General features: G+C 51.8%; 49 protein-coding genes (1 of these 49 running past the window's edge). 30 read left to right on the top strand and 19 right to left on the bottom strand.

Translation table 11 applies throughout. From position 1 onward, the window contains the following. Positions 1-3,610, bottom strand: partial view of a phosphoribosylformylglycinamidine synthase gene (gene purL / locus AC5M9B_RS05630; RefSeq protein WP_487648359.1) — the 5' portion only. The gene continues 350 nt to the left of window position 1, outside the view; the window shows 3,610 of its 3,960 coding nt (coding positions 1-3,610); the start codon lies at positions 3,608-3,610; its stop codon lies off the left edge, out of view. A 349-nt stretch (positions 3,611-3,959) separates the two neighbouring features. Between purL and AC5M9B_RS05625 the strand changes: the two genes are divergently transcribed. The 8 genes from AC5M9B_RS05625 (at position 3,960) to AC5M9B_RS05590 (ending at position 10,989) form a co-directional block, all read left to right on the top strand. Further along, complete coding sequence (locus AC5M9B_RS05625; RefSeq protein WP_016687995.1) at positions 3,960-4,298, top strand: P-II family nitrogen regulator; 339 nt, start codon at positions 3,960-3,962, stop codon at positions 4,296-4,298. A gap of 171 nt (positions 4,299-4,469) precedes the next feature. After that, on the top strand, positions 4,470-5,849 hold the full coding sequence (norM, locus tag AC5M9B_RS05620; RefSeq protein WP_487648358.1) for a multidrug efflux MATE transporter NorM: 1,380 nt from the start codon (positions 4,470-4,472) through the stop codon (positions 5,847-5,849). A 76-nt stretch (positions 5,850-5,925) separates the two neighbouring features. Continuing rightward, positions 5,926-6,966: a UDP-N-acetylmuramate dehydrogenase gene (gene murB / locus AC5M9B_RS05615; RefSeq protein WP_487648357.1), complete on the top strand. Its 1,041-nt coding sequence runs from the start codon at positions 5,926-5,928 to the stop codon at positions 6,964-6,966. A gap of 11 nt (positions 6,967-6,977) precedes the next feature. Next, entirely contained in the window at positions 6,978-7,640 is a 663-nt protein-coding gene (locus AC5M9B_RS05610; protein WP_487648356.1) for a TetR/AcrR family transcriptional regulator, read from the top strand. Positions 7,641-7,762: 122 nt separating this feature from the next. Then, positions 7,763-8,614 (top strand): diaminopimelate epimerase, encoded by an 852-nt coding sequence (gene dapF, locus AC5M9B_RS05605; protein ID WP_049229889.1) that lies wholly within the window; start codon positions 7,763-7,765, stop codon positions 8,612-8,614. Beyond that, on the top strand, positions 8,611-9,219 hold the full coding sequence (locus AC5M9B_RS05600; protein ID WP_487648355.1) for a hypothetical protein: 609 nt from the start codon (positions 8,611-8,613) through the stop codon (positions 9,217-9,219). Before dapF ends, AC5M9B_RS05600 begins: the two co-directional genes overlap by 4 nt. Before the next feature lie 114 nt (positions 9,220-9,333). After that, the gene (gene cysK / locus AC5M9B_RS05595) at positions 9,334-10,266 is read left to right on the top strand and encodes a cysteine synthase A (protein ID WP_019270305.1); all 933 of its coding nucleotides are present in this window, start codon (positions 9,334-9,336) and stop codon (positions 10,264-10,266) included. A gap of 210 nt (positions 10,267-10,476) precedes the next feature. Further along, positions 10,477-10,989, top strand: a complete 513-nt coding sequence (locus AC5M9B_RS05590) for a lipoprotein (RefSeq protein ID WP_019270306.1) — start codon at positions 10,477-10,479, stop codon at positions 10,987-10,989. Between the two features lie 67 nt (positions 10,990-11,056). Here the strand turns inward: AC5M9B_RS05590 and AC5M9B_RS05585 are convergent, their stop codons facing one another. Further along, positions 11,057-11,455, bottom strand: a complete 399-nt coding sequence (locus AC5M9B_RS05585) for a YkvA family protein (protein ID WP_070655958.1) — start codon at positions 11,453-11,455, stop codon at positions 11,057-11,059. A 295-nt stretch (positions 11,456-11,750) separates the two neighbouring features. Here AC5M9B_RS05585 and sodC point away from each other — a divergent pair, with 295 nt between their 5' ends. From sodC to sucD, 14 genes are all read left to right on the top strand, one after another. Next, positions 11,751-12,320, top strand: coding sequence for a superoxide dismutase family protein (sodC, locus tag AC5M9B_RS05580; protein WP_019270308.1), 570 nt, complete (start codon positions 11,751-11,753; stop codon positions 12,318-12,320). 645 nt (positions 12,321-12,965) lie between these two features. After that, complete coding sequence (gene sdhC, locus AC5M9B_RS05575) at positions 12,966-13,343, top strand: succinate dehydrogenase, cytochrome b556 subunit (protein WP_070865186.1); 378 nt, start codon at positions 12,966-12,968, stop codon at positions 13,341-13,343. Then, positions 13,337-13,678, top strand: coding sequence for a succinate dehydrogenase, hydrophobic membrane anchor protein (gene sdhD, locus AC5M9B_RS05570; RefSeq protein ID WP_003755562.1), 342 nt, complete (start codon positions 13,337-13,339; stop codon positions 13,676-13,678). Before sdhC ends, sdhD begins: the two co-directional genes overlap by 7 nt. A 2-nt stretch (positions 13,679-13,680) precedes the next feature. Then, on the top strand, positions 13,681-15,444 hold the full coding sequence (sdhA, locus tag AC5M9B_RS05565) for a succinate dehydrogenase flavoprotein subunit (protein WP_049228213.1): 1,764 nt from the start codon (positions 13,681-13,683) through the stop codon (positions 15,442-15,444). A 124-nt stretch (positions 15,445-15,568) separates the two neighbouring features. After that, a complete protein-coding gene (locus AC5M9B_RS05560; RefSeq protein ID WP_016687981.1) occupies positions 15,569-16,276 on the top strand; it encodes a succinate dehydrogenase iron-sulfur subunit in 708 nt (235 codons plus the stop codon). 3 nt (positions 16,277-16,279) lie between these two features. After that, positions 16,280-16,528: an FAD assembly factor SdhE gene (locus AC5M9B_RS05555; RefSeq protein WP_003755557.1), complete on the top strand. Its 249-nt coding sequence runs from the start codon at positions 16,280-16,282 to the stop codon at positions 16,526-16,528. 117 nt (positions 16,529-16,645) lie between these two features. Continuing rightward, a complete protein-coding gene (gltA, locus tag AC5M9B_RS05550) occupies positions 16,646-17,929 on the top strand; it encodes a citrate synthase (RefSeq protein ID WP_487648354.1) in 1,284 nt (427 codons plus the stop codon). Between the two features lie 207 nt (positions 17,930-18,136). Continuing rightward, positions 18,137-20,965, top strand: coding sequence for a 2-oxoglutarate dehydrogenase E1 component (locus AC5M9B_RS05545; RefSeq protein ID WP_487648353.1), 2,829 nt, complete (start codon positions 18,137-18,139; stop codon positions 20,963-20,965). Positions 20,966-21,077: 112 nt separating this feature from the next. Beyond that, a complete protein-coding gene (gene odhB / locus AC5M9B_RS05540) occupies positions 21,078-22,259 on the top strand; it encodes a 2-oxoglutarate dehydrogenase complex dihydrolipoyllysine-residue succinyltransferase (RefSeq protein ID WP_487648352.1) in 1,182 nt (393 codons plus the stop codon). Between the two features lie 196 nt (positions 22,260-22,455). After that, positions 22,456-22,725: a hypothetical protein gene (locus tag AC5M9B_RS05535; RefSeq protein ID WP_009312043.1), complete on the top strand. Its 270-nt coding sequence runs from the start codon at positions 22,456-22,458 to the stop codon at positions 22,723-22,725. Between the two features lie 192 nt (positions 22,726-22,917). After that, positions 22,918-24,351, top strand: coding sequence for a dihydrolipoyl dehydrogenase (gene lpdA, locus AC5M9B_RS05530; RefSeq protein WP_003741784.1), 1,434 nt, complete (start codon positions 22,918-22,920; stop codon positions 24,349-24,351). Positions 24,352-24,668: 317 nt separating this feature from the next. Further along, positions 24,669-24,956, top strand: a complete 288-nt coding sequence (locus AC5M9B_RS05525) for a hypothetical protein (protein WP_003755543.1) — start codon at positions 24,669-24,671, stop codon at positions 24,954-24,956. Between the two features lie 98 nt (positions 24,957-25,054). Then, the gene (gene sucC, locus AC5M9B_RS05520) at positions 25,055-26,221 is read left to right on the top strand and encodes an ADP-forming succinate--CoA ligase subunit beta (RefSeq protein ID WP_070496245.1); all 1,167 of its coding nucleotides are present in this window, start codon (positions 25,055-25,057) and stop codon (positions 26,219-26,221) included. A gap of 10 nt (positions 26,222-26,231) precedes the next feature. Next, a complete protein-coding gene (sucD, locus tag AC5M9B_RS05515) occupies positions 26,232-27,122 on the top strand; it encodes a succinate--CoA ligase subunit alpha (protein ID WP_003745608.1) in 891 nt (296 codons plus the stop codon). Positions 27,123-27,308: 186 nt separating this feature from the next. Here sucD and AC5M9B_RS05510 read toward each other — a convergent pair whose 3' ends face one another. The 3 genes from AC5M9B_RS05510 to AC5M9B_RS05500 are packed head-to-tail and all read right to left on the bottom strand — an operon-like array spanning position 27,309 to position 33,506. Continuing rightward, on the bottom strand, positions 27,309-28,547 hold the full coding sequence (locus AC5M9B_RS05510; RefSeq protein ID WP_487648351.1) for a GIY-YIG nuclease family protein: 1,239 nt from the start codon (positions 28,545-28,547) through the stop codon (positions 27,309-27,311). 2 nt (positions 28,548-28,549) lie between these two features. After that, positions 28,550-30,688, bottom strand: a complete 2,139-nt coding sequence (locus AC5M9B_RS05505) for a DEAD/DEAH box helicase (protein ID WP_487648350.1) — start codon at positions 30,686-30,688, stop codon at positions 28,550-28,552. Between the two features lie 46 nt (positions 30,689-30,734). Further along, the gene (locus AC5M9B_RS05500; protein ID WP_487648349.1) at positions 30,735-33,506 is read right to left on the bottom strand and encodes a DNA methyltransferase; all 2,772 of its coding nucleotides are present in this window, start codon (positions 33,504-33,506) and stop codon (positions 30,735-30,737) included. 393 nt (positions 33,507-33,899) lie between these two features. Between AC5M9B_RS05500 and AC5M9B_RS05495 the strand changes: the two genes are divergently transcribed. The 3 genes from AC5M9B_RS05495 to AC5M9B_RS05485 all read left to right on the top strand — a co-directional run bounded on the left by AC5M9B_RS05495 (position 33,900) and on the right by AC5M9B_RS05485 (position 35,136). Continuing rightward, on the top strand, positions 33,900-34,334 hold the full coding sequence (locus AC5M9B_RS05495) for an ElaB/YgaM/YqjD family protein (protein WP_009312039.1): 435 nt from the start codon (positions 33,900-33,902) through the stop codon (positions 34,332-34,334). Positions 34,335-34,475: 141 nt separating this feature from the next. Next, complete coding sequence (locus AC5M9B_RS05490) at positions 34,476-34,874, top strand: phage holin family protein (protein WP_487648348.1); 399 nt, start codon at positions 34,476-34,478, stop codon at positions 34,872-34,874. Beyond that, on the top strand, positions 34,867-35,136 hold the full coding sequence (locus AC5M9B_RS05485; RefSeq protein ID WP_019270317.1) for a hypothetical protein: 270 nt from the start codon (positions 34,867-34,869) through the stop codon (positions 35,134-35,136). Before AC5M9B_RS05490 ends, AC5M9B_RS05485 begins: the two co-directional genes overlap by 8 nt. 709 nt (positions 35,137-35,845) lie before the next feature. Here AC5M9B_RS05485 and AC5M9B_RS05480 read toward each other — a convergent pair. From AC5M9B_RS05480 to AC5M9B_RS05455, 6 genes are all read right to left on the bottom strand, one after another. After that, entirely contained in the window at positions 35,846-37,450 is a 1,605-nt protein-coding gene (locus AC5M9B_RS05480) for an ABC transporter ATP-binding protein (protein WP_487648347.1), read from the bottom strand. 22 nt (positions 37,451-37,472) lie between these two features. Further along, entirely contained in the window at positions 37,473-38,381 is a 909-nt protein-coding gene (oppC, locus tag AC5M9B_RS05475) for an oligopeptide ABC transporter permease OppC (protein WP_049227068.1), read from the bottom strand. A 72-nt stretch (positions 38,382-38,453) separates the two neighbouring features. Further along, positions 38,454-39,374 carry an oligopeptide ABC transporter permease OppB gene (gene oppB / locus AC5M9B_RS05470; protein ID WP_039405341.1) on the bottom strand — a complete coding sequence of 307 codons (921 nt, stop codon included), beginning with the start codon at positions 39,372-39,374 and terminating at the stop codon, positions 38,454-38,456. Positions 39,375-39,530: 156 nt separating this feature from the next. Next, positions 39,531-39,734 carry a hypothetical protein gene (locus AC5M9B_RS05465; RefSeq protein ID WP_487648346.1) on the bottom strand — a complete coding sequence of 68 codons (204 nt, stop codon included), beginning with the start codon at positions 39,732-39,734 and terminating at the stop codon, positions 39,531-39,533. A gap of 30 nt (positions 39,735-39,764) precedes the next feature. Continuing rightward, positions 39,765-41,561 (bottom strand): aminopeptidase P family protein, encoded by a 1,797-nt coding sequence (locus AC5M9B_RS05460; RefSeq protein ID WP_487648345.1) that lies wholly within the window; start codon positions 41,559-41,561, stop codon positions 39,765-39,767. A gap of 95 nt (positions 41,562-41,656) precedes the next feature. Next, positions 41,657-43,282 (bottom strand): peptide ABC transporter substrate-binding protein, encoded by a 1,626-nt coding sequence (locus AC5M9B_RS05455; protein ID WP_019270322.1) that lies wholly within the window; start codon positions 43,280-43,282, stop codon positions 41,657-41,659. A gap of 321 nt (positions 43,283-43,603) precedes the next feature. Here AC5M9B_RS05455 and AC5M9B_RS05450 point away from each other — a divergent pair, with 321 nt between their 5' ends. The 3 genes from AC5M9B_RS05450 (at position 43,604) to AC5M9B_RS05440 (ending at position 46,819) form a co-directional block, all read left to right on the top strand. Further along, on the top strand, positions 43,604-44,587 hold the full coding sequence (locus AC5M9B_RS05450) for a porin (protein WP_487648344.1): 984 nt from the start codon (positions 43,604-43,606) through the stop codon (positions 44,585-44,587). A 524-nt stretch (positions 44,588-45,111) separates the two neighbouring features. After that, the gene (locus tag AC5M9B_RS05445; protein WP_487648343.1) at positions 45,112-45,837 is read left to right on the top strand and encodes a metal ABC transporter ATP-binding protein; all 726 of its coding nucleotides are present in this window, start codon (positions 45,112-45,114) and stop codon (positions 45,835-45,837) included. Positions 45,838-45,943: 106 nt separating this feature from the next. Next, a complete protein-coding gene (locus tag AC5M9B_RS05440; protein ID WP_487648342.1) occupies positions 45,944-46,819 on the top strand; it encodes a metal ABC transporter permease in 876 nt (291 codons plus the stop codon). Positions 46,820-47,107: 288 nt separating this feature from the next. Here AC5M9B_RS05440 and AC5M9B_RS05435 read toward each other — a convergent pair whose 3' ends face one another. The 3 genes from AC5M9B_RS05435 to clpS all read right to left on the bottom strand — a co-directional run bounded on the left by AC5M9B_RS05435 (position 47,108) and on the right by clpS (position 51,242). Further along, on the bottom strand, positions 47,108-48,529 hold the full coding sequence (locus tag AC5M9B_RS05435) for a surface lipoprotein assembly modifier (protein ID WP_487648341.1): 1,422 nt from the start codon (positions 48,527-48,529) through the stop codon (positions 47,108-47,110). 114 nt (positions 48,530-48,643) lie between these two features. Continuing rightward, a complete protein-coding gene (gene clpA, locus AC5M9B_RS05430; protein WP_487648340.1) occupies positions 48,644-50,929 on the bottom strand; it encodes an ATP-dependent Clp protease ATP-binding subunit ClpA in 2,286 nt (761 codons plus the stop codon). Between the two features lies 1 nt (position 50,930). Continuing rightward, positions 50,931-51,242 (bottom strand): ATP-dependent Clp protease adapter ClpS, encoded by a 312-nt coding sequence (gene clpS / locus AC5M9B_RS05425; protein ID WP_003741750.1) that lies wholly within the window; start codon positions 51,240-51,242, stop codon positions 50,931-50,933. 313 nt (positions 51,243-51,555) lie between these two features. On the opposite strand from clpS, the gene AC5M9B_RS05420 reads away from it, so the two are divergent. Then, positions 51,556-51,759 carry a cold-shock protein gene (locus tag AC5M9B_RS05420; RefSeq protein WP_002217533.1) on the top strand — a complete coding sequence of 68 codons (204 nt, stop codon included), beginning with the start codon at positions 51,556-51,558 and terminating at the stop codon, positions 51,757-51,759. A gap of 82 nt (positions 51,760-51,841) precedes the next feature. Continuing rightward, a complete protein-coding gene (locus AC5M9B_RS05415) occupies positions 51,842-52,066 on the top strand; it encodes a branched-chain amino acid ABC transporter (protein ID WP_146736234.1) in 225 nt (74 codons plus the stop codon). A 69-nt stretch (positions 52,067-52,135) separates the two neighbouring features. Here the strand turns inward: AC5M9B_RS05415 and AC5M9B_RS05410 are convergent, their stop codons facing one another. From AC5M9B_RS05410 to AC5M9B_RS05390, 5 genes are all read right to left on the bottom strand, one after another. After that, a complete protein-coding gene (locus tag AC5M9B_RS05410) occupies positions 52,136-52,495 on the bottom strand; it encodes a SpoIIAA family protein (protein WP_101809621.1) in 360 nt (119 codons plus the stop codon). 23 nt (positions 52,496-52,518) lie between these two features. After that, positions 52,519-53,412: a DMT family transporter gene (locus AC5M9B_RS05405; protein WP_101809622.1), complete on the bottom strand. Its 894-nt coding sequence runs from the start codon at positions 53,410-53,412 to the stop codon at positions 52,519-52,521. Positions 53,413-53,530: 118 nt separating this feature from the next. Beyond that, complete coding sequence (gene trhA, locus AC5M9B_RS05400; RefSeq protein WP_487648373.1) at positions 53,531-54,148, bottom strand: PAQR family membrane homeostasis protein TrhA; 618 nt, start codon at positions 54,146-54,148, stop codon at positions 53,531-53,533. Positions 54,149-54,482: 334 nt separating this feature from the next. Then, the gene (gene glnD, locus AC5M9B_RS05395; protein ID WP_070655989.1) at positions 54,483-57,044 is read right to left on the bottom strand and encodes a [protein-PII] uridylyltransferase; all 2,562 of its coding nucleotides are present in this window, start codon (positions 57,042-57,044) and stop codon (positions 54,483-54,485) included. 51 nt (positions 57,045-57,095) lie between these two features. After that, positions 57,096-57,413, bottom strand: a complete 318-nt coding sequence (locus AC5M9B_RS05390; protein WP_019270896.1) for a helix-turn-helix domain-containing protein — start codon at positions 57,411-57,413, stop codon at positions 57,096-57,098. Positions 57,414-57,671 lie beyond the last annotated feature (258 nt).

Here is a 57,671-nt window from a genome sequence, read left to right as displayed (position 1 = left end):
GCGATTTGGGGACATGAACCATGCTCAGGCGTGCTTCGAACTGTTCGCTCAGGTTGCGTTTGAACTTCGGCCAGCCTGCCGTGCCGGGAATGATTTCGGCGAGGTTGCTGACCATTTGGCAGCCGTTGCACACGCCCAATGTCAGCGTGTCCGGGTCGGCGAAGAAGGCGGCGAACTGGTCGCGCAAGGCGGGGTGGAACAGGATGGATTTCGCCCAGCCTTCGCCTGCGCCGAGTACGTCGCCGTAGCTGAAGCCCCCGCACGCCGCCAGCATTTTGAAGTCGGCAAGGTGGACGCGGCCTGCCATCAGGTCGGACATATGCACGTCGTAGGCATCGAATCCGGCGCGGGTGAAGGCGGCGGCCATTTCGATTTGTCCGTTCACGCCTTGTTCGCGCAGAATGGCGATTTTGGGTTTTGCGCCGCTGTTGACGAAAGGCGCGGCGATGTCTTCGTTTACGTCAAACTTCACGTCGGCAAACAATGCACTGCGTTCGTTGTCGCCAATCAGGGCGAACTCGCTGTCGGCGCAGGCGGGGTTGTCGCGCAGGCGTTGGATGGCGTGGCTGGTTTCTTGCCAGGTTTGTTGCAGTTTGATTAGATTGTCAGAAATAAGGTGCGTTTGCCCGTCGCGGATGATTAACGTGTTCTCGTCAGTTAACGTACCGATTTCAAAGACATTATGATGCAGCTGTTGTTGATAGAATAAATTGATAATATCGGCAACATCTTGTTTTCTAACTTGGATAACAGCACCCAACTCTTCATTAAATAATGTGCGGGCAATGGTTTCTTGCCATTCAGCCAACGCTTTTACCTCTTCAGTCCGCAATGATTGAGACAGAGCGGTATGGTTGGTAATAAATGTTTGTGCAAGCAATAAATTTAAATCTATATCCAAGCCGCAACGTGCCGCAAACGCCATTTCTACCAGCGTCGCAAACAAGCCGCCGTCGCTGCGGTCGTGGTAAGCCAGCAGTTTGTCTTCGGCTACAAGCTGCTGAATCACTTGGTAAAACGCTTTCAGACGGCCTGCTTCGATATCCGGCGCTTCTCCTGCCATATCGTTATACACTTGGCTTAAGGCCGAGCCGCCCATACGCGCTTTGCCGAAGCCCAAATCGATAAACAGCAATACGCTGTCTTCGACGTTTTTCAATTCGGGCGTAACGGTTTTGCGCACGTCTTTTACCGGCGCGAACGCGGAGATAATCAGGCTCAACGGCGAGACGACGGATTTTTTCTCTTCGCCGTCCTGCCACACGGTTTTCATCGACAGGCTGTCTTTGCCCACGGGAATACTTAAATCCAATGCTTGACAGGCTTTGGAAACGGCTTCGACGGTGCGGTAGAGTTTTTCGTCTTCGCCTTCGTTGCCGCACGCCGCCATCCAGTTGGCGGAAAGTTTGATGTTGCCGATGTCGCCGATGTTGACCGCCGCGATGTTGGTGATGGCTTCGCCGACGCACATTCTGCCCGAGGCGGGTGCGTCAAACAGGGCGACGGTCGGTTTTTCGCCCATAGACATCGCTTCGCCGCGATAGGTGTTGAAGCCCATCATGGTAACGGCGCAGTCGGCTACGGGGGTTTGGTATTTGCCGACCATTTGGTCGCGGTGGGTCATGCCGCCGACGCTGCGGTCGCCGATGGTAATCAGGAAGTTTTTGGCGGCTACGGTAGGCAGGCGCAAAACGCGGTAGGCGGCTTCGGTGATGTCGATGTTTTGGGCATTAAATGCCTTTTCAGACGACCTCACGGTTTGGTCGCTGCGCGTGGTTTTGGGCGGTTTGCCGAGCAAGACGTTCAGCGGCAAATCAACAGGATTGTTGGAGAACAAGTCGTCGCGTACTTTCAAATGGCCGTCGTCAGTCGCCGTGCCGACAACGGCAAACGGGCAGCGTTCGCGTTCGCAGATGGCGCGGAAGGTGTCCAAATCTTTTTCCAAAATCGACAACACATAACGCTCTTGCGATTCGTTGCACCAGATTTGCAGCGGATTGAGGCCGTGTTCTTCCAGCGGCACTTCGCGCAGCTTGAATACCGCACCGCGTCCGGCATCGTTGACGAGTTCGGGGAAGGCGTTGGACAGGCCGCCCGCGCCGACGTCGTGGATGGAAATAATCGGGTTTTGGTCGCCAAGCTGCCAGCAGCGGTCGATCACTTCCTGCGCGCGGCGTTCGATTTCGGGGTTGCCGCGTTGTACGGAGTTGAAGTCTAAAGAGGCGTCGTTTGTACCGGTATTCATGGAAGAAGCCGCGCCGCCGCCCAAGCCGATAAGCATACCCGGGCCGCCCAGTTGGATCAGCAACGCGCCTTCGGGAATTTCGTCTTTATGCGTCTGCTGCGCCTGAATGCTGCCCAAGCCACCGGCAATCATAATCGGTTTGTGGTAGCCGCGAACCTGACCGTCGAACTTCTCTTCAAAAGTGCGGAAGTAGCCCAAGAGGTTCGGGCGGCCGAATTCGTTGTTGAACGCTGCGCCGCCGATGGGGCCTTCAATCATGATGTCCAACGGCGAGGAAATGTGTTCCGGCTTGCCGTAGTCTTGTTCCCACGGCTGTTTGAGGTCGGGGATGTTGAGGTTGGATACGGTAAAGCCGGTCAAGCCCGCTTTCGGACGCGAACCTTTGCCCGTTGCGCCTTCGTCGCGGATTTCGCCGCCCGCGCCCGTTGCCGCACCTGCAAATGGCGCAATGGCGGTCGGGTGGTTGTGCGTTTCCACTTTCATGATGATATGCGTGTCTTCCTCGTGAAAACGGTAGCCTTGGTTTTCCGCCGCATTCGGATAGAAACGCTCGATTTTCGCGCCTTCGATCACGGACGAATTGTCTTTATAAGCGACGACCGTGCCTTCGGGATGCGCGTTGTGCGTATCGCGAATCATACCGAAGAGGGATTTCGGCTGTTTTTCGCCGTTGAGGATGAAATCGGCGTTGAAGATTTTGTGGCGGCAGTGTTCGCTGTTTGCCTGCGCGAACATCATCAGCTCCACATCGGACGGATTGCGCTGCAAAGCCTGATAGTTTTCAACCAGATAATCGATTTCGTCGGCGGAGAGCGCCAAACCCATTTCGGTATTGGCTTTGACCAAGGCTTCTTTACCGCCGCTCAAGACATCAACGGTGGAGAAGGTTTCGGATTCGAGATGGTGGAATAATTTGGAGGCCGTCTGAAAATCGGGCAGCACGGATTCGGTCATGCGGTCGTGCAGCAACGCTGCCCATTGCTGTTTCTCATCGTCGTTCAGACGACCTTCCAGCCACACCGCCATGCCGCGTTCGATGCGCTCTATGCCTTCCAAACCGCAGTTTTCCGCGATATTGGTCGCCTTGGAAGCCCACGGCGAAATCGTACCCAAGCGGGGCGTTACCAAAAATAAATGCAAGCCCTCGCGCGCTTCGGGCGTTTGTTCAACGCTTTGCGCCGCCAACAAGGCTTGCAGTTTTTCGACAGTCGCGGCATCCAGTGCTTTCTCGCTGCCGACAAAATACCAAAATTCGCTTTTCAGTTTCACTTCGGGCAGACCGAGTGCGGCCGCTTTTTGCAAGAGTTTTTCAACACGGAAATCGGAAAGGGCGGTAACGCCGCGCAAGGGCAAAACAACAGACATGATTCAGCTCTCAAATGCGGTTGGGAAAGGCTGTATTATACGCCGAATGGGTCTGGGTTGCTTGGTAATTTGGGTGAAAATGTTGACAATTTTTCAGACGACCTGCGGCCGGGGGGAATGTGCGTGTCGTCTGAAAATATTAAGGAATAAGGGCTTTATCTGTTTTTCTGATTTTCGTCGAAAGTCGGGTATGTGGAAAATTGCAGGAAGTAGAAGGAAGCAACTGTTTCCTTATGTCTTTATGTCAAATACCGCCATGCCCGCATCGCTGAGTGAAACGTATCGCTTATCGTTTCACTGCTGCTTCTGTTATATTTGCCGTTTATTCTTATTCCAATCGGAGTGTGCCATGAAAAAAATCGAAGCCATCATTAAACCTTTCAAACTCGACGATGTGCGCGAAGCCCTTACCGAAATCGGCATCACCGGCATGACCGTCAGCGAAGTCAAAGGGTTCGGCCGTCAGAAAGGGCATACAGAAATCTACCGCGGCGCGGAATACGCCGTCGATTTTCTGCCCAAAGTCAAAGTCGAATTGATTATTGCCGATGAAGATGTCGAACGAGTGATTGACGTTATTATCGAAAACGCCCGTTCCGGCAAAATCGGCGACGGCAAAATCTTTGTGCTGCCTGTGGAAGAAGCTATCCGCATCCGTACGGGCGAACGCTCCGAAGCGGCGATTTGACGGTTTTTAGACGACATTGGGGGTGTTTAAGGTCGTCTGAAAGACTTTCTGGCTGTCCATCAATCGTTGTTTCCAATATAATTCCGTTTTCAAATCTCATACGGAACAGGCCGTCTTTTTTCAGACGACCTGTTTCTTTATTTCCGCTTTTTTAAAGTCCTACAAACACTTATGCTACTCGACCTCAACCGCTTTTCCTTTTCCGTCTTCCTGAAAGAAGTCCGCCTGCTGACCGCCCTTGCCCTGCCCATGCTGTTGGCGCAAGTCGCACAGGTGGGTATCGGTTTCGTCGATACCGTGATGGCGGGCGGTGCGGGTAAGGAGGACTTGGCGGCGGTGGCTTTGGGCAGCAGCGCGTTTGCCACGGTTTATATTACCTTTATGGGCATTATGGCGGCGCTGAACCCGATGATTGCCCAACTTTACGGCGCGGGTAAAACCGGTGAAGTGGGCGAAACGGGGCGGCAGGGGATTTGGTTCGGGCTGTTTTTGGGGATTTTCGGCATGGTATTGATGTGGGCGGCGATTACGCCGTTCCGCAACTGGCTGACCTTGAGCGATTATGTGGAAGGCACGATGGCGCAGTATATGTTGTTCACCAGTCTGGCGATGCCGGCGGCAATGGTACACCGCGCGCTGCACGCCTACGCTTCCAGCCTGAACCGCCCGCGCCTGATTATGTTGGTCAGCTTCGCGGCGTTTGTGTTGAACGTACCGCTGAACTATATTTTCGTTTACGGCAAATTCGGTATGCCCGCTTTGGGCGGTGCGGGCTGCGGACTGGCGACGATGGCGGTGTTTTGGTTCAGCGCGCTGGCATTGTGGATTTATATCGCCAAGGAAAAATTCTTCCGCCCGTTCGGACTGACGGCAAAATTCGGCAAGCCGGATTGGGCGGTGTTCAAACAGATTTGGAAAATCGGCGCGCCCATCGGGCTGTCTTATTTTTTGGAAGCCAGCGCATTTTCGTTTATCGTTTTTTTGATTGCGCCTTTCGGCGAGGATTATGTGGCGGCGCAGCAGGTCGGCATCAGTTTGTCGGGGATTCTTTATATGATTCCGCAAAGCGTTGGCTCGGCGGGGACGGTGCGCATCGGCTTTTCGCTGGGGCGGCGCGAATTTTCGCGGGCGCGTTATATTTCGGGTGTGTCGCTGGTGTCGGGCTGGGTGCTCGCCGTGATTACCGTACTTTCCTTGGTATTATTCCGTTCCCCGCTGGCAAGCATGTACAACAATGATCCGGCGGTTTTAAGCATCGCCGCCACCGTCCTGCTGTTCGCCGGTTTGTTCCAACCGGCAGACTTCACCCAATGCATCGCGTCCTACGCTCTGCGCGGCTATAAGATCACCAAAGTACCGATGTTCATCCACGCCGCCGCCTTCTGGGGCTGCGGCCTGCTGCCGGGCTACCTGCTCGCCTACCGTTTCGATATGGGCATTTACGGCTTCTGGACGGCATTGATTGCCTCGCTCACCATCGCCGCCGTCGCCTTGGTGTGGTGCTTGGAATTGTGCAGCAGGGAGATGGTCAGATCTCATAAGGTCGTCTGAAAACTCCGCCGATTAAAATATCGAAACAATGGGCTGAAGCCCGCCACTGACAATACCCATTTTAAAGTTTAAACCCATGCAACCCATCCAATACCAAACCGACCTCACCCCCTACAACACTTTCGGTCTTCGCGCCAAAGCCCAAGCCTTTATCGCGCTCGAACACGCTGACGAATTGCGCGACATCGTCCGACTGCCCGAGTTCGACCGCGATACCGTTTTATGGCTCGGCGGCGGTAGCAATATCCTCTTGATGCAGGATTATGCCGGACTGGTCGTCCATATGGAAAACAAAGGCATACGCGAGATTGCGCGTTCAAACGACCTCGTTTACATCGAAGCGCAGGCGGGCGAAATCTGGCACGATTTTGTCCTGCACACCGTCGCGCTGGGCTTGAACGGCCTGGAAAACCTGAGCCTGATTCCGGGTACAGTCGGCGCGTCGCCCGTGCAGAACATCGGTGCATACGGTGTGGAAGCGAAAGATGTGATTCACAGCGTGCGCTGTTTCGATTTGGATACGGAAACCTTTGTCGAGCTTTCCAATACCGACTGCCGCTTCGCCTACCGTGAAAGCCTGTTCAAGCAGGAAGGCAAAGGGCGTTATGTGATTGTTTCGGTCGTGTTCGCCCTGAAAGAGCGTTTCGAGCCGAATTTGGGTTACGGCGATTTGGCGGCCGCCGTTGCCGAACTGAGCGCGGGCAGAATGCCGACGGCGAAAGACGTTTCTGATGCAGTGTGTGCAATCCGCAACAGTAAACTTCCTAATCCTAACGTACTTGGTAATGTCGGCAGTTTCTTTAAAAACCCCGTCGTCAGCGCGGAAAAAGCCGCCACCCTGTTGCAGCAGCATCCGGATATGCCGCGCTATCCGCAGCCCGACGGTTCGGTCAAACTCGCCGCCGGCTGGCTGATCGACCAATGTCGTCTGAAGGGCTTCCAAATCGGCGGCGCGGCGGTACATGACCGGCAGGCTTTGGTTTTGGTGAATAAAAACAATGCCTCTTCAGATGACGTCTGGAAGCTGGCGCAACACGTCTGCAATACAGTATTTACTCGATTTCAGGTAGAATTACACGCCGAACCTAATTGGCTGCCCGCTTCGTTCAGCCTATAAATCCAAGGAGTATGCCCGTGACCCGCATTGCAAAAACCAATACTTACACCCGCATCATCGACGCCAGCCTTGCGCTCTTCAACGAGGAAGGCGAGCGCAACATCAGTACCAACCATATCGCGGCGCATTTGGGCATCAGTCCGGGTAATCTCTATTACCACTTCCGCAACAAAGACGAAATCATCGTTCAGCTCTTCAAACGTTACAGCGAAGCCCTGCTGGCATATCTGAATGAAGCCGTGTTGCCGTCCAATGTGGAAGACTCCATCAATTATATGGCGGGCATTTACGACGTCATGTGGGAATACCGCTTCCTCTTTAGCGACGTGAACACCCTGCTTGCGCGCAGTGCCGAACTATTGGGCGAACACAATACCTTCACCCAAGCCAAAGTCTCCCCGCTCTTGGTCAACCTGCTCACCCAGCTCAACGGTCTGAACATCATCCAAGCCGACCAAACCGCCATGAACGACCTCGCCGTCAATATGTGGATGGTCACGAAATACTGGTTCGACTTCGACAGCTCACTGCGCGGGCGTACCAAGCTGACCGAAGACTCCAAAGCACGCGGCATCCGCCGTACCTTAAGCCTCCTGCGTCCCTACCTCTTGCCGGAACACCGCGAGGAATACGACCGAAGAATTACAGCGGCAGCCGATATTTTGACATCATAATCATTGGGGCAAGGTTAAAGGTCGTCTGAAAAAAGATGATGCGGCAAATCTCTGCCTGAGTATCCATGCCTAGTTGCCAATATCTAAAAAACATCTCAATTCGATTACAAACAGGAAAACTGATGAAAACCTTGAAATTTACCAAAATGCACGGTTTGGGCAATGATTTTATGGTGGTAAACGGTATCGGGCAGGATTTTGATCCGCTGACTGCGCCGCTTGCCGAATGGTCCGACCGTTTTAGAGGGGTGGGCTTCGATCAGTTGCTGTTGGTGGAAAAGCCTTCTTCCGATGCGGTGGATTTCCGTTATCGTATATTCAATGCGGACGGCAGCGAGGTGGAGCAGTGTGGCAACGGTGCGCGCTGTTTTGCCCGATTTGTGGCCGATAAAGGTTTGACCGATAAAAAGGAAATTTTGGTGGAAACGGCTAAGGGTGTGATTATTCCCAAGCTGTTGGATAATGGTTTGGTGACCGTGAATATGGGCAAACCGCGCTTTACGTCGTCTGAAATTCCGTTTGTACCGGTTCCTGACGAAGCAGATGATGCTTTGACGCATATGGTGATGGTCGGTTTGGAGACGGTGCAGGTCAGTTGTGTGAATATGGGTAATCCTCATGCTGTGATTGTGGTCGAGGATGTTCAGACTGCGCCCGTAGCCCATTGGGGTGAAGCGATTGAGTCACACGAACAGTTTCCGGAACGTGTCAACGTCGGCTTTATGCAGATTGTCGATAGGGAATCTATCCGCCTGCGCGTATTTGAACGCGGCGTGGGTGAAACGCAGGCTTGCGGTACGGGGGCTTGTGCGGCTGTGGTTGCGGGCGTCCGTTTGGGGCTGTTGGCGGAAGGTGTGCCTGTGAAGGTTTCGCTGCCGGGCGGGGATTTGTTTATTACTTGGTCGCATGGTGAGGACGTTTTGATGACCGGGCCTGTTCAAACGGTTTTTGAAGGCGAGTTGCAGTATTCATGATTTGGACGAATTTGGATTTTCTCGCCGTTGTTGCTTATGGACTGGTGTTTTTTGGATTGATTTTCCGCGCTGAAATGTTCCAGTGGTTTTGGGCTTCGGTTGTTTTGTGGCTGGGCGTGTCGATTTTGGGATCGCAGCTTTTGCCGGGAATGTGGGGGATTACCCATGTCGGTCCGTTGTTTGTCCCGCATTTTTATCTGACTTTTGCCAGTGTGTTTTTCTTTGCTTTTCATTGGAAAAAGCAGGCGGATACTGGTTTTTGGCAGGCGGATTTGCGTTATCCGTTTTTGAGCGTGTTTGCCGTCAGCAATGTATTGATGACTTTGGCTTTTGTGTCGATTGCCGCGATATTGTATTTTCTGCTGCCGGGTCGTTCTTTGGCTTTTACGTTTCCGGCTTTGTTGAAACTGTACGCGCTCAAGCCTGTTTATTGGTTTGTTTTGCAGTTTGTCATGATGGCGGTTTTTTATCTGCACCGCAGAAGTATTGCCAAGCAGTCGCCGGCGGTGTTCAGTAAAGCGCAACTCAGACTGGGCTGGCTGATGGCTTTGGTCATGCAGACTTTAGTCACGGGGGCGATAGTCGGAGAAATCGGACTCCATTAGCACGCTTTAAGCCAAACAACCAAAAGTTATAAATAAAGAAACATTCGATATTGGCTTTTCAGACGACCTGTCTTTAATATACAGGTCATATCACATCAAAATCTGGAGTAGAAAATGAAGATTGCAAACAGCATTACCGAGCTGATCGGCAACACCCCGTTGGTCAAATTAAACCGTCTGACTGAAGGTTTGAAAGCCGAAATCGCCGTCAAACTGGAATTTTTCAATCCCGGCAGCAGCGTGAAAGACCGCATCGCCGAAGCGATGGTTGAAGCCGCCGAAAAAGCGGGCAAAATCGGTAAGGATACCGTAATTGTTGAAGCGACCAGCGGTAATACGGGTATCGGTTTGGCAATGGTGTGTGCGGCACGCGGCTATAAGCTGGCGATTACCATGCCTGAAAGCATGAGTAAAGAACGCAAAATGCTGCTGCGTGCATTCGGTGCTGAATTGATTTTGACTCCAGCGTCCGAAGGTATGGCAGGGGCGATTGCAAAAGCCCAAGCCTTGGTGGACGAACATCCGGATACTTATTTCATGCCGCGCCAGTTCGATAACGAGGCAAATCCTGAAGTACACCGCAAAACAACTGCGGAAGAAATTTGGCGCGATACCGACGGTAAAGTCGATATTTTTGTGGCGGGTGTCGGTACGGGCGGTACAGTTACCGGCGTAGGCGAAGTGTTGAAAAAATACAAACCCGAAGTCAAAGTTGTTGCCGTCGAGCCTGAAGCCTCTCCGGTGTTGAGCGGTGGTGAAAAAGGTCCGCACCCGATTCAAGGCATTGGTGCCGGTTTCATTCCTACCGTATTGAATACCAAAGTATATGACAGCATTTCCCAAGTCCCGAACGAAGCGGCATTTGAAACTGCCCGTGCGATGGCAGAAAAAGAAGGTATTTTGGTCGGTATTTCTTCCGGTGCGGCAGTATGGAGTGCATTGCAGCTCGCCAAACAGCCTGAAAACGAAGGCAAACTGATTGTCGTGCTGCTGCCTTCTTATGGTGAACGCTATCTTTCTACGCCTCTGTTTGCCGATTTGGCATAGTAGGGTTGAGAGAAAATAAGTGATAAAAAAGACCGCTTTGGCGGTCTTTTTTCGTGGTTTCGTGGTTTCGTGTTTTGGTGTGGTACAAAAATAAATTTAAGCTGTCATATCATGTAAAGATTGGAATGTAAGGCGAAAGTTGTTGTAATTCAGTCAACGGAAAAAGTCAGATTGATATAGAATTTGGTTATCTGGATAATCCTGATTATAATGGTAGACATGAAAAAATATATCCCCATCTTATTTGCGTTGGCGGCACTTGCCGGTTGTGAGACCATTTATGTCCCAAGCTTGCAAGAAGTGCCTGTCCGTCCGACTAATGTTAAGCCTAATGTTAAAGCGAATAAGGCTGAAAAACCTGCAGCGTTCAGTTTGGCTTCTTCGCATTGGAGTGATGTTTCAAAAATCCGCGATGAGGCAACGCGCTTGAGTTATCAGGTCAGCCAAGGAAAAATGACTAAAGTTCAAGCTGCGCAATATCTGAACAAGTTCCGCATTCAGCTTGTCGGCCGTAATGTCGTGGATGACAGCGTATATGAGGTTTATCTGCGTTCTGCCGTTGACAGCCAACGAGGCGAAATCAATACCGAACAATCCAAGCTGTATATCCAAAACGCTTTGCGCGGTTGGCAGCAACGTTGGAAAAATATGGGCAACAAACCTTCCAATCCGGCGTTTACCAACTTCCTAATGGAAGTAATGAACATGACTCCGTTGAAATAAGTTTCACATTTCAAATAAAAGGTCGTCTGAAAATTTTCAGACGACCTTTTGTTTTGGATATGGATATTTATGATGTCTTACGCAGCAACTTTTCGGTTGCGACTCTTGCCCGTTCTTTAATGTCTTCGGTCAGGTAGGTTTTCATCTGGCTATACACCAAAGTAATGACGGCAATGTCGTCACTGAATCCCAAAGGACCAAGCAAATCGGGAATGCTGTCGATAGGGCTGAGGAAGTAAACCAATGCGCCGACAATAATCATCTTGGCTCGTCTGGGCGTGTGCGGGGAGTCCCAAAGATAATACAGCGCATACAACTGACGGACGATGGGTTCGCCTAATCGACCTGCAAAACGGGCGAGTTTGTTGAGAAAGCCCGTTTTGTTCAAATTACGCCTTCTGAATTTTGGGATAAAGTTTTCCGGATCGGAAGACCGGGTGTATTGTTTTTCTTCGGAGTGTTTCATACAAGCCTCGCTGTAAATGAGTGGAAAGAGTTTGCCGTAATGCGGGCAAAGTATAAAACGGAGTAAGGCAAAGAAATGTCAGTTTTGCCTAAACGAGGCAAAAATTATGGTTGACTACTTCTTTATCGTAGCTGTTTCATATTATAAATAAATATTATTTCGATTAATGGAAAAGATAGAAAAATCAAATGGCTTTAATAGCTAATAACATCCTAAAAAATACTCGATTTACTCTCCATATTGTTTAGAATACAAAGGAGTTTTTGACATAAATTTGGCAAAAAAGGAGATATAAATGAAATTTAAAACACTCGTAGCTGTTGGTATCAGTGCAATCTGTGCTGCGGGAGTAGTCAATGCGCATGAACACAAACATGACCACATGACACCTGCCGGTGCTTCTATTAAAGTGAAAGTACAACAACTTGATCCGGTTAATAGTAATAAAGATGTAGGCACTGTAACGATTACCGAATCCAAATACGGCTTGGTTTTTACACCAAACTTAAGCGGTTTAGAAGCAGGTTTGCATGGCTTTCATATTCACCAAAACCCAAGCTGTGAGCCGAAAGAAAAAGACGGTAAACTGACTGCAGGCTTAGGTGCAGGCGGCCACTGGGATCCGAAAGAAACCAAAAAACACGGCTTCCCATGGCAAGATGATGCCCACTTGGGCGATTTGCCTGCATTAACCGTATTGCACGACGGCACAGCTACCAATCCGGTTCTTGCACCACGCATCAAGCACCTTAATGAAGTTCGTGGTCATTCCATCATGATCCATGTTGGTAGCGACAATCATTCCGATCATCCTGCTCCACTTGGTGGCGGCGGTGCGCGCATGGCGTGTGGTGTAATTAAATAAGTTATTGTTAGAAACAAAAAGTGCGGTTAAAAATGTTGAACGTTTTAACCGCACTTTTATTTGCAATGAGATCTACTTCAGCTGTGTCATTCAATTTATGAATAACGTCAATCAGCCGTTTATCTGAAACCCGTATCATTCCGCTATGGTTGCAGCGCTGTCTTTTTGAAGGCATTAGTAGAAATCACACCATCGATATGACGTATGACGCAAATCTTTATTCACTAAAATATTGCAGTTTTGTAATAGAAAAATAAGAGGGTCGTCTGAAAAGTTGCCTGTTGAAATTTTGTTTTGAATGCAACGTTTTATCCCATAAGGTTATGGTTGTTTTGCTTGCAGATGCGTTGGTAAATGATATTAATTCATATTTTTATCACAAGAAACAAGATATTAATACTATTTTGATGGTGTGAGATTGTGCGAAACTGATTAAGCGGTAGTGGAAAAAATGTTGGTTTAAGTATTAATAGGGATGTTTATTGTTATTGTTACAGTTTATGATGTTTTTTGGTAAAATTTATTAGATTGTTTATAAATTAGACTGTTCAAAATCGGATAAAACAGGTAAATTATAGTTTATGTAACTCGATGTAATTTGAGTTATTGGTTTTGAGCTGATAAAAAAATACAGAGGAACTGGCTATGTCCGTCAAACCGCGTCCTGTCTTTTTGGAGATTCCCAATATACGTTTGCCTATACCGGGAATTGTCTCCATCTTGCACCGCATTAGCGGGGTAGGATTATTTATAATGCTTCCCGTTTTGCTGTATCTCCTGTCCGGTACGTTGAGCCGCGAGTCGGCGTTTGAAACTTACCGTGCCATCGTTTCCAATCCTTTGGTCAAGTTGATTTTAATCGGCGTGTTGTGGGCTTATCTGCACCATTTTTTCGCCGGTATCCGTTTTTTATTTTTAGATGCACACAAAGGTCTTGAGCTGAATACTGCGCGCAATACTGCCAAATTGGTGTTTGCCGCCGCTTTGGTGTTGACCGTTGTTTTGGGAGCGTTGTTATGGTAGAGCGTAAATTGACCGGTGCGCATTACGGTTTGCGCGATTGGGCGATGCAGCGTGCGACTGCGGTTATCATGTTGATCTATACCGTCGCGCTTTTAGTGATTCTGTTTACCCTGCCTAAAGAATATTCGGCATGGCAGGCATTTTTCGATCAAGTTTGGGTGAAAGTGTTCACCCAGGTCAGCTTTATCGCTGTATTTTTGCACGCTTGGGTGGGTATCCGCGATTTGTGGATGGACTATATCAAACCCTTCGGCGTGCGTTTGTTTTTGCAGGTTGCTACCATCGTTTGGCTGGTCGGCTGCTTGGTGTATTCAATTAAAGTAATTTGGGGGTAAGTATGGGTTTTCCTGTTCGCAAGTTTGATGCCGTGATTGTCGGCGGTGGTGGTGCAGGTTTACGCGCAGCCCTCCAATTATCCAAATCCGGTCTGAATTGTGCCGTTTTGTCTAAAGTGTTCCCGACCCGTTCGCATACCGTAGCGGCGCAGGGTGGTATTTCCGCTTCGCTGGGTAATGTGCAGGAAGACCGTTGGGACTGGCACATGTACGATACCGTGAAAGGTTCAGACTGGTTGGGCGACCAAGATGCGATTGAGTTTATGTGTCGCGCCGCGCCTGAAGCGGTGATTGAGTTGGAACACATGGGTATGCCTTTTGACCGCGTGGAAAGCGGCAAAATTTATCAGCGTCCTTTTGGCGGTCATACTGCCGAACACGGTAAACGTGCAGTAGAACGTGCTTGCGCGGTTGCTGACCGTACCGGTCATGCGATGCTGCATACCCTGTACCAACAAAACGTCCGTGCTAATACGCAATTCTTTGTGGAATGGACGGCGCAAGATTTGATTCGCGATGAGAACGGCGACGTGGTCGGTGTAACCGCCATGGAAATGGAAACCGGTGAAGTTTATATTTTCCACGCTAAAGCCGTGATGTTTGCTACCGGCGGCGGCGGCCGTATTTATGCGTCTTCCACCAATGCCTATATGAATACCGGCGACGGTTTGGGCATTTGCGCCCGTGCGGGTATTCCGTTGGAAGATATGGAATTCTGGCAATTCCACCCGACCGGCGTGGCAGGTGCAGGCGTGTTGATTACCGAAGGTGTGCGCGGTGAGGGCGGTATTCTGTTGAATGCCGATGGTGAGCGCTTTATGGAACGCTATGCACCGACCGTAAAAGACTTGGCTTCACGCGACGTAGTTTCTCGCGCGATGGCGATGGAAATCTATGAAGGTCGCGGCTGCGGCAAAAACAAAGACCATGTATTGCTGAAAATTGACCATATCGGTGCTGAAAAAATTATGGAAAAACTGCCGGGCATCCGCGAGATTTCCATTCAGTTTGCCGGTATCGACCCGATTAAAGACCCGATTCCCGTTGTGCCGACTACCCACTATATGATGGGCGGTATTCCGACCAACTACCACGGCGAAGTCGTTGTTCCGCAAGGCGATGAATACGAAGTGCCGGTAAAAGGTCTGTACGCAGCGGGCGAGTGCGCTTGTGCTTCTGTACACGGTGCGAACCGTTTGGGTACCAACTCCCTGCTTGACTTGGTGGTGTTTGGTAAAGCTGCCGGCGACAGCATGATTAAATTTATCAAAGAGCAAAGCGATTGGAAACCTCTGCCTGCCGATGCGGGCGAGCTGACCCGCCAACGTATCGAACGCTTGGATAACCAAACCGGAGGCGAAAACGTTGATGCGCTGCGTCGCGAACTGCAACGCTCCGTCCAACTGCACGCTGGTGTGTTCCGTACTGATGAGATTCTGAGCAAAGGCGTTCAAGAAATCATGGCGATTGCCGAGCGCGTGAAACGTACTGAAATCAAAGACAAGAGCAAAGTGTGGAATACCGCGCGTATCGAGGCTTTGGAATTGGATAACCTGATTGAAGTAGCGAAAGCGACTTTGGTGTCTGCCGAAGCACGTAAAGAATCGCGCGGCGCGCATGCTTCAGACGACCATCCTGAGCGCGATGACGAAAACTGGATGAAACACACGCTATACCATTCAGATACCAACACCTTGTCCTACAAACCGGTACACACCAAGCCTTTGAGCGTGGAATACATCAAACCGGCCAAGCGTGTTTACTGATGCGTTTTCAGACGACCTCCGTATCACAAGGGGTCGTCTGAAAATCAAATACACCACCACACTGAACAGCCTGAACCCATAACATAAAACCATCAGGCGGTTTATGAGAAAAGGAACACTTCTCATGGAAAAAATGAGTTTTGAAATTTACCGTTACAATCCGGACGTTGATGCCAAACCATATATGCAACGTTACGAATTGGAACTGGAACCTACCGATGTCAAACTTTTGGATGCGCTGGTGCGCCTGAAAGCGCAAGACGACACCCTGTCTTTCCGCCGTTCATGCCGCGAAGGTATTTGCGGGTCGGATGGTATGAACATCAACGGCAAAAACGGCTTGGCGTGTCTGACCGATTTACGCGGTTTGAAGCAGCCCGTGAAAATCCGCCCGCTGCCCGGTCTGCCCGTCATTCGCGACCTGATTGTGGACATGACCCAGTTCTTCAAGCAATACCACTCCATCAAGCCTTACGTCGTTAACGACAATCCGATCGATTCCGACAAAGAGCGTCTGCAAACTCAGGAAGAGCGTAAAGAGCTGGATGGTTTGTACGAATGTATTTTGTGCGCCTGCTGTTCGACTGCCTGTCCGTCGTTCTGGTGGAACCCTGACAAATTCGTTGGTCCGTCCGGTTTGCTGAATGCCTACCGCTTCATTGCCGACAGCCGCGATACCATTACCAACGAGCGTTTGGACAATTTGAACGACCCGTATCGCCTGTTCCGCTGCCATACCATCATGAACTGCGTGGACGTATGTCCTAAACACTTGAATCCGACCCGTGCCATCGGTAAGATTAAAGAAATTATGTTGAAACGAGCCGTTTAAGAAATGATGGTTTTTGACGATATTGCCAAACGGAAAATCCGTTTTCAAACCCGCCGGGGATTATTGGAGTTAGATTTGATTTTCGGCAGGTTTATGGAAAAAGAATTCGAGCATTTGAGCGATAAAGAGCTGTCCGAGTTTTCCGAAATCCTTGAGTTTCAAGATCAAGAGCTTCTTGCCCTGATCAACGGACATTCGGCGACAGACAAGGAACACCTTATCCCCATGCTTGAAAAAATCAGACAAGCTTGACGTATTGGAAATCCGCCTGCCTTTCGGCGGATTTCTAGGATACGGAGGTCGTCTGAAAATAAAGACCGTGCTGCATAGGCAGCAACGAAAGCCCCAACCTACAAAGGAGCGATAAATATGTCCAAATCAATTAAACTCAACGTACCCAATCAAGAGGATTTAGAACTGCCCGTATTGGAAGCGAGCATCGGTCATGACGTGGTCGATATCCGCGCACTGACGAAAAACACAGGCTTATTCTCATTCGACCCCGGGTTCGTTTCAACAGCAAGCTGCGAATCCAAAATCACTTATATCGACGGCGACAAAGGTCTGCTGTATTACCGTGGTTATCCCATCGAACAACTTGCCGAAAAATCCGATTATTTGGAAGTCTGCTACCTGCTGATTTACGGCGAATTGCCGACGCCTGAGCAAAAGGCAGAATTTGACAATACCGTCCGCCGTCATACGATGGTGCATGAACAGCTGACTTGGTTCTTCCGCGGCTTCCGCCGTGACGCGCATCCGATGGCGATGATGGTCGGCGTGGTCGGTGCATTGTCTGCATTCTATCAAGACAGTCTGGACATCACGAATCCCGAACACCGCAAAATCGCGATTTACCGTCTGATTTCCAAAATTCCGACGATTGCTGCGATGTGTTACCGTTATTCCAACGGTCTGCCGTTCAATTATCCGAGAAACAACCTCTCTTATTCCGAAAACTTCATGCACATGATGTTCGCCACACCATGTGAAGACTACAAACCCAATCCTGTATTGGCACGCGCGCTCGACCGCATCTTTATCCTTCATGCCGACCACGAGCAAAACGCATCGACTTCGACCGTCCGTCTGGCAGGTTCTTCAGGCGCGAACCCGTTTGCCTGTATCGCTGCCGGTATTGCCTGTCTGTGGGGTGCGTCCCACGGCGGTGCGAACGAAGCCGTCTTGAAAATGTTGGACGAAATCGGCGATGTGTCCCGTGTTGCCGAATACATGGAAGGTGTGAAACAGCGCAAATACCGTCTGATGGGCTTTGGACACCGCGTGTACCGCAACATGGATCCGCGCGCCAGCATCATGCGTGAGACTTGCCACGAAGTGTTGAAAGAATTGGGCTTGGAAGACAGTCCGAAATTCAAGCTGGCAATGGAATTGGAACAAATTGCCCTGAAAGACCCGTTCTTCGTGGAGCGCAAGCTGTACCCCAACGTCGACTTCTACTCCGGTATTGTTCTGTCCGCGCTGGGCATTCCGACCGAAATGTTTACCGTCATCTTCGCCCTGTCGCGCAGCGTGGGCTGGATTTCGCACTGGCATGAAATGATCGGTGATCCTTCGCTGAAAATCGGCCGTCCGCGCCAACTTTATACCGGTTCGGAACGCCGCGATTATGTGCCGGCGGATAAACGCTGAAAATCAGTACATTAATATGTTGTCGGAACTTCATTTGAGAAAGCCGAATAGTTTTTTTAAATAAGTTTGTCTGCAGCAAACGAAACAGATACAAGTAATTTGGCTGGAAATAGGGTAGAATGAAGTGTCATTTCAAACGGCATGGATTCCGTTGAAACACATGGAATTCTACCCTTTGTTTATATTTTAAAGAAAAGAGCTCGCGTCATGATGGATGAAAAACTCAATTTTTCTTATCTGTTCGGTTCAAATGCTCCCTACATCGAGGAGTTGTATGAGAATTTCCTGGAAAACCCTAATTCGGTCGATGAAAAATGGAAGCAGTATTTCACCGACTTAAGCAAGCAGCCCGGTGCGGCGGATGTTGATATCGCCCATGCGCCGATCCGTGAATCCTTCGCCAATTTGGCAAAAACCAAATCGACAGCGGCTATTGCCGGCGGTATGGACGAAGCCATGATGAAGAAACAGGTCGGCGTACTGCGGTTGATTTCTGCTTACCGTATTCAAGGTGTGGGCGCTGCTCAGCTTGACCCGCTCAAACGTATTCCGCCACGCAATATTGAAGCCCTCGATCCCAAATTCCACGGACTGAATGATGCCGATATGGCGGTTCAGTTCAATATGGGCGAGGGCGATTTTTCCGGCCAAAGCAAACTGCCCCTGTCCCAAATCATCAGCAACCTCAAGCAAACCTACTGCGGCCACCTCGCATTGGAATACATCTACATTCCCAATACCGAAGAGCGCCGCTGGTTGCGCAATTATTTCGAGGATGTGCTGTCCACCCCGAGTTACAGTGCCGAACAGAAACGCTGCATCCTGAAAGAAATGACCGCTGCCGAGACTTTGGAGCGTTATCTGCATACCAAATATGTCGGTCAAAAACGCTTCGGCGTAGAAGGCGGCGAGAGCGTGATTGCCGGTCTGAATTACCTGATTCAAAACGCAGGTAAAGACGGCGTCGAAGAAGTCATCATCGGTATGGCACACCGAGGTCGTCTGAATGTCTTGGTCAACATTTTGGGCAAGAAACCGGGCGATTTGTTTGCCGAATTTGAAGGCCGTGCCGAAATCAAGCTGCCCAGCGGTGACGTAAAATACCACATGGGTTTCAGCTCCGACATCGCTACGCCGAACGGTCCGATGCATGTTTCTTTGGCGTTCAATCCGTCGCATTTGGAAATCGTCAATCCTGTCGTTGAAGGTTCTGCACGCGCCAAACAAAAACGTTTGGGCGAAAACGGCCGCGACAAAGTATTGCCCGTATTGATTCACGGCGACTCTGCATTTGTCGGCTTGGGCGTCAACCAAGCGACGTTTAATCTGTCTAAAACGCGCGGCTATACCACCGGCGGTACGGTTCACATCGTCATCAACAACCAAATCGGCTTCACCACCTCCGATACCCGCGACACCCGTTCGACCGTGCATTGTACCGACGTGGCGAAAATGGTTTCCGCTCCGGTCATCCATGTCAACGGCGACGATCCGGAACGCGTTTGCTTCGCCATCCAGGCCGCTTTGGACTACCGTAAGAAATTCAACAAAGACATCGTGATCGATGTCGTCTGCTACCGCAAATGGGGCCACAACGAGGGCGACGATCCGACCCTGACCCAGCCGATGATGTACAAAAAAGTATCGCAACACCCCGGTGCGCGTGCTTTGTACACCGAGCAACTGATTGCAGAAGGCGTGGTGACGCAGGCAGAAGCCGACGGCTATATCCAAGCCTACCGCGATGCTTTGGATAAAGGCGAACATGTCGAACAAACGACGTTGAGCAATTTCCAACGCACGCAAATCGACTGGAGCAAATACCAAGGCAAAGACTGGCGTGAAGATGTGGAAACCGGCCTGCCCGCTGCCGACATCGAGCGTCTTGCCGAGAAATTTACCGCAGTCCCCGAAGGCTTTGCACTGCATCCGACTGCCAAACGTGTGCTCGAAGCGCGCAAAGGCATGGCTGCGGGCAGTCAGCCGATTGACTGGGGTATGGCGGAAACCCTCGCATACGCCAACTTGGTCACCAAAGGCCACGGCGTGCGCATTTCCGGCGAAGACTCCGGACGCGGTACATTCTCACACCGTCATGCCGTATTGCACGACCAAAAACGCGAAAAATGGGATGACGGCACTTATGTACCGCTGCGCAATATGGGCGAAGGTACGGGCGAATTCCTCGTCATCGACTCCATCTTGAATGAAGAAGCCGTCATGGCGTACGAATACGGTTTTGCCTGCTCAGCACCTGATAAACTGACCATTTGGGAAGCGCAGTTCGGCGACTTTGCCAACGGTGCGCAAGTGACCATCGACCAATTCCTGTCGTCCGGCGAAACCAAGTGGGGACGTTTGTGCGGTCTGACCACCATCCTGCCGCACGGTTACGACGGTCAAGGTCCGGAACACTCATCCGGCCGCGTGGAACGTTGGTTGCAACTGTGCTCCGAACACAATATGCAAATTATTATGCCGTCCGAAGCGTCGCAAATGTTCCACCTGCTGCAACGCCAAGTCTTGGGTTCGTACCGCAAACCGCTGGTGATTTTCATGTCCAAACGCCTGTTGCGCTTCAAAGGCGCGATGAGCTCGCTGGAAAACTTCACCGAAGGTTCGCGCTTCCGTCCCGTTATCGGCGATACCGCCGAGCGTGGCAACAATGAAAGCGTGAAACGCGTGATTCTTTGCGCCGGACAGGTTTACTACGATTTGGAAGCAGGCCGTGCCGAGCGCAAACTGGAAAACGATGTCGCCATCGTCCGCGTCGAGCAGCTTTATCCGTTCCCATACGACGAAGTGCGTGCAGAGTTGGCGAAATATCCGAACGCGAAATCCGTGGTTTGGGCGCAAGAAGAGCCGAAAAACCAAGGCGCGTTCTACCAAATCCGCCACCGCTTGGAAGACGTTATCGGCGAAAGCCAAAAACTGTCTTATGCCGGCCGTCCGAGCAGCGCATCGCCCGCAGTCGGCTATATGAGCAAACACGTCGCCCAGCTGAAACAACTGGTTGAAGACGCCATGACGCTGTAACGCAATACGGTGCGGCGTTCCGAATGAAACACTTCAGACGGAACGCCCGCCAAACAAAAGAGATAACACACAACAGGTCGTCTGAAAACCAACGACCATCCGGAGACACAAAATGATTATTGACGTAAAAGTACCCATGCTGTCCGAAAGCGTATCCGAAGGCACGCTCTTGGAATGGAAGAAAAAAGTCGGCGAAGCCGTAGCGCGCGACGAAATCCTGATCGACATCGAAACCGACAAAGTGGTTTTGGAAGTACCTTCCCCACAAGCCGGCGTATTGGTTGAAATCATCGCTCAAAACGGCGAAACCGTTGCCGCCGAGCAAGTGTTGGCACGCATCGACACCGCAGCAACCGCTTCCGCTTCTGCTGAAGCCCCAGCCGCCGCTCCTGCACCTGAAGCCGCTCCCGCCGCTGCGCAAACCAATGCCGCCATGCCTGCCGCTGCGAAGCTGGCCGCCGAAACCGGCGTGGATGTGAATGCGCTGCAAGGTTCCGGCCGCGACGGTCGCGTCTTGAAAGAAGATGTGCAAAACGCTGCCGCCAAACCTGCTGCTGCACCCGCTGCTGCTCCTGCACCTGTTCCGGCAGGCGCACGCCCGGAACAACGCGTTCCGATGAGTCGCCTGCGCGCCCGTGTTGCCGAACGTCTCTTGGCTTCGCAACAGGAAAACGCGATTCTGACCACGTTCAACGAAGTCAACATGAAACCCATCATGGACTTGCGTGCGAAATACAAAGAAAAATTCGAGAAAGAACACGGCGTCAAACTCGGCTTCATGTCTTTCTTCGTCAAAGCAGCCGTTGCCGCGCTGAAAAAATATCCGGTGGTGAATGCTTCCGTTGACGGCAACGACATCGTTTATCACGGTTACTTCGACATCGGTATCGCCATCGGTAGCCCGCGCGGTTTGGTCGTACCGATTCTGCGTGATGCCGACCAAATGAGCATTGCCGACATCGAGCAAGCCATCGTCGATTACGCCAAAAAAGCCAAAGATGGCAAAATCGCGCTGGAAGATTTGACCGGCGGTACGTTCAGCATCACCAACGGCGGTACATTCGGCTCTATGATGTCCACCCCGATTATCAATCCGCCGCAATCCGCCATTTTGGGTATGCACGCGACCAAAGAGCGCGCAGTCGTGGAAAACGGTCAAGTCGTCGTCCGTCCGATGATGTATTTGGCACTTTCTTACGACCACCGCATCATCGACGGCCGCGAAGCCGTGCTGACTTTGGTTGCCATCAAAGACGCGCTGGAAGATCCGGCACGCCTGTTGTTGGATCTGTAAACGCCGTCAAAGGGATATATAAAGCGGATAAAAACAGAGCAGTTTGAAATCGGGCTGCTTACCGGTTTTCAGACGACCTTGGAACGAAAAAAGGTCGTCTGAAAACGGCGGGATGTTTGAAATCTAAGGGAGAAAGTTTGTTGCTGCCATTTTCCGTGCATAAGCAAACGGTATGAAAACCCATAGGAGTATATCCATGAAACCCATCTCCCTGTTTCCGCTTTTGGCTGTCGTTTCCCTGCTTGGCGCGTGTGCCGCATTCGAAGGAAAGGAATATTCCGTTAACGCCTACGACGCGCGCGGCAGAATGTTGAACAAGCGTTTTGAAATGGACAGCAACAAAGCAGGCATTCCCGTCGCCCGCAGCGTTTTGTGCAAACGTTATCCGCACGCTACCGTGCGCGTTTACAACAATTTTACCGGACAGGAAGTCAGGGAGTACAGCCCGCATTCCTGCCGCCGCTGATGCGTTCGAACCAATCGGGCTGAAGTTTCAAAAGGTCGTGCCTGCGGGCAGGCTTCGCACTCTGAAAAAGGCAGAATGAGTTTTAACTGCGTTGAAGCCGCGCTTTCAGACGACCTCTTATGCAAAATGTAGTGGATGAACTTTTGCCGAAGGTTTTCCTGCGGCAAAAATGTCAAACAAAGGATTTTTCACATGTCTCAATACGATGTAGTAGTCATCGGCGCAGGCCCCGGCGGATATGTTGCCGCCATCCGCGCCGCCCAACTGGGTTTCAAAACCGCCTGTGTCGATGCGGGCGTCAACAAAGCAGGCGATGCGCCCGCGCTAGGTGGCACCTGCCTGAACGTCGGCTGCATTCCTTCCAAAGCCCTGTTGCAATCCAGCGAACATTTCCACGCTGCGCAGCATGATTTTGCCGAACACGGCATCAGCGTCGGCGACATCAAATTCGACGCGGCGAAAATGATTGCACGCAAAGACGCCATCGTAACCAAGCTCACCGGCGGCGTGAAATTCCTGTTCCAAAAAAACAAAGTAACCAGCCTGTTCGGTACGGCTTCATTTGCCGGAAAAAACGGCGATGCCTACCAAATCGAAGTCGATAACAAAGGCGAGAAAACCGTTATCGAAGCCAAACACGTCATCGTAGCGACCGGTTCCGTGCCGCGTCCGCTGCCACAGGTTGCCATCGATAATGTAAACGTATTGGACAACGAAGGCGCATTGAACCTGACCGAAGTGCCCGCCAAACTCGGCGTCATCGGTTCGGGTGTGATCGGTTTGGAAATGGGTTCTGTATGGAACCGTGTCGGTTCGCAAGTTACCATCCTCGAAGCCATGCCGACCTTCCTTGCCGCCGCCGACCAGCAAATCGCCAAAGAAGCCTTCAAATACTTTACCAAAGAGCAGGGCTTGAACATCGAACTGGGCGTAAAAATCGGCGACATCAAATCTGAAGGCAAAGGTGTTTCCGTTGCCTACCAAACTGCCGCAGGCGAAGCCAAAACCGAAGTATTCGACAAACTCATCGTCGCCATCGGCCGTATTCCGAACACCAAAGGCTTGAACGCCGAAGCCGTCGGCTTGGAAAAAGACGAGCGCGGCTTTATCAAAGTGGACGGCGAATGCCGCACCAACCTGCCTAATGTCTGGGCAATCGGCGACGTGGTTCGCGGCCCGATGCTGGCACACAAAGCCAGCGACGAGGGCGTGGCCGTTGCCGAGCGCATCGCCGGACAGAAACCGCATATCGATTTCAACAACGTACCGTTCGTGATTTACACCGACCCCGAAATCGCTTGGGTCGGTAAAACCGAAGAGCAGCTCAAAGCCGAAGGTGTGGAATACAAAAAAGGCACTTCCGGCTTTGGTGCAAACGGTCGCGCGTTGGCAATGGGCAAGGCAAAAGGTACGGTCAAAGTGTTGGCAGATGCCAAAACCGACCGCATCTTGGGCGTACACATGATCGGCCCGGTTGTCAGCGAATTGGTTACCGAAGGCGTCACTGCGCTCGAATTCTTTGCCAGCAGCGAAGACATCGCCCGCATCATCCATGCCCACCCGACCTTGTCCGAAGTGGTTCACGAAGCCGCACTGGCCGCCGACAAACGCGCTTTGCACGGCTGAGGAGGCCAAGTAAAGCATAAAAGGTCGTCTGAAAAAGTTTCAGACGACCTTTTCGGAAAGATGAATGTTCGGAAGCGATGTTCCGATAGGTATAGAGAGAAAATAGGGCATATCAGTTGCCATTGTTCTCTTGTCGGAATGACGATTTAAGTATTTTCTATTTGAATCTGCTGCGATAGCGGGTTAAGTTTAAATTCAGGAGAAGGCGACGAAGCCGCAGACAGTACGATAGTACGGCAAGGCGAGGCAACGCAGTACTGGTTTAAACTTGAACCACTATATATAATCGGCGACACATTCACAGACAGCATTTGATTATGAATAAAGAAGTAATCGGTATCCTGTTTATACCGATGGGCATCATCAGCATGTGTATGGCCGCGTTGTGGCAGATGTATGTGATGATGACCGAAACTTATACGCTCAACCGTTTCAAAGACAAAGAATTGGTTTGGCGCGTAGCTTTGTTATTTATCAGTTTCAGCCTTGCCGTTTACCTGCTCTGCCCGAATTCGCGTAAAAAAGGCATCGTCTTTTTTATTCTCGGGGGCGGCGGTGCAATCATGTATCTGCTTGCGCGGATGTGGTTGCCGTTCAGCAAGTGAAACGACGATTTTCCGACCGCCGAAAGGTCGTCTGAAACGCACGGGGTTGCCATTCAGAGGCAGTCTCAGGGCATTCCACTAATCTAAAGGAGAAATCCATGAATCTACACGAGTATCAGGCTAAAGAACTGCTGGCAAGCTACGGCTTGCCCGTGCAAGGCGGTATTTTGGCGCACAACGGCGAAGAAGCCGCAGCCGCTTACGACAAACTGGGCGGAAAATTTGCCGTCGTCAAAGCCCAAGTCCACGCAGGCGGACGCGGTAAAGCGGGCGGCGTAAAAGTCGTCAAAAGCCGTGAAGAAGCCAAAGAAGTGGCGGAAAGCCTGATTGGCACCAATCTGGTTACTTATCAAACCGATGCCAACGGTCAGCCGGTCAACAGCGTTTTGGTTTGCGAAGACATGTATCCGGTGCAAACCGAGCTGTATTTGGGCGCGGTGGTCGACCGTTCTACCCGTCGCATTACGTTCATGGCTTCGACCGAAGGCGGTGTGGAAATCGAAAAAGTTGCCGCCGAAACCCCTGAAAAAATCTTCAAAGTAACCGTTGACCCGCTGGTCGGTCTGCAACCTTGCCAAGCGCGTGAAGTGGCGTTCCAACTGGGCTTGAAAGACAAACAAATCAACGAGTTCGTCAAACTGATGACCGGCGCGTACAAAGCGTTTGTCGAAAACGACTTCGCCCTGTTTGAAGTGAACCCGCTGGCAGTTCGCGAAAACGGCGCGCTGGCCTGCGTGGACGGCAAAATCGGTATCGACAGCAACGCGCTCTACCGCCTGCCGAAAATTGCCGAATTGCGCGACAAATCCCAAGAAAACGAACGCGAGCTGAAAGCCTCCGAATTCGACCTGAACTACGTTGCGCTGGAAGGCAACATCGGCTGTATGGTGAACGGTGCCGGTTTGGCGATGGCGACCATGGACATCATCAAACTGAAAGGCGGCCAACCTGCCAACTTCCTCGACGTAGGCGGCGGCGCGACCAAAGAGCGCGTGGTTGAAGCGTTCAAACTGATTCTCGAAGACAAATCCGTCAAAGGCGTATTGATCAACATCTTCGGCGGTATCGTCCGTTGCGACATGATTGCGGAAGCCATCGTGGCAGCCGTTAAAGAAATCAACGTTGACGTGCCTGTCGTTGTCCGTTTGGAAGGCAACAACGCCGAACTCGGCGCGAAAATCCTGAACGAATCAGGTCTGAAACTGACTTCCGCCGACGGCCTGAATGACGCAGCCGAAAAAATTGTCGCAGCCGTAAACGCCTAAGGAGAAAAGAATGAGCGTATTGATTAATAAAGACACCAAAGTATTGGTTCAAGGTTTCACCGGTAAAAACGGTACTTTCCACTCCGAACAAGCTCTGGCTTACGGCACTAAAGTCGTCGGCGGCGTTACCCCGGGCAAAGGCGGTCAAACCCACCTGAACCTGCCCGTGTTCAATACCATGAAAGAAGCGGTTAAAGAAACCGGCGCGGACGCATCTGTAATTTACGTTCCCGCTCCGTTTGTACTGGATTCTATCGTTGAAGCCGTTGATTCCGGCGTAGGCTTGGTGGTTGTGATTACCGAAGGCGTACCGACTCTGGACATGCTCAAAGCCAAACGCTACTTGGAAACCAACGGCAACGGCACACGTTTGGTTGGTCCTAACTGCCCTGGCGTGATTACTCCGGGCGAGTGCAAAATCGGCATTATGCCGGGCCACATCCACACTCCGGGCCGCATCGGCATCATTTCCCGTTCCGGTACATTGACTTACGAAGCCGTGGCACAAACCACCAAACTGGGCTTGGGTCAATCAACCTGTATCGGTATCGGCGGCGACCCGATTCCGGGCATGAACCAAATCGACGCGCTGAAACTCTTCCAAGAAGACCCCGATACCGACGCCATCATCATGATCGGTGAAATCGGCGGTACTGCGGAAGAAGAAGCAGCCGAATATATCCAATCCAACGTAACCAAACCCGTCGTCGGTTACATCGCGGGTGTGACCGCTCCTAAAGGCAAACGCATGGGCCACGCCGGTGCGATTATCTCCGGCGGCAAAGGTACTGCGGAAGAAAAATTCGCCGCTTTCGAAAAAGCCGGCATCGCCTACACCCGCAGCCCTGCCGAATTGGGCAGCACCATGCTGGAAGTGTTGAAAGCAAAAGGCTTGGCGTAACAACGCCTAGTCTTTTTGACTGAAAAGCTGAAAGGTCGTCTGAAAACTTGGAAACAGGTTTTCAGACGACCTTTAATCTAATGGAAATATGGCAGATAAGGATATTTGTTCCGCAACTTAAATCAAAACTAATAGGATTCGCAACCTAAGGGCGCTGGTAGGAGGATTCCTACTTATAAAACTGTTTTATTTCATCAGTTTTTGAAAAATTTCCCCAGTTGTGTTGTCCATGCGGTATTGGTTAATTGTACCGTTGACAATGTATTCGGCGGCTTTTTCAATAACATCCAATCTGACATCAAACCATTCGTTTGGGATGTAACTTTTCCCGTCTTTTCCCATCAGGCGGATATTCAGTTTTTGTGCAGCAAAGAAGGCGTGTAATAAACGTTCGAACGTATGTGGATTGATATTTCGGCATTCAAAAGACAATACAGGGACAACTTTGCTTTCCAAGAAAGCAGTATCGTTTTCCGAATTAGCGATTCTGGTTTCTACCGTATCCGTAGTGAAGCCTATTTTATAGAGATTTTTATAGGCGGCAAGCTGCGGTTTGGGTTGAAGCAGTTTGACGATATAAAGCTGTCCAGTTACCAAATCCGGCTGATTATCGGCGGTCAAAATATCCGGCAGGGCTTCAGTATCGGCCAGCATAACCTTTTTACCGTTTTCATCTTTATAGACAGCGCGGGCGAGTGAACGGGTCAGGATGTTGGATTCCGTCCCGTTTTCATAAATAACGCGCAACCGTCTGTTTCCTCTTGTACTTTTCCTGTCTTCCGTCTCTGCAAAATCAGCGACATAACACAAAGCCCCGTGTAATAGGAATACATCGCCCGGTTGCAGGAAGGTTTCCGTTTTTAGGCGTTCGAAGTGGGCTTCGCCGTGTTTGAGCATATGGTGGATTTGCTTAAACCAAGCTTCAAACCGCCAAAAATCTATACACGGTTTTCGTACTGCATTGTTTTCATCCTCATAGGGAGATCCATTTGCTGCCCGCTGCGGGATATGTTCCATCCGGAAAATATCCGTATTTCCTATATCAAGCAGATTCAAATCGTCGCTGTTGAAGATATCTTCCAGCGTAACCACATTTTCTGCTTTAGAGCGTTCCGTTTTTTCAGACGGCCTCAGCAGATTGAGCGTATCGTGTTGTCGGAGGGTTTCACAATGCTGTTTGTTGTTCAGCAAGGCTTGCCATTTCCTATCTAAAATTTTCTCATCCAAATTGCCATCATTGTTCGGCAAACGTCCATGTCGTCTGAAAAACGATTCGACTTCTTTGAATGTTTGCAAAACCATTGCATTTTCATCGGCTTTGGGTGCAATCGGTTTGACATCGGCAAGCAGGCCTAAATCATCGTGATTGAAAATATCGTCCAAGCTGATGATTATGGAATCAACGCGCATACCTTTTAGCAACATATTCAGCCCCTTGCCATACGTTCCGCTTTTTGGCGGCGGATATAGATTAAGGCCTCGCCCATGCGTTTTTCCAAGGGGTCGTCTGAATCCTTGTCAGGCATCCGATTGTTGTTGCGGACAAATTCATTGATGCGCGGCCACAGCATAGCGGCTTCATCTTCCGTCATTTGAATGCGGTCTGCCTGCACATAATCCTGAATCGCTTTCAACAGCGGCGCGTCCACATTTTTGGACAAAACTTCATATGCGTCCCTGAAAGGATTGACTTCGCGGATTAAATCCACATTCAACCTGTCCACATTGATAAATTTTTCGCCGACTTTGATAAAACGGTTGTCAGCAGTTTTGACTTCGCCTGTTTGCGGATTTTTGATTTGCGCGTTGTCAGGCAAATCGCGTTCCCTGACGGTTTCTTCGGCAGAATAAGTCTGCCCCGCTTCTTGCAACTTAACCGTATCGACAAAAAAATCTCCTTGTTTGACATAGGTTTTTTCATCCTCGATAAGCGCGTTATCAGGTAAATCCTTGCCGTCTTTTATGCCGCCGCCCTGGGTTGCCGCCATTTTGGCCAGTGTCCCTTGCACAACTTGGTCTTGCTCTTCTGCTGACAGCTCGGGATAACGGTGGGCAACAATTTTCGGCAGCGCGGTTTCATTGATGGCAGAAGCAGGCGTGTCTTCCTGAATATAGCGTTTGGCATTTTTCGTATCCCGCATCAATGCAGCGATAAGGTCGTCTGAATCCTTATTCAGAATATCAATGACTCTTTTAGAGGCGGGCAGTGTCGTATCGTCGACAACTACATCACCAGGATTAGGCTTTTCACCTGGTTTCATATCCGAACGGCGGCGGAAAGTGATATTGGGCGCCAATACCTGCTCCATCAGCAGCGACAGCGTAATCGCCTTCAAAAGATTATTGACCGACACTTGGACATCTTCATCTGCCGCATCGGGCTGCGCAATCAGATTGGTAAATTGAGCATGCGTTTTCCCCTCACAATCTCGGGTGGCGCGACCGATGATTTGGACGACTTCCGTCATCGAGCTGCGGTAGCCTATGGTCAGCACATGCTCGCAATAGGGCCAGTCGAAACCCTCCTTCGCCATACCCAGCGCAACAATAATATCCATATCATCGCGCGATTTGATATTGCGTAAATATGCCTGAATTAAAGAACGGTCGGATGTTTTACGGTCGTCCACCAAGTCTGCCAGTTTCAGCAGCCTGCCATCATACGCTTTGACCGTGATGATGCCTGTTTCACGGTCTTTTTCCACAAATTCGCCCAATGTGTCGATGATGTGGTCGACTGCCGAATACTTATCGACCGCCGCTTCGCCCGAATTGACGTTGGGAATATGGATAATCGTCTTTTTCGACGGATCGAGCACTTCACCCAAAGCATCAAGATAGCGGCCTTGGTAGAAATGGTAGCCCAATCCCAGAGATTTCAAATATCGGTAGCCGTTGAGTTGTTCATAGTAGGTGTAGGTTACTTTTTCAAACTTGGTTTCGTCTTCTTCGCTCAAAATCGGTACGGCGTCGCCTCGGAAGTACGAGCCGGTCATGGCGATAATATGAGCCGAGGAATTGCTCATGATTTCGTCCAAGACTGCACCCAAACGGTTGTTGACTTCCGCAGAAACATGATGGAACTCGTCAATCGCCACCAGCGTGTCATTAAATGCCCCGACATCTGCGAGTTTGTCGAAAGCAAAGCGGAAAGTCGCATGGGTGCAGACCAAAACTTGGGCATTGCCGCGCATAAAGCGGATAAAGGCATCCACTTTGCCTTGGTCTTTATCGTCGCCGCTGCCGGTGCAGAGATTGTTTTCCGGCTTGACGCGCCAATCGGCAAAAAAGCCGTGTTTCGCCAATTCGGTATCGGCAAACGAGCCGCCGATGGACATTTCGGGGACGGCGATAATCGCTTTTTTGATGCCTTGATGGGCCAGCTTGTCCAGAGCCAAAAACATCAGCGCGCGGGATTTGCCTGAGGCGGGCGGCGCTTTGAGCAGCAAATATTGCGCGTCGCGTTTGGCAAACGCTTTGGCCTGCATTTCGCGCATGCCCATATTGTTTGGTTTGGTGCTGTTGCCGGTTTGTCCGTATTCGACGTGGAGCAGGGGGATAGTCAAGATATTTTCCTTTTAAAGACGGTGATGTCGGGGCAAAGATACCGTTTTACGGCGTGGTTTGGCCGTTGATGGCTTTTTCGTATAAGTCAAACAAAAATTCTACGCGCTCCATGCCGTCTGAAAAGGGTTTGGCGCGGTAGAGGCGGTCAACGGCGGCATCAAGGCGGAGATGGGCTTCTTTGAGCGGCGGCGGCATTTTGTCTGGATCGTAGAGCTGCGCGAGGGTTTGGTCGGGGTAGTCGGCGCGGATAAGCAGGATGTTTTCAGCAAGTGAAGTGATGTGCGCTTTTTGGGCTTCGCCGGCTTCGGGCCAAGGAAAATTGTTGTACACCAGTGTACCGGAATAGTTGTAATCACTTTTCAGACGACCTGTTACCACACGCATCCAATCATTGTGCATGGCTGAATTGAGGATACCAAATTCGTAGAGGCTGGCATTAGGAATCATTTGATTGCGATCGGTACTGATGACTTCGCTGTCAAAAAATGCCATCGGGACGTATTCGCGGCGCTCGGAGGATACACGGGGAACGAGGATGTAGTTTCCAGAAGTAGGATGGCGGATTTCATCAAACAAATGGGGGATGTCTGCTTTTTGAACGGTTGCAGCTTTTTTACTGGCAAGGCGGACAGCGCGTACGTTTTCTACCCTTTCGGCAACGAGGGGATGTTTTTCGGGCAGATTGTCAAGGTCTTCTTGGGTCAGGTCGGTCAGCCAGAGGCACCAACGTTGTTTGCCGTTGAGGAATTCGTCGGAACCGAGCAGTTTTTTAATCCATTTGGCAGACTGCGGCTCACGGGCGATGAGGCTGTCTTTTTCTTCTGTGGTCAGGATGAGGTTGCCGCCTTCGACGGGTTTGTTGCCGTAAACCATTTTGGAAACGTTGCATAAAGGCTGTTCACGGGCGGCAACCGCAAGATTGCTGCCTGCAATCAGATAGGGGCTGATGTTGGCAACACTTTGGCTGTGCCATTCCTTGTCGAGGAGTTTGTAGAGTTTGGGCTGCACATCGCTGAGGTTGAGACTGTTTTGCAGGTCGTCTGAAATGCGTACGGCTTCCAATCCGATGATGACGACGTGAACGGCGGCTTTGTCTTTGGCGTTGTTTGACCAAGGGAAGGTCTGGTAGGCGAAGACGATGCGGTTGCCCAATGCGAAGATGCCGGGCCAAAGGGTGGCGACTTGGTCTCCTTGGCTGATGGAATTGGTGGCGACAAGGGCGAGCTTGGCGCGGCTGGCGCGGATATATTGCGCACCCTTCCAAAACCAACAGGCAACGTAATCCAATACGCCGTATTTTTTCCAACCGTCAAAAACCATATCCATATCTTGGTTTTGCCCGTCGTCTCGCGAATTTGAGCCGCCAAAGGGAGGATTGCCGACGATATAGACTTCGTCTTCTGCGCGGTTGCTGCGGGGGCAGAAGGCCTCCCAGTCTTCGCGCAGGCTGTTGGCGGCCTTAATGTTGCCGCCGCTTTTGAGGGGCAGGGTGGGCAGGCTGTTGCCGATTTCGCTTTCGTGGGCAAGGTTCATCTGGTGTTCGGCAAGCCAGAGGGAAAGCATGGCGATTTCGTGGGCAAAGTCGTCCAGCTCGATGCCGTAAAACTGGTCGAGACGGATTCTGCTGTCGAATAGGGCGTTGCTGTCGATTTTTTTGACGGCCTTGAAGATTTCGATTTCGAGGCGGCGCAGCTCTTTGTAGGCGATAATCAGGAAATTGCCGCTGCCGCAGGCGGGATCGAAGATTTTGATGTTGCCCAGCCGCATGGAGAGGCCGTATAGGGCTTTCAGACGACCTTCATCGCTGGAAAAGCGTTTGAAGATGCCTTGGAATGCCGCCTGAAAGTCGTCAAGAAAGAGTGGCTTGATGACTTTCATGATGTTGGGGACGGAGGTGTAGTGCTGTCCGAGGCGGCTACGTTGGGCGGGATTAATGACGCTTTGGAACATGGAGCCGAAGATGTCGGGATTAATTTCGGACCAGTCGAGTTTGCCGCATTCGAGCAAGAGGCGGCGGGTGCGGGCATCGAAATCGGGAACGGGCTCGTCTGCTTGGAAAAGTCCGCCGTTGACATAGGGGAAATTTGCAAGATGGACGGGCAGGGCTTCGGAACGATTTTCAGGTGGCGTGTCGAGGGTTTGGAAAAGTGCAGTCAGGACTTCGTCTGTATTTTCGCCGGTTTTGTGCGTATGGCTTTCGATGAGTTTGGTAAAGCCGTCTTTAGGGAAGATTTTGGTGTCTTCGGCAAAAAAGCAGAAGAGCAGGCGGGTCAGGAAGACATTGAGGGCATGGATGTCTTCGGGTTTTTCAAGATGGTTGGTGCGGCGGATATGATCGAAAAGACGCCCCATTTTTTCGGCGGCTTTGGTGTCGGCGGGATTTTCTTCAAATCCGCTGCTTTTTTCCAAGCCTGCAAGGGGAAGGAAAAAGCCGTAGTTCTGAGCCAAATCGGTGTAGGCACATTCGAGATAGTCATCGGCCTTAGTGTCATAGGCGGCGATGTTTTGAAAATCGGTTACGATAAAGAAGCGGATTTTGTTTTTGCCGGCGGAAGGTGATTGTTTCAGGGTTTGCAGGATGTCGTAAATGTCTGCCCCGGGGTCGGCAGGTTTGAAATAGAGTTTGCGGCTGAGGGCAATTTCGCCGAGTAAAGGCATATCGGCAACGTTGGTGCCGGGAGTTTGGTTTTGCAGTTTGGTGATGGTGGCTTTCGGGGTATCGAACAGGCGAAGGAAGCCGTAGATGAAGTTTGCTTTGTCTTCCGATTGTACGAGCTTGGCAAGACCGTCAAAGAGTTTGGTGGGATTGATTGCCATGATCGTGATACCTTTGTTAAGAATTTGTAAGATTCGAAATTATATCTGTTTTTATTGAGAAAGAATATTAGGATAGACAGGTAAAAGGTATTGCAAAAGGTCGTCTGAAATGTTTCAGATTGTCTTGGTGGTATTTTTAAGGATGGGATGGTGTGGGTGTTCTTGCTCTTTCTTTGATTTTCGTTATTTTTGGGTAGAGGGATGGTTTATGTTGAGGAGCCAAAAATTTGGAAACAGGTTTTCAGACGACCTTTTTATCTCCCGCGTCAATCTTTACATGTTTTCAAACCACCTTTAGCCGAATTGACTTGAGCAGAAGTGTAAAGGGGTTATAATCAGTTAACAGATGAACAATCTGTTATTTCAACGGTAAGGAACATCAAGGAGAAGGTAATGAAAAAACATGATTTTGAATCCCGCAAAGAAGCTTTGTTGAAAGACATTCAAGATGTAATGAACGATGTCGAAGAACTGTACACCAAAGGCGTGGAAGCCGGTTCGGAAGAAGGTAAAAAAGCCAAAGCCAAATTGCAGGAAAAACTCGAAGCCGCCAAAGAGCGTTTATATCGTTTTGAAGACGAAGCGGGCGAGCGCATCAGACATCATGCTGACCGCGCACGCGAAAAATACGACGAATTTGAAGAATTGGCAGAAGAGCGTTTCCAAGAAGGCAAAAAACGCTTTGCCGAGTTTGGAGAAGAAGCGGGCGACCGCATCAAACGCGGCGCGCGTCAAGCCGATGCAGCCGTACACGACAAACCTTATTACGCAATGGGCTTTGCCGCATTGGCAGGCTTGGTCGTCGGCGTCTTGCTGAACCGCCGATAATCGGTCAAACAGGAATGCCGTCCGGACACGATTTCCCAAAGTCTTGTTCCGGCGGCGTTTGCTTATGAGGGGTGGCGAAGGTTTCAGACGACCCCAAAGCCTTCGGATTGTCCGTTTCGGAGCAATCAGGGAAATCGGAATATGGGTATCAGACAAAATATCGAACATACGAAAACGCTGCTGAATCAAGGTATTGATTTGCTTTTGCTGCGGTTGCAGATTTTGAATCTGGATTTGGCGGAGCAGGCGGAAAACGTGTTCCGCATCATCATATGGCTGGTCGTATCGGGCATCTTGCTGCTGATTGCATTCATCAGTCTGCTTTTCGGACTAAACCGCGTGTTGTCGGATACCGCAGCGATATGGGTATTCTTCGGGATTACCATCGTCAGCCTAATCGTCATTGCGGTCTTGTTCGGCAAAGTCGCAAAAGACTGGCGCAGCCAAAACAACCAAATCGCAGCAACCTTGCAGGACATTAAGGCAGACATTGCCTGTCTGCGCGGACAAGAAATGCAGGAAGGAGAGGACGATGAATAAAACGGAACGCGATGAGGCACGCGAACTGCTGCAACTGGAAGCCAAGCTGGTTCGCCTGAGAATCGAGGCATCGCATATGAAACAGCAAAAATGGAAAGAACAGGACGATCGCAAGTCAGATAAGCTGATGACGCTGCTGGACTTGGGTAGCGAACTGAACCGCACACGCCTCCTGTATAAAACGGCAGGACTTGCCATTCCCCGAAAATTCCGCTTAGGGGCGCTGTTGGCAGCGTTTGCATTGAAGGCTGCGATGAAGTAGATGGGATTAGAAAAAAGGTCGTCTGAAAGTTGGGTTTCAGACGACCTTTTGGTATTTTGGGGATTTATAGGCGAAGCCCACGCTACAGTTGTCAGAGTTGGGTCTGGGACGGTTTTTTTGTATTTGGGTGGTTTGCGGGTAAAGTACACGCTGCGTGGTTGCAGTTTGGTGGGTGAATATCCATATCCGACGGGATATTTGTTTGCCGTCATTCCCGTGCAGGCGGGAATCTACTCTTGAATTTCGGCAACTGTTTTTGAATATCTGTTTCTTAGGGTTTCCGATGGATTCCCGCCTGCGCGGGAATGACGGATGCTGGAGGAGATTATGGGTTGGATTGGTAAAGTTTGCGTTGAAATTTGCCGAAGTGAGTAAGGCTGTGGAGAGGTCGTCTGAAAAACTAGGTTTGTGTTTCAGACGACCTTTTGGTATTTGTGGGGTTCGTGGGCGAAGCCCACACTACGGGTTGTGTGATTTCAGCGGAGAACGGAGGAATGGAAGCTTCTGTTTGCATTCGTTATATTTTTGAAATATTGGAATGGGTCCTGCGATGTGGAAGCGGTAGCGTGGGCTTTGCACACAAATAATGGTTGTTTGAAATATAAAAAGGTCGTCTGAAACTGTATTTTTCAGTTTCAGACGACCTTTTGACGTTAGACAGGTTCGTGGGCGAAGCCCACGCCACATCTAGTTTTCAGACGACCTTGGGTCAGAGGTCGAAGGCGGCGTTGATGAGGCGTTTGGTGTAGTCTTTCTGCGGGTGGTGGAAGATTTGGTCTGCGCTGCCGTATTCGACGAGTTCTCCGTGCTGCATGACGGCGACGTTGTCGCTGACGGCGCGGACGACGGAGAGGTCGTGGCTGATGAAGATGTAGGTCAGTCCGTATTTGGTTTGGAGTCCGCGCAGCAGTTCGACGACTTTGATTTGGACGGAGCGGTCGAGGGCGGAGGTGGGTTCGTCGAGGAGGATGAACTTGGGCCGCAGGATGAGGGCGCGGGCGATGGCGATGCGTTGGCGTTGTCCGCCTGAAAATTCGTGCGGGTAGCGGTTGAGTGCGTCGGCAGGCAGGGAGACTTCGTCCAGGACTTTGAGGACGAGTTCGGTGCGTTGGGCTTTGGTCATTTCGGGGCGGTGGACGGTGAGACCTTCGCCTATGATTTCGCCGACGGTGAGGCGGGGGGAGAGTGAGCCGTAGGGGTCTTGGAAGACCATTTGGCGTTCGGCTTTGAGCTGGCGCGCGCGCTCGGGGGTGAGGGCGGCGAGGTCGCTGTTGTCGAAGTGTATGCTGCCTTGGTAGGGGAGCATTTGCATGATGGCTTTGCCGAGCGTGGATTTGCCGGAACCGGATTCTCCGACGATGCCGAGGGTTTCGCCTTGGCGGATGGCGAGGCTGATGTTTTTGACGGCGTGGAAGGTTTTGAGGGGTTTGCCGAAGAAGTTGTGTTTGAGGGTGAAGTGGACGTTGATGCCGTCGGCACGGATGAGCTCGGGCGGGTTGCCTTCTACGGGGTCTTTCATGCCTTTGGGGACGGAGTGGATGAGTTGGGCGGTGTAGGGGTGGGTCGGGTTGGAGAAAACTTGTTTGATTTTGCCGCGCTCGACGATTTCGCCGTCTTTCATGACGCAGACGGTTTCGGCGTAGTGTTCGGCGAGTCCGAGGTCGTGGGTGATGAAGATAATCGCCATGCCCATTTGTTTTTGGAGGTCGTGCAGGAGGTCAAGGATTTCTGCTTGAATGGTGACGTCGAGGGCGGTGGTGGGTTCGTCGGCGATGAGCAGGGCGGGGTCGTTGAGCAGCGCCATGGCGATCATGATGCGCTGGAGCTGGCCGCCTGAGAATTCGTGGGGGTATTGTTTCAGACGACGTTCTGCTTCGCGGATGCCGACGCGGTTGAGGAGGTCGAGGATGCGTTCGCGGGCGGCTTTGCGGGTGATGGTTTTGTTGTGGACGCGCAGGGCTTCTGTGAGCTGGGTGCCGATTTTCATGAAGGGGTTGAGCGAGGTCATGGGCTCTTGGAAGATGAAGCTGATGCGTCCGCCGCGCAGGCTGCGGAGGTTTTTTTCGTCTGCGTCGAGGATGGATGTGCCGTCGAAGGTGATGCGCGAGTTTTGTCCGTAGCGGGTGCTGTTTTCGGGCAGGAGGCGCATGAGGGACATGGCGGTAACGGATTTGCCTGAACCGGATTCGCCGACGAGGGCGAGGGTTTCGCCTTTAGCGACTTGGAAGCTGATGTTGCGCACGGCGTGGACGGTTTTGTCGTGGAGCTGGAAGCGGATGTCGAGGTTTTCGACGGTGAGCAATGGGGTGGTCATGGGTGTGTCCTCGTTGTGTGTGTCAGCGGTCTTTGGGGTCGAGTGCGTCGCGCAGGCCGTCGCCGATGAAGTTGAAGCAGAAGAGGGTGGCGACGAGGAAGAAGCAGGGGACGAGGAGCTGCCACGGGGCGGCTTCCATGGAGGCTGCGCCTTCTTGGAGCATAGAACCCCAACTGGTCTTGGGTTCTTGTACGCCCAATCCGAGGAAGCTGAGGAAGGATTCGAACATGATCATGCCGGGTACGAGCAAGGAGGCGTAAACCATGACGACGCCGAGTACGTTGGGGATGATGTGGCGGGTAACGATGCGGCGGCGGGATACGCCTGTGATGCGGGCGGCTTCGACGAATTCTTTGTGTTTGAGGCTGAGGGTTTGGCCGCGGACGATGCGGGCGACGTCCAGCCATGAGACGAGTCCGATGGCGACGAAGATGAGTAAGAGGTTGCGTCCGAAGAAGGTGGTCAACAGGATGACGAAAAACATAAACGGAAAGGCGTTGAGGATTTCGAGCAGGCGCATCATGACGGAGTCGAGTTTGCCGCCGAAAAAGCCTGCGAGTGCGCCGTAGAGCGTGCCGATGACGACGGCAACGAGTGCGCCTGCGATGCCGATGAGCAGGGAAATGCGTCCGCCGGCGGCGGCTCGGGTAAAGAGGTCGCGTCCGAGCAGGTCGGTGCCGAAGTAGTGGCGGGTGGCGAAGGAAGGCGGGATTTGCATGTTGTCCCAGTCGGTGTAGTCGTAGGTGTAGGCGCTGACCCAAGGGACGGCGATAACGAAGAGGATAATGGCGGCAAGGATGAAGACGCTGCACAGGGCGGCTTTGTTGTTGCTGAAACGCCGCCACGCGTCCTGCCACAGGCTGCGTCCGTGTACTTGTGCCTGTTCGGCTGCGTCTGCTATGGCGCGGGAATTTTTCTTGTTGAATAGCATGGTGTTCTCCGTTTTTTGTTCGGGGGTCGTCTGAAAACGGCAAAACCGGTTTTCAGACGACCTTTTTTGCTTTTAATAGCGGATTTTGGGGTCGATCAGGGCGTAGAGGATGTCGAGTATGGCGTTGAAGACGATGGTCAGTACGCCGACGAGGATGGTCAGCCCCAAGATCATGCCGTAGTCGCGGTTGAGCGCGCCGTTGACGAAGAGTTGTCCGATGCCGGGCAAGCCGAAGACGCTTTCGATAACGATGGCGCCGGTGATGATGCCGACGAAGGCGGGAACGAGATAGGAGAGGATGGGCAGCATGGCGGGACGCAGGGCGTGGCGCAGGACGATGCTGTTCATGGACAGCCCTTTGGCGCGGGCGGTGCGGATGTAGGGGCTGTTCAACACTTCTATCATCGCGCCGCGCGTGATGCGGGCGAGGCCTGCGACATAGCCGATGGAGAGGGCGGCGACGGGCAGGATAAGGCTGGTCAACGAGCCGTCATTCCAGCCGCCGGCGGGCAGCCATTTGAGGGTGATGGCGAAGATGAAAATCATGATGGGGGCTTTGACGAAGCTGGGGACGACGATGCCGGTCATGGCGGCGGTCATGATGGTGTAGTCCGCCCATGTGTTGCGCCTGAGTGCGGCGATGGTGCCCATGAGTACGCCCAAGACGGTCGAGATGATGAAGGCGTACACGCCCAGTTCGACGGAAACGGGCAGGGCTTGGGCGAGCAGCTCGTTGACGTTGTAGTCTTTGTATTTGAACGAGGGACCGAGGTCGCCGTGGGCGAGTTGTTTGAGATAGTTGAAGTATTGCAGGTACATCGGGTCGTTCAGGTGGTATTTGGCTTCGATGTTGGCCAGTACGGCGGGCGGTACGTTTTTGTCGCCGGTGAAGGGACTGCCGGGTGCGAGCCGCATCAGGAAGAATGAGACGGTAATCAGTACTAGCATGGTGGGGATGGCGGAAAGTATGCGGCGGATGATGAATTTCAGCATATCGTACCTGCTCGGGGCGTGGTGGGTCGGAATATGCCTGAATACGGGAAGGCGGTCTGAACGGGTGTTCGGACGCTTGGGATGGTTTCTCTTCTTTGTAGTCAGGCCCTTGGTTTTTGGGTGTGCGGGCTTTTGTTTTATGGTCGTCTGAAAACTTTAGAATAGGATTTCGGACGGTTTTTTATTGTGGCAGTCGCGGGCGGAAGCCTGCGTTTTGGGGTTTGTTTCGGAGGTCGTCTGAAATCGGATTTTGGGTTTCAGACGACCTTTTTGCTGGTGTTTTTCGTGGGCAAAGCCCATGCTACGGTCGCTTTTCAGACGACCTTTTGATGTTGGCGCGGGTTCGTGGTTAGAACCCACGCCACAGTCGTTTTCAGACGACCTTCGCGGTTAACGCGCCAGCGGTTCGGTGCGTTTGATCAGCCATGCTTTTGCCGCGCCTGCGGTCAGCGGCTCGAGGCGGCGGCGGACTTCGGCGTGGTAGCGGTTGACCCAGTCGATTTCGCCGTCGGTCATCATGGCGGTATCCATCAGGCGGGTGTCGATGGGGCAGAGGGTCAGGGTTTCGAAGTAGAGGAAGCTGCCGAACTCGGTTTCCTGCGGGTTGGCGACGGCTTGGTTGGCGGCGAGGTTCTCAATGCGGATGCCCCATTTGCCGGGACGGTAGAGTCCGGGTTCGATGGAGGTTACCATGCCTTTTTTCATGGCGTGCTGCGGGCCGGGAACGGCGGCGCAGGCGATGACTTGCGGACCTTCGTGGACGTTGAGGAAATAGCCTACGCCGTGGCCTGTACCATGACCGTAGTCGCATTGCGCCTGCCACAGGGGTTTGCGGCAGATGGCGTCTATCATCGGCGAGAGGATGTTTTCGGGGAACACGGCTTCGGCAAGCGCGATATGGGCTTTGAGGACGAGGGTGTTGTCGCGTTTTTGTTCGGCACTCGGTGTGCCGACGGGGACGACGCGGGTGATGTCGGTCGTGCCGCCTTTGTATTGCGCGCCGGAGTCGATGAGCAGGAGGCCGTTGCCGCTGATGGTGCTGTGGCTTTCGGGCGTTGCGCTGTAATGCGGCAGGGCGGCGTTGGCGTTGAAGCCCGCGATGGTGTCGAAACTCAACGAAATGAAGCCCGGACGTGCGCTGCGGTAGCGGTGGAGCATGGTGTCCACGTCGATTTCGGTCAGGCTGCCGCCGTTGTCGATGATGTCTTCAAACTCGGCGAAGAAGCCGCACAACGCCGCGCCGTCGTGTTCCATCGCTTCGCGGATGTGGACGATGTCGGCTTCGGATTTGACGGATTTGAAGAAGGTGGACGGGTTGATGCTCTCGATAAGGCGCACGCTTTCGGGCAGGCGCACGAGCGTGCTGACGGCGGTTTTGTTCGGCTCGATGAGCAGCGCGCCGCTGATTTGCGCGAGTTTGTCGGCAACTTGGGCATAAGGTTCGACCGTGATGCCGGAGGTTTGCAGCGCGGCGGCGGCTTCGGCGTTAAGACGACCTTGGTCGGTAAACAGGACGGCGTTGTCTTTGCCGATCAGCAGGAAGGACACGAACACAGGGTTGAATGGTACGTCGCTGCCGCGCAGGTTGGTCAGCCAAGCGATGTCGTCAAGCGAGGAAACCAAGTGGTAATCCGTGCCTTTTTCCGCCATGACGGCGCGCACGCGGGCGAGTTTTTCGGCAGCGGTTTCGGAGACGTAGGTGGGGTCGTGGATGAACACGGTTTCGGCGGGGATGGAGGGGCGGCTGCTCCATACGCGGTCAAGCAGGTCGTCGGGGTGTTCGATGCGGATGTTTTTGGCGGCTAGGGATTGCGCCAAAGTGCGTTTGCCGGTGAGCGACACCATATCGGAAGGGATGCCGACTGCGGCGTTTTCGGGCAGGTTTGCCGCGAGCCAGTCGTTGTACGGCGGAACTTGCCCGCTTTTTTGCAGCTCGATGCCGCTGCCCGCAAGCTGTTTGGTGGCTTGTTCCCAATAGCGGCTGTCCACCCACACGCCTGCTTCATCGGCGGTAACGACGAAAGTGCCGACCGAGCCGGTAAAGCCCGACAACTCGCGGCGCGCCTGCCAGTGTGCGGGCAGATATTCGGAAAGATGGGGGTCGGCGGAGGGGATGACGAGTGCGTCCAAGCCTTGCGCCTTCATGGCTTCGCGCAATGCGGACAGGTAATTCGATACGGTATTCATGAACGGGATTCTCCAATAGGGTTTCGCGGTTTCAGACGACCTCTTCAATTTAGTGTACAGGGAGGTCGTCTGAAAAACGTGTCTATGTTATCAAATCACTTCTTGGGTGCAAACGACCAATTCTTGACGGTGTAGTTTTTCAGCGGGTCGCGGTCGGAGTAGCCTTGGATGTCGGGTTTCACCAGATTGATACTGACTTGGTGATACAGCGGGATAAAGGCATCGTCGCGTTGCAGCATTGCCTCGGCGCTGACGTAGCGGCGGGCGCGCTCTTCGGCGGAAATACCCGCTTCGAGCGTGCTGTCCATCAGCTTGTCAAACTCGGGGGCTTTGTAGCGGACGGCGTTGTTCGGATTGTTGGATTTGAAAATATTGAGCATGCCCGCAGGGTCGTTGTAGTCGGAACACCAGCCTGCAAACGCCATGCTGAAATTACCTTGCATACGGGTGTCCAAAAAGGTTTTCCATTCTTCGTTCATCAGCGTGGGGCGCACAAACGGCACGGTCGCCTTCCAAACGGATTGCAGCGCGGTAATCTGTTTCTTGGCGGCCTCGCTGGTGGTATAGATGATTTGGAACTCGAACGGTTTCTCTTCGCTGTAACCCGCTTCACGCAAGAGTTTTTCTGCTTCGGCAATACGCGCTTCGCGCTTGAGCGGCTTCCACACGGGGGCAGATTCGCCGCCGCCCTGCATATTCGGCGGGGTAAGCTGGAACGCTTCTTGGTCGCCGCGTCCGGCAACCTTGGTAATGATGGCGCGGTCGGTCAGCAGGTTGAGCGCGCGGCGGACTTTGGGATTTTTAAATTCGGCGGATTCTAAGTTCGGCTCTAAAAACCAAGAACACAGCAAAGTCGCGCGCCGAACCTGTCCGGGAAATTCTTTTTCGGCAATCTTAATCTGGTCGGAAGGAATGCCGTAGGTAACATCTACTTCGTCGGCGCGGTAGCGGTCGTATTCTTTGCCGATGGCGAGGAACACTGCCTGCGGGATGGATACTTTTTTGCTGTCATAATAAGCAGGGTTTTTATCCATGGTGATGTGGCTGTTGACGTGCCATTCTTTGAGGATGTATGCGCCGCTGGAGACATAATTGCCCGGCTGCGTCCATTTTTCGCCGAATTTCTCGACGGTGGCGCGGTGGACGGGATAGGTGAATTGCTGAATTAGCATATCGGGGAAATACGGCACAGGCGCGGTGAGCGTGAATTGCAGCGTTTTCGCGTCCAAAGCCTTCACGCCCAAAGTATCGGGCTTCGCCTTGCCTTGCAAAATCTCCGCCGCGCCCTGTACTTTCGCGTCCTCCAAGTAGCTGCTGTAAGGCGCGGCGGTTTCGGGATCGGCGAGGCGGCGGAAGCTGTACACGAAATCTTCGGCGGTAATCGGATCGCCGTTGCTCCATTTCGCATCGCGCAGGTGGAACGTCCAAACGCGCCCTTCATCCGACGGCTCCCATTTCAACGCCAGCGCAGGAATGGTTTTGCCTTCGTCATCCGTACCGACCAAGCCGTCCATCATCTGACGGATAATCGCGCCTGCCGCCATATCCGAGCTTTTCTGCGGGTCGAGCGTACTCGGTTCGACCGCATTGCTGATGACGATTTTATTGTATTCGCTGCGTTTGAATTCAGGCGCGGGCTTGACTTCGCGGTTGCACGCCGACAGCGCGAACACCACGGCAAGCGATAAAGCCGATACGGAATAAAGTTTGGTCGGCAGCACGTTGTTTCTCCTCTTTTCCTTATCTCCCCTCCATTTGCGTCTTGTAGAAATAAAAAATTACATACGACTACAAGATAGGGAAATATTCTGATTTTGGGCGGATAAAAAGATTTATTCTCTATGGATATTCGAAAAAATCCGCCTGTTTTTGGAATTGGTTTGCAAGATAACACAAAAAAACGCCGTAAAAAACATTTTTTGAAATAATTTGAAATAAAAGTTACAAGTGATTACAAAAATATTGATTTTTTTGCAAGCCTCAAATAGTATAAAACCCTGTTTAAACACAGACCCAGAAAAATTAAGCAAAAGGAGAATAAAATGAAGAAGTTACTGATGATTGTGGTTGCCGTCCCGCTTGCCGTTCCTGCTTTGGCGTCCGATAACGAAGCCAAAATCGGCGGACGGATATTTACCTCCATCGAGCACGAACGCAACGGCAAAGGCCAATCCGCTACCGATATATCCGACAACAACAGCCGCATCTGGATTATGGGCAGTGAAAAACTCGACAAAGACCTCAAGCTCATCTACGGCGTCAATTCATTCGTCGCCTTCGACTACAACGGCTGGAGTACGGACGACTCCTATATCGGTCTGCGCGGCGATTTCGGCACCGTCCGTGCCGGCTGGCTCAGTACCCCCATGCACTACCTGACCGGCCACCAAGACGCATTCAACGGCAACAACCACACCCAAACCATGGGACGCATGACCCGTTTCGGTGGCCGTGAAATCGCACTGAACTACGAATCCAAAACCTTTGACAACGGCTTCAACTACCGCGTCCAAATCGCGCCCGGTGCCAACAAATACAAAGACAGGAAACGTAACAGCGACTGGATGGCAGGCGTAGGTTTGCACTACAAACACCCGACCAACGGCTTCAACGCCCACTACGCCCTCGAATACGCCCGCAACGGCTCGCCTGACGATACGAAAGATAGACAGGTTCATTCCATGAAAGTCGGCTACGACAAAGACGACCTTTACCTCGCCGCCGGTATGATGTACGCCCGCAATGTCGCCGACAAATTCCACTGGGAAGACGAAACCAAAACCAATACCAACACCCGCGATTTCCAAGTGACCGCCGGCTACACCATGGGCAACATCACCCCCAAACTCGGCGTCGCCTACGGCCGCTCCGATACCGGCAAGAACTACAAACAGCTTGCGTTTAACACTGAATACAAATTCTCCAAACGCACTACCCTCTCGTTCAACTCAGGCGTAGTCAAAGAAAGCAAAGACCCCAAAACCGGCTGGGCGGCAGGCATTTCGCTGGAACACAGCCTGCAATAACACGGGATTTGAAGCATAAAAGGTCGTCTGAAAATCTAAATATGGGTTTTCAGACGACCTTTTGTAATTGGCTTCATTGCTTGCTGATGTAGGTAGGATACTTGTATCCGACAACTGCTTGAAATTTTCTACATTGCCTAATTAGGGTTTGAATGTTGATAACGTTGGATACTCATATCCGGTCTACTGACTCCTGAATCAGGACAATAAGCCGGGTCGTTTCTTCGTAGGCCAAGGCACACGCCGCTTATACGGGCAATCTGCCTGCACCGGCTTTGAAAAAGGTCGTCTGAAAACGGCAGATGCTTTGTCCACAAGAATCGTGCCTATATCCGGATACTGCCTTTATGTTTACAATCATAATGTTATAAAGTATCATCTTTGCTTTTGTTTCATTTTGAACACATCGTCTTTAATTCCGATATTGTTATGAATTCCATTTTACTCACCGGATTGTTCCAACGCTTACTGATTGCGCTTTTCGCTTTGGCGGCGGTTTGGGGCATGTATTTTTGGGCGGTTGCATGAGTATCGTTGTTGAAAATCTGACGGTCAGCTACCGGACACGGCCTGCCGTACACCATGTCGGCATCGAATTTGCCGAGCATTCGATGTGGGCGGTCTGCGGGCCGAACGGGGCGGGCAAATCAACTTTTTTAAAAGCAGTGATGGGTTTGCAGCAAGTCGATACGGGATGCGTCCTCCTGCAAAACCTGCAACGCAAAGACATCGCCTACCTGCCGCAGCAGTCTGACATCGACCGCGGCCAGCCGATGACGGTTTTCGAACTGGCGGCGATGGGTTTGTGGTACGAAATCGGCTTTTTCGGACGGGTTGACGCGGCGCAGCGTACCCGCGTTTTGGATGCGCTTGCACGCGTCGGTATGCGGGATTTTGCCGACAGGCAGATCGCGCATTTGTCCAACGGCCAGTTTCAGCGCGTTTTATTTGCGCGTATGCTGGCGCAGGGGGCAAAATTCCTGCTTTTGGACGAACCTTTCAACGCCGTCGATGCGCGCACGACTTACGCGCTTTTGGACGTATTGCGCCAATGCAATGAGGAAGGGCAGGCAATTATCGCCGTGTTGCACGATTATGCGCAGGTACGCGATTATTTTTCGGACACGCTGTTGCTGGCCCGGGAAAAGGTTGCGGCGGGCAGAACGCCGTCCGTCCTGACCGATGAAAACCTTGCCCGCGCGAATATGCTGATGCAGCGGCAGGAGTCTGAGGACTGGTGCGACGTATAGTTTGCGCCGCCCCCTTGTAAAGTAGTACGTCGTCTGAAAGACGCGGCGAAGGATTTTCAGACGACGTTTCCCATTTTCAGAAGTTTTCCCTTATTTACCGGATACCATGAATTTATACGATTTGCTGATTTCCCCTTTTGCGGAATTCGACTTTATGCGCTATGCGCTTGCGTCGGTATTTTGTCTGGCTTTGAGTGCCGCTCCGGTCGGCGTGTTCCTGGTCATGCGGCGCATGAGCCTGGTAGGCGATGCTTTGAGCCATGCCGTCCTGCCCGGCGCGGCAATCGGCTATATGTTTGCGGGGCTGAGCCTGCCTGCAATGAGCGTCGGCGGGTTTGCAGCAGGCTTGCTGATGGCGCTTTTGGCGGGTTTGGCGAGCCGTTTTACATCGTTGAAGGAAGATGCCAACTTTGCCGCCTTTTATCTGAGCAGTCTGGCAATCGGTGTGGTTTTGGTCAGTAAAAACGGCAGCAGCGTCGATTTGCTGCATCTCTTGTTCGGGTCGGTCTTATCGGTGGATATTCCCGCGCTGCAACTGATTGCCGCCTCGGCAAGCGTTACGGTAACGGCATTGGCGATTATTTACCGCCCGCTGGTTTTGGAAAGCATTGACCCGCTGTTTCTGAAGGCGGTCGGCGGGAAGGGCAGCTTTTGGCACGTCGTTTTCCTGATTTTGGTGGTGATGAACCTTGTTGCAGGCTTTCAGGCACTTGGTACGCTGATGTCGGTCGGTCTGATGATGCTGCCGTCGATTACCGCGCGGCTCTGGGCGAAAAGCATGGGCGCGTTGATGGCTTTGTCCGTCTTTATCGCACTGGTCTGCGGTTTTGCCGGACTGCTGTTTTCCTATCACGTCGAAATTCCGTCCGGACCTGCGATTATCTTGTGCTGTGGCGTGCTGTATGCCGTATCGCTGGTGTTCGGAGGGGAAGGCGGTATATTGGGTAAATGGTTCAAGCGTCGGAAGCATAAGGCCTTGTGAAGGGCAGTTGTGCAAGCTGAAAATCAAAAAGGTCGTCTGAAAAGCTGCTTGGGCTTTCAGACGACCTTTTTATCGGGTTTACCGCTCGGATTTTCGAATCCGATTTATTGTTATTCAAACAGAAACGCTTCAATCGGCGTTATTCTCGCGAAGGTGAAGATACACTTTTAATTTTGACAACCGTTTTTCAAATACCTATTTCTCAAGATTTTCGACGGATTCCTGCCGATGCGGGAATCTCGGCGGATGGCGGGCAGAGTGTTTTTCCAACCCCTTATCCCTGCTGCTTCAAAACTGTTTCTCCACGCTGACGAATGTCTGCATACTTTTGCGGGAATAGAAGCCGCTCATATTGCTGTCGATTTTGAGATAACGGAAATTCAAATGCGGCACTAAGCCTTTCCATGAAATTTTATTGTGCCAAACAGAGGCATTTGCCTGATATTCATGGTCTTTTCGGGTCAGACGGTACACCAGGCTTCCCGGCGCATCAAAGGTACGGCGGGCGTAGCGCAGGTTGGTGCGGATGCCGAATCCGTTCTCAAACGCTTTCGCCGCGCCGAAGCGTATGCCCTTGCGTACGGATGCCTGCTCCGCTTCTTTGGTCATGTCGTGCGACCAGTCTGCGCCGCCGTAGAGCAGCCAGTTTTTCGGTGCAGAGTATGCCAGCGTTGCCCCCGCCAGCGGCATATGGCTGTTGTAACGCGCTGCCGAGCCGCTGTTCCGATAGTATTTTTTGATATAGCCTGCATTGAGCGAGAGCCGCCATTTTTCGTTCAGACGACGTGAAAAATCGGTATGGATACCGGTTTCGCGATTATAGCGTTTGCCGCCCAGCCAGTTTTGCTCGGCAAACGGTACAACCCCGAAAGATTGCACCGCCGAACGGTTTTTATAGCCTGCCGCCAAGCGCAGGCTTTGCTCGTTAAAATCCTGATTGTCCCAATAATGCACGCCGTCGCCGCTCAAGCTGCCGTAAACAAAATGATGTCCGCCCACATTGATTTCACGCGACACGCCTGCACCATAGCGGATACCGTGCGCCTTTTGCGGCAGGCTGTCAGCGGTTTTATTCCAGCGTCTGCCGTTCCATTCTATAACGCGCTCGGACGAGGCATTGTTCACATTATCGGTCTGCTCGTATTGCAGCGAAATATCGGGCTGCCAGCTTTGCGCCGATTCAATGGAAGCAAGATAGCGGTCGGCAAGTTGCTGCATGGGTGGCTGCAAATCCGGTTTTGCCCGTTTCAATTCAGCTTTTGCCTCATGGTACTGTTTGTTTTCAAACATCATGACGCCCAAATCGAAACGCGGATACGCCAAATCGGGATGTTTTGCCAAAATGCCGCGATAGAGCGATACAGCCTCACCATGCCGCAACTGACTGCGCCGCAAGGCGCCTAAAGCATAATCGTATAAAACGGCATCCCGGTCGGGCGCGGCTTTATATTGCGCCAACAAGCCTTCCAGCGTCTTCCAGTCCCGTCCGATTAATGCACGGTTGATCTGTGCTTCCAATGAGGAATCAGCAGAAAGGTCGTCTGAAAGCCTCTGTTCTGCGGATTTGTCGTCGGTAAAATCTTTTGAAGGTGTTTCGCTGTTAGGCTGCTTGTCAAAAAATACAGGCGCAGGTACACGGACAACGGGTGTATCGGCAAGGGCGACCGTTGGGAAAGAGAGCATCAGTAAGACGAGATGATTTTTATTCATTTTATTCAGTGGGATATGGATGGCAGGAGTATCCTGTCATTATACGGATAACGCGGTGAAAATGGTCGAAAAGGTCGTCTGAAACATTTTCAGACGACCTTTTGCCTTTATGCGTCAAACCGCGGCTGCTTCAGGTTTGGCTTTGTTTTTCTTGAATTTCAACACGGCTTCTTCTTTTGCCGCATCCCAGTCTATCCGTACGAAGCCGCCGTCGGTGAGTTTGCCGAACAGGAGTTCGTCGGCGAGCGGTTTGCGGATTTTTTCCTGAATCAGGCGGTGCATCGGGCGCGCGCCCATTTGCGGGTCGAAACCTTTTTCCGCCAGATATTTGCGCAATGCCGGTGTGAATTCGGCTTCGACTTTTTTGTCGAGGAGCTGGTGTTCGAGCTGGAGCAGGAATTTGTCCACGACTTTGGCGATGATGGGTTCGGACAAGGGCGCAAACGGGATAATCGCGTCCAAGCGGTTGCGGAACTCGGGCGTGAAGAGTTTGTTGATCGCCTGCATTTCGTCGCCGCGTTCGCGCTTGGCGGTAAAGCCGAGGCTGGGACGGCTGAGGCTTTCCGCGCCTGCGTTGGTGGTCATGATCAGGATGACGTTGCGGAAATCGGCACTCTTGCCGTTGTTGTCGGTCAGTTTGCCTGCGTCCATGACTTGCAGGAGGACGTTGAAAATGTCGGGGTGGGCTTTTTCGATTTCGTCCAAGAGTAATACGCAGTGCGGATGTTTGTTGGCGGCTTCGGTCAAAAGGCCGCCCTGGTCGAAGCCGACGTAGCCCGGTGGCGCACCGATAAGGCGCGATACGGCGTGGGGCTCCATGTATTCGGACATGTCGAAGCGTTGCAGCGGTACGCCCATCGAGTAGGCAAGCTGTTTGGCGACTTCGGTTTTGCCGACGCCGGTCGGGCCGGAGAAGAGGAAGCTGCCTATGGGTTTGTCGGGCAGGGCGAGACCGGAGCGCGACATTTTGACGGCGGCAACTAGCGCGTCGATGGCGTTTTCCTGACCGTAAACCATGTTTTTCAGATCGCGTCCGAGGAATTGCAGCACTTGTTTGTCGTCGTGCGACACGGTTTTTTCGGGAATCCGCGCGACTTTGGCGATGACGGTTTCGATTTGCGCTTTGCCGATGACTTTTTTCTGTTTGGATTTGGGCAAAATCCTTTGCGCCGCGCCTGCTTCGTCCATTACGTCGATGGCTTTGTCGGGCAGGAAACGCTCGTTGATGTAGCGGGCGGAGAGTTCGGCGGCAGCTTCGAGTGCGCCTTGCGTATAGCGGACTTGGTGGAAATCTTCAAACATCGGTTTCAAACCGCGCAGGATTTGAACGGTCTCGGAAACGGTGGGTTCGACCACGTCGATTTTTTGGAAGCGGCGGCTTAAGGCGTGGTCTTTGTCGAAAATGGTACGGTATTCGTCGTAAGTGGTTGCGCCGATACAGCGCAATGAGCCTTTCGCCAGCGCGGGTTTGAGCAGGTTGGACGCGTCCATCGTGCCGCCGCTGGTGCTGCCCGCGCCGATGATGGTGTGGATTTCGTCGATAAACAAAATGGCTTGCGGGATTTTTTCAAGCTGTTTCAAGACGGATTTGACCCGCGCTTCAAAGTCGCCGCGGTATTTCGTGCCCGCCAAAAGCGAACCCATATCCAGCGCGTACACTTCGGCATCTTTGAGCGCGTCGGGAATATCGCCGTTGACGATTTGATGCGCCAAGCCTTCCGCCAACGCGGTTTTGCCCACGCCTGCTTCACCGACCAAAAGCGGATTGTTTTTGCGGCGGCGGCACAGGATTTGTACCAGCCTTTCCATTTCGTGTTTTCTGCCGATTAAGGGGTCAATGCGGCCGGCTTTGACTTCAGCGTTGAGGTTGACGGTGTAGTCCGACAGCGAGCCGCTTTTCGATTCGACGGGGTCGTCTGAATCATTGTCGGGGTCGTCTGAAAAGCTTTTGTGTTCATCGTCTTCAGTTGCACCGTGGGCAATGCAACGCAAAACTTCAAAACGCGTAACCGATTGCAGCTTGAGGAAATAGACGGCGTGGCTGTCGGTTTCGCTCATCAGCGCCACCAAAACGTCCAAAGGCTCGACCAAGCCTTTGCCTGCGGATTGGGTATGCACCATTGCGCGCTGGATGACACGTTGGAAGCCGAGCGTGGGCTGGGTTTCGACCGTGTCTAAAAGGTGCTCGGGAATCTGCGGGGTATTTTCGGCAACGCTGGCGGCGAGTTGTTCGGACACCACTTTCAAATCCGCACCGCAGAGCTTGAGAACGTTGGGGACGGAGGCATCTTCTTCGATTAACACCAAAAGCAGATGCTCGGGGCTGATAAATTCGTAATGAGCCTTACGCGCCTCACGGTAAAGCTGTTGCAAAATCTGTTCCAATTCGGGTGAAAGCATATTAAATCTCCTCGACAATACATTGCAGCGGATGCCCTTCGGCTTTTGCCCGCTGCATGACTTGTTGTTGTTTGGTTTGGGCGATGTCCCGTGTGTAAGTGCCGCACAAGCCTTTGCCTTCGTGATGAACCAAGAGCATCACCGCCACCGCCTGCTCTTCTCCGAGCATAAAGATTTCGGTCAGGATTTCGACAACAAATTCCATCGTGGTGTAATCGTCGTTCAGCAAAAATACGCCGTAACGTTTCGGCGGGGCGGTTTTTTGGTCGCTTAAAAGTGTATCGGATTCGTGATGTGTGTTTGGGTTGTTCATAAATATTTATGGCTTTATGGAAGAGGGGTTGTTTCAGACGACCTTGCTAAAGATTTAATACCTAATAAATCTATAAATATAGTGATTATAGAGTTTGATTTCAATTTCTGTTGTATTTTGGTCTGTTTCCGCCATTTTCGCACTTTTTCCCTTATATGGCTTGACGTTTTGACTTAACAAATGTAAAAAGACGGTTAAGCAGAAGCCGGCACTCGACCAAGTATATAAAGCTAGGAAGAAACGCTGAACGTTTAAGTTTGCTGTATGCCTTATTTTGCTGATTTTGTTAATTTTTAAGTATAGGAAGTTTCTAATGGCAACCGGTATCGTAAAATGGTTTAACGACGCTAAAGGTTTTGGTTTCATCACTCCTGACGAAGGCGGCGAAGATCTGTTCGCTCACTTCTCAGCGATCAACATGGAAGGTTTCAAAACCCTGAAAGAAGGCCAACGCGTGTCTTTCGACGTAACCACCGGCCCTAAAGGCAAACAAGCTGCTAACATTCAGGCTGCTTAATTAAACGTGCGGCTTATGCCGTAGAATAATGGCGGGATTGATTCCCCGCCATTTTTTATTGTCTATGAGAAACGGAATCCATATGGCAGAAGACAAACAAAATGCCGCCTACGAAAACGCCCTGCGGCAGCTGAACGAACTCATTGTGCATTTGCGCAGCAGCGGGGAAGTGAGCTGCGCTGTGGCGGAACAAGAAGACCTGATGCTGATACGGCTTGCCGATTTGAAAATCGATTTGAGGCCGAATGATGAAAAGGCGATAGCGGATATCGACCGGTTTTACCGCTGCCATTTGGGGGGCAAGTAAAAACAGTTTCAGGTTTTGGGAAATAAAAAATAAAACGGCACGCCAAGGCGTGCCGTTTTATTTTCGAGATTAAGGTTTAAGGTTGCTTGCCAGCAGCCATTCTTGAGCCTTTGTGGCATCATCGAAATATTTGGGGTGTTGGTTGGTCAAGAGGCTGGAGAGGCGCGCGCCGAGTTTGATCCAGATGTCGTCTGTAATGACGGCAACCCGGCCAAAATCGTTTTCGTGTTGATTGAGGAATTTTATTTGTTCTACCGCCATATCGATGGTGAAGTCTTTCAGCATGGACAAATCTAAGAGTATGTCGGGCAGGTGGATTTTTTGTTTGCTTTCCAACAGGGCGGATTCGAGTTGGCGGAAGTTGTCCAGCGTAAACTCATTGTACAACGCTACATTCAAACCATAAGACTGCTCTCGGATGGAAATCATCATGCTCTCCTTGTTTGAGGACATCAATGTCCGGAAAACCATTTTTTAATCGCAACCGGCCGGATACCGCTCAGTACGCCGCTTGCTACAATAATAATCATACCAAAGGTTTCCTGCCAAGTAACGCTATCTCCTAAAAACATTACGCCTGACAATGCGGAGAAAACGACAGTCAGGTAGGACAGTGAAGCGACAGTGAATTTGTTGCCGACTTTATAAGCGCGGGTCATGCAGAGTTGGGCGATGGTTGCGGACAGCCCGATACCTGCCAAGTAGGGTAATGCCTCGGCAGATAAGGAATGCCAGCCGGTCAGCGTCGCCCAAACCGCCGACATGGCGACGCTGGTTACCGACAGGTAAAAAACGACCCGCCAGCCCGGTTCGCCAAGCAGGGACAATTCGCGTACCTGTAAATACGCCCAGCCCGACATCGCTCCGCCTGCCAAGCCTGCCAATGCGGCAATTTCTTGTCCGCCTTTGAACGAAGGGTTTAGCAGTAGGACGACACCGATAAAGCCGAATACCAATATTGCCTGCGTATAAAATGCAATCCGTTCTTTTAAAATCAAAAATGAGAATACGGCCAAAAAAATCGACGAGGTATAGCTTAAGGTTACTCCTGTTGCCAGCGGCAGGTGGGTAACGGCATAAAACAGGCACAACATCGCCGCTGTGCCGATGACGCTGCGGTTGAGGTGGATTTTCCAATACCGCGTGGCAAATGTGTCTCCCCGCATTTTCGCTATGGCGGCAAGCATGACGGCTGCAAAGCTCATGCGCCAGAAAACCAATTCGCCGCTGCTGAAGCCGAATTTTCCCGCTGCCGCTTTGATGCAGAGGTTCATGACGGTAAAACCGAGTGTGGCGATGATAATCCATGCGGAACCGAGCGGATCCTTAGTCGCGGTTTGGTTCATTTTGATATTAATGGATAGATGAGGCGTTCATTATAATGATGTAGGGGTCTTCGGGGAATAAATATTTAAAAAGGTCGTCTGAAAAGTATATCTTGTTTTCAGACGACCTTTTGACGGATTAAAGAACATAGAAATAAATACAGAGAAACTGCGCTATACTGCCGCCTAGGACGAATAGGTGCCAGATGCCGTGTCCGTGTTTGATTTTGGCATCATTAACAAACCAATAAATGCCTGAGCTGTATAAAATACCGCCCAACGTCAGCCAAAACAGCCCGGCAAAGGGAAGGGCACGGACCAGTGGCGATACGGCAACCAAAATCAGCCAACCCATAATGACGTAAATCATCATGGAGAGCAGCCGTTTTTCGCTTTTCCTGCCGATAGTCAGCTCTTGAATAATGCCGAAGAGTGCCAGTCCCCATGATACGCCGAACAATGACCACCCCCAGCCGCCTTTAAGGGGTATCAGCGTAAACGGGGTATAGCTGCCCGCAATCAGCAGGTAAATCATGCAGTGGTCCACTTTTTGCAAAATCGCTTTGATTTTGGGCTGGGGAATGCTGTGGTAAAGCGTGGAGCCAAGATAGAGCAGGATTAAGCAGGTGCCGTAAGTGAGTGCCGAGGCAAGTTGGTAGGGACCGTTTGCCTTGACTGTCATCAGCACTAATGCCGACACTGCCAGCATCGAGCCTGCCAAATGGCTGTACGCATTGAAACGTTCACCGTGATACATAAGAGTAGTTCTCATTTCTTTAGGTGTAGAAAGTGTACGCGAAAGGCAAAGGCGGGGCTAGGATAAAAGGATAAAGATAAGTTAAGGTTGTCTGAAAAAACAAATCTTGGTTTCAGATGACCTTTTGATGTGTAGAGAGCCATTTGTGCTGGATTCGAATAGAGAAGAAACCGTATGTGCGATTGCCTGTTGGCTAAGTTGATTCATATCGACAAGCAGAACAAAAGAAATAGGTTCTTGATTGAAAGTTGTCTCAAAACCAAAAACAGAGGTCGTCTGAAAATCGAAAAACAGGTTTTCAGACGACCTCTTGCTTTTCCTTTAAAACTAACCGTCACACTGACAATTGTTCCAACAAAGCCTGTTTCAACGACGACTGTGTTTTTGGGTTTTTCAAATCGGGGCTGAAGACGATGAAGCTGTCTTCGACGCGTTCGTCCAGCGTGGAAATTTTGGCGTAGCGCAGGCTGACGTTGTGGGCGAAGAAGACTTCCGCCATGTCGGCGAGCAAGAAGGGGCGGTTGACGGCGGTGATTTCGACGGAGTACCAGTCGGGGTAGTCTTCTTCGGGGGTGATGGTAATGCTTGGCGCGATCGGCATGTAGCGGCTGCGGCGGCTGATGCGGCGGCTGTGACTGGAGGTTTCGGCAACGGTGTGTCCGTGGATAAAGCTGTTGAGTTCTGCTTCGAGCGCGCTTTGGATGTCGGGATAGTCTTCGGGGGCGTGCTGCGAGGGGATTTGCACGATGAAGGTGTCGAGGATGTAGTCGTGTTCGGTGATAAAGGCGCGGGCGGCGAGAATGTCGAAGCCGTGGCGGCTGAAGATGCGGCAGAGGCGGGCGAACAGGCGCGGGCCGTTGGGCATGAAGACCATGACTTGAAAGCTGTCGCTTTTGAACAGGATGCGGCTGCGGACGATGGGGGTTTCAAAGTCGTGTACGAGGTTTGCGGCGTGCCACAGGATTTCGCGGGACTGATGGCGGGCGAAGTAGGCGGAACCGAGCGCGTTCCATAGTTTTTTCTGCTGTTTTTCAGGGACGGCGGCTCGGGTGAGCAATTCGGCGGCTTCTTGTTGGCGGCGGCCGAAGAGGGCGTGCGGATTGCCGCCGTTGCCTGCGAGGTAGCGTCCGGCGGCGTGGAACAGGCTTTCCAATAGGCTGGCGCGCCATGCGTTCCAGAGTTTGGGATTGGTGCCGCGGATGTCGGAAATGGTCAGAAGGTAGAGTGCGCTGAGGCGTTCGTGGGTTTGTACGCGTTTGCAGAAGGCATCGAGTACGTCGGGGTCTTGGATGTCTTCTTTTTGGGCGACGGTGGACATGAGCAGGTGGTTTTCGACCAGCCAGGCGAGCAGGTCGCTTTCTTCTTCGGTCAGGAAGTGGTCGGCGGCAAATTGGCGCGCGTCCGTGATGCCTTGTATGGCATGGTCGCCGCCGCGTCCTTTGGCGATGTCGTGGAAGAAGGCGGCGAGATAAAGGATGTCTTGTTTTTCAAAGGACTGCATTAGCGCGGAGGCGTAAGGCAGCTCGTGGCTGTGCATGTCTAGGGCAAGGCGGCGGACGTTGCGGACGACGGCGAGGATGTGGTCGTCCACAGGATAGATGTGGAACAAGTCGTGTTGGAGCAGGCCGACGATTTTTTCCCACGCGGGCAGGTAGCGGCCCAACACGCCGTAGAGGTTGAGAAAGCGCAGGGTTTGGGTCAGTCCGTTGCCGCTGCGGAAAAAGCCGGCGAAGCGGCGGCGGTTTTCAGGATTTTGGTAAAAGCTGCGGTTGATTTTGCGCGTCGCGCCCCACCAAGCGCGCAGGGTTTGCGGTTCGAGCGCAGTAATATCGTTGCGCTGCTGCATGATTTCGACGATTTTGAAAATGTGTTCGGGTCGTCTGAAAAAAATATCGGTGTGCCGTGCGGCGATTTGGTTGTTGACTTGGATGTAGTCGTCGTCAATCCGCAGGGTAACGCGCATCGGCGTGGAGGAAACGCGGCTTTGCAGCATAGGCGTGAGGATGCCGCTCAGTTGTTTGACGGTTTTAATCGCGCGGTAAAACACGCGCATCAGTTCTTCGCTTTGACGGCGGAGGTTCAAGCCTTGATAGCCCATGCTTTCGGCGACTTGCGGCTGCAAATCGAACAGCAGGCGGTCTTCGGCGCGCTTCGCGTTTAAATGCAGATGGATGCGGATGTGGGCGAGGCGGCGGTAGCCGTGTGAAAGCATGCCGGCTTCGGTGCGCGTCAGAATACCTTGTTGTACCAACGCAGGCAGGTTGGCCGCCAAGCCTTGCGCTTTCGCTATCCAAAGCAGGGTATGGATGTCGCGCAGACCGCCCGGACAGCTTTTGATGTTCGGCTCCAATACCGTTCCCGAACCTTGCGATTTGGCATGGCGGTGTTCCATCTCCACCAGTTTTGCTTCGATAAACGCCGCTACATTGCGTTGCGCGTTCATTTTTTCCGTCAACTCGTCTGCTGTCTGGCGGTTGCCGAACAAAAAACGAGCCTCTAAAAACGCCGTGTCCCCTGTAATATCATCGCGCACGCTTTCGCACAGCTCATCAACGCTGCCGCTTTTGACCGACGGCGCAAGTTTCATGTCCCACAAATCCTGCACAAAAGCCGCGATTTTTTCTTGAAGGTCGTCTGAAACGGTTTCAGACGACACGACCGCCAAATCCAAATCAGAATAAGGATACAATTCGCCGCGCCCGAAGCCGCCAGTTGCTATCAGGCATAAACCGCTGTTTTGGAAATGTTTGTCCCAAAGTGCCGCCAGCAAGGTTTCGACTGCCGCCGTGTATTCCTTGAAGAATACTGACACGCGGTTGACTTTCAAATAATGTGATTCGGCGGCATCACGTTGTTGTTTGAAGGTTTCCAATGCTGAAGACAGGTTTGCAGACATTTTTTATTCTTTCGAGTTATGGATGGCATAAGGCTAAAGGTGGTTCGGCGGTCAAATATCGTTTTCAGACGACCTCTGTTGAGTATCGGAGGGATTGGTCATCAGGTTTAGCAGTTCCTGCGGCGGCAGCAGCAACTGATACGCCGCCACGCCCAAAGCCGTCGCCATCTTTTCAATATTCGATAACGCAATGTTCCAGCGTTTGCGCTCCACAGCCGATACATAAGTCCTGTCCAAACCGCATTGTCGCGCCAACTCTTCCTGAGACCAGCCTTTATTCACGCGGAAAAGCCGCATGTTGTACGCCAAGACCGCCCGTAAATCCTGCTCATTAGGCAGTTCAGCAGGCGGAGTCAATTTATTGCTCATGATTTTGCTTTCGGATAAAAGTTTAAATGAAAGAATTTGCTGTTACGGATTTTACTTCACATAAAAACCAAAAAAAGGGGTGGCAACAGCCACACCCAAACACACACACATCAAGAGGAAAGAGATAGAGAGTATTAAATCAAAGCAGATGTATCATCTACTGATCAGAAAATCTTGAGGACTTTGAGAAATGTCGTCTCAGTTCCAATGTCGGCGATTATAAATGAAACTCAATTTGGAGCTTTGATTCAAATCAAG

It is taken from the genome of Neisseria flava (genome assembly GCF_982712965.1).
Note: the sequence above shows the minus strand (reverse complement) of the source record. Positions and strands in the feature narration are given on the sequence as shown.

Excerpts from the sequence above, each read along its gene's own strand:
- AC5M9B_RS05535 (WP_009312043.1), top strand. The coding sequence starts at position 22,456 with ATGAAACCCATCTCCCTGTTTCCGCTTTTGGCTGTCGTTTCCCTGCTT.
- oppC (WP_049227068.1), bottom strand. The coding sequence starts at position 38,381 with ATGCTATTCAACAAGAAAAATTCCCGCGCCATAGCAGACGCAGCCGAA.
- AC5M9B_RS05420 (WP_002217533.1), top strand. The coding sequence starts at position 51,556 with ATGGCAACCGGTATCGTAAAATGGTTTAACGACGCTAAAGGTTTTGGT.
- gltA (WP_487648354.1), top strand. The coding sequence starts at position 16,646 with ATGTCCAAATCAATTAAACTCAACGTACCCAATCAAGAGGATTTAGAA.
- AC5M9B_RS05460 (WP_487648345.1), bottom strand. The coding sequence starts at position 41,561 with ATGAATACCGTATCGAATTACCTGTCCGCATTGCGCGAAGCCATGAAG.
- AC5M9B_RS05485 (WP_019270317.1), top strand. The coding sequence starts at position 34,867 with ATGAATAAAACGGAACGCGATGAGGCACGCGAACTGCTGCAACTGGAA.
- murB (WP_487648357.1), top strand. The coding sequence starts at position 5,926 with ATGCAACCCATCCAATACCAAACCGACCTCACCCCCTACAACACTTTC.
- AC5M9B_RS05390 (WP_019270896.1), bottom strand. The coding sequence starts at position 57,413 with ATGAGCAATAAATTGACTCCGCCTGCTGAACTGCCTAATGAGCAGGAT.
- lpdA (WP_003741784.1), top strand. The coding sequence starts at position 22,918 with ATGTCTCAATACGATGTAGTAGTCATCGGCGCAGGCCCCGGCGGATAT.
- sucC (WP_070496245.1), top strand. The coding sequence starts at position 25,055 with ATGAATCTACACGAGTATCAGGCTAAAGAACTGCTGGCAAGCTACGGC.
- AC5M9B_RS05600 (WP_487648355.1), top strand. The coding sequence starts at position 8,611 with ATGATTTGGACGAATTTGGATTTTCTCGCCGTTGTTGCTTATGGACTG.
- sodC (WP_019270308.1), top strand. The coding sequence starts at position 11,751 with ATGAAATTTAAAACACTCGTAGCTGTTGGTATCAGTGCAATCTGTGCT.
- clpS (WP_003741750.1), bottom strand. The coding sequence starts at position 51,242 with ATGAACAACCCAAACACACATCACGAATCCGATACACTTTTAAGCGAC.
- AC5M9B_RS05405 (WP_101809622.1), bottom strand. The coding sequence starts at position 53,412 with ATGAACCAAACCGCGACTAAGGATCCGCTCGGTTCCGCATGGATTATC.
- AC5M9B_RS05555 (WP_003755557.1), top strand. The coding sequence starts at position 16,280 with ATGATGGTTTTTGACGATATTGCCAAACGGAAAATCCGTTTTCAAACC.
- sucD (WP_003745608.1), top strand. The coding sequence starts at position 26,232 with ATGAGCGTATTGATTAATAAAGACACCAAAGTATTGGTTCAAGGTTTC.
- norM (WP_487648358.1), top strand. The coding sequence starts at position 4,470 with ATGCTACTCGACCTCAACCGCTTTTCCTTTTCCGTCTTCCTGAAAGAA.
- AC5M9B_RS05410 (WP_101809621.1), bottom strand. The coding sequence starts at position 52,495 with ATGATTTCCATCCGAGAGCAGTCTTATGGTTTGAATGTAGCGTTGTAC.
- AC5M9B_RS05525 (WP_003755543.1), top strand. The coding sequence starts at position 24,669 with ATGAATAAAGAAGTAATCGGTATCCTGTTTATACCGATGGGCATCATC.
- AC5M9B_RS05510 (WP_487648351.1), bottom strand. The coding sequence starts at position 28,547 with ATGTTGCTAAAAGGTATGCGCGTTGATTCCATAATCATCAGCTTGGAC.
- AC5M9B_RS05625 (WP_016687995.1), top strand. The coding sequence starts at position 3,960 with ATGAAAAAAATCGAAGCCATCATTAAACCTTTCAAACTCGACGATGTG.
- sdhC (WP_070865186.1), top strand. The coding sequence starts at position 12,966 with ATGTCCGTCAAACCGCGTCCTGTCTTTTTGGAGATTCCCAATATACGT.
- AC5M9B_RS05415 (WP_146736234.1), top strand. The coding sequence starts at position 51,842 with ATGGCAGAAGACAAACAAAATGCCGCCTACGAAAACGCCCTGCGGCAG.
- AC5M9B_RS05585 (WP_070655958.1), bottom strand. The coding sequence starts at position 11,455 with ATGAAACACTCCGAAGAAAAACAATACACCCGGTCTTCCGATCCGGAA.
- AC5M9B_RS05495 (WP_009312039.1), top strand. The coding sequence starts at position 33,900 with ATGAAAAAACATGATTTTGAATCCCGCAAAGAAGCTTTGTTGAAAGAC.
- AC5M9B_RS05445 (WP_487648343.1), top strand. The coding sequence starts at position 45,112 with ATGAGTATCGTTGTTGAAAATCTGACGGTCAGCTACCGGACACGGCCT.
- cysK (WP_019270305.1), top strand. The coding sequence starts at position 9,334 with ATGAAGATTGCAAACAGCATTACCGAGCTGATCGGCAACACCCCGTTG.
- clpA (WP_487648340.1), bottom strand. The coding sequence starts at position 50,929 with ATGCTTTCACCCGAATTGGAACAGATTTTGCAACAGCTTTACCGTGAG.
- AC5M9B_RS05490 (WP_487648348.1), top strand. The coding sequence starts at position 34,476 with ATGGGTATCAGACAAAATATCGAACATACGAAAACGCTGCTGAATCAA.
- odhB (WP_487648352.1), top strand. The coding sequence starts at position 21,078 with ATGATTATTGACGTAAAAGTACCCATGCTGTCCGAAAGCGTATCCGAA.
- AC5M9B_RS05440 (WP_487648342.1), top strand. The coding sequence starts at position 45,944 with ATGAATTTATACGATTTGCTGATTTCCCCTTTTGCGGAATTCGACTTT.
- AC5M9B_RS05480 (WP_487648347.1), bottom strand. The coding sequence starts at position 37,450 with ATGACCACCCCATTGCTCACCGTCGAAAACCTCGACATCCGCTTCCAG.
- trhA (WP_487648373.1), bottom strand. The coding sequence starts at position 54,148 with ATGTATCACGGTGAACGTTTCAATGCGTACAGCCATTTGGCAGGCTCG.
- AC5M9B_RS05435 (WP_487648341.1), bottom strand. The coding sequence starts at position 48,529 with ATGAATAAAAATCATCTCGTCTTACTGATGCTCTCTTTCCCAACGGTC.
- sdhD (WP_003755562.1), top strand. The coding sequence starts at position 13,337 with ATGGTAGAGCGTAAATTGACCGGTGCGCATTACGGTTTGCGCGATTGG.
- AC5M9B_RS05590 (WP_019270306.1), top strand. The coding sequence starts at position 10,477 with ATGGTAGACATGAAAAAATATATCCCCATCTTATTTGCGTTGGCGGCA.
- dapF (WP_049229889.1), top strand. The coding sequence starts at position 7,763 with ATGAAAACCTTGAAATTTACCAAAATGCACGGTTTGGGCAATGATTTT.
- AC5M9B_RS05450 (WP_487648344.1), top strand. The coding sequence starts at position 43,604 with ATGAAGAAGTTACTGATGATTGTGGTTGCCGTCCCGCTTGCCGTTCCT.
- AC5M9B_RS05560 (WP_016687981.1), top strand. The coding sequence starts at position 15,569 with ATGGAAAAAATGAGTTTTGAAATTTACCGTTACAATCCGGACGTTGAT.
- sdhA (WP_049228213.1), top strand. The coding sequence starts at position 13,681 with ATGGGTTTTCCTGTTCGCAAGTTTGATGCCGTGATTGTCGGCGGTGGT.
- AC5M9B_RS05500 (WP_487648349.1), bottom strand. The coding sequence starts at position 33,506 with ATGGCAATCAATCCCACCAAACTCTTTGACGGTCTTGCCAAGCTCGTA.
- AC5M9B_RS05545 (WP_487648353.1), top strand. The coding sequence starts at position 18,137 with ATGATGGATGAAAAACTCAATTTTTCTTATCTGTTCGGTTCAAATGCT.
- oppB (WP_039405341.1), bottom strand. The coding sequence starts at position 39,374 with ATGCTGAAATTCATCATCCGCCGCATACTTTCCGCCATCCCCACCATG.
- AC5M9B_RS05610 (WP_487648356.1), top strand. The coding sequence starts at position 6,978 with ATGCCCGTGACCCGCATTGCAAAAACCAATACTTACACCCGCATCATC.
- glnD (WP_070655989.1), bottom strand. The coding sequence starts at position 57,044 with ATGTCTGCAAACCTGTCTTCAGCATTGGAAACCTTCAAACAACAACGT.